Below are 57671 nucleotides of genomic sequence, written 5' to 3'. Positions count from 1 at the left end.
TCATCTTTTCTTCGTGTTTAGAAGAAAGAACTTTCTGCCCAAAATTTGAAGCAAATTCTTGATTGATTCCTAATTCTTTTAATCGATCATATTTTAACTGAACAGTGTAATAATCGTTAATGTTATCAATTCCAACAACTTTGATGTTTTTTTCGATTAATTTTTCAGCTAAATGGTAACCTATGAAACCAGCTACACCAGTTATGAATACTGTTTTCATTATTTCTCCTTTTCAGAAGTCGCAACTACTTTTCTTAATCCTGAACTAGAGAAGCGGTGTGTACGCTTGTTGTAGTAAATTTGAATATGATTATCTAAACAATATTGTTTTCCCGTAAAGTCGATATTTCGGTATTCTTCCCCTATAATTCTAACATTTATGGGTAAAGCACTTAACATATCAAACAAATCTTGTTCGGTTTCGTATGGGATTATTTCGTCGACATATCGACAACCTTCCAATTGTATATAGCGCTCTACGATGGATTGTGTTGGACTATTTTTTGAAGGGTCTACTGTTGCAGGATCTGTATTAAGTCCTACAATTAGGTAGTCGCATTGTCTTTTGGCTTCTTCGAGCATCATTACATGACCTGCATGAAGAAGGTCAAATATTCCGAAAGTTATTCCAGTTGTCATTTATAATACTATTGTTGGAACGACAAATTTAGGGATTTATATTGAATTAATTGTAAGCTTTTATGACATAAAAAAAGCACTCAAATCGAGTGTTAGGTATTTAAATTAATTCAGAATTTCTTTTTTCTAAATGCGTATAAACATTCTTTACTTCCTGCGAATATTCTTTTTGTAGAATTAAATTCGCGGTTGGGGTATTCACAAAAATAGTGTTTTGTAAACCAACAAAAGAAGTATAAACATCTGTTCCAATCACCATGTTTCCATTACGATCGACATAATGTCCGTTCATCACAAAATAATCATACAAGGATTCGAAAGAACCTAAATCATTCCAAACAAATTTTGCTGGAACTACTTTTATCTTCTTGCTTCGTTCCATTACGGCGTAATCGATACTATTTGATGGAATATTCATTGAAAGTTCTTCGTTCAACTCCCCGTTAATATTTTCAGACCAAGCAATTTTTGAAGCTTCGTAAATTTCTTTTTCAAATTTCTTTAGTTCTTTCAATAAAACACGTGCTTTGAAACAAAACATTCCACTGTTCCACAAAAAATTACCTTGCTCGATAAAATCTTGCGCCGTAATATGATTGGGTTTTTCGCGAAACGATAACACAGTGTCTTCTTTGTGTTCGATATAGCCATAACCTGTTTCTGGACGAGTTGGATGCACTCCAAATGTGACGATATAGTCATTTTGTGCTAATTCGATTGCTCTATTCATCGCTTCTTGATAGGCTTCCATATCTTCAATCAAATGATCAGAAGGTGTCACAATTAGAATATCATCATCCTCAACCGCTAAAGCTGCAAATGCAATTGCCGCTGCAGTATTACGTGGAACAGCCTCTACAATTTTTGTGTATTCAACATTCATTTTATCAAGCACTTCTTGACTTAAATGGTCATTATCTTTATTCCCAATCACCATTAATTTATCAGCAATTGGACGATTTCTCTGAATCGTTAACTCAAATAAAGATTGCCCATTAAACAGAGGTAAATATTGTTTGGGATGACTTTTTCGTGAAAGTGGCCAAAGTCTACTCCCAACACCACCAGATAAGATCACATTATAAATACACATAAATTCTTCTAATTCGAACTCGTAAAGATATTAAAAACTACTATATCATAACATTCTATTATGATTTTTCTTTTAAACACAAAAAAAGCGTTCAAAATTGAACGCTTTAAAGTATTAGTATTGATTTTATTAAATCATCGAAATACGTAATGTATTGGTAATTCCTTTCTCAAATGCTGGCATTGCATTCAGATTGATGATATAATCACCATATTCTACAAAACCCGCATTTTTCGCCAAGATATTTACTTCAGTAACCGTTTGATCCGTAGATGTATCGCGAGGATCGTAATTGATTGCTTTTACTCCCCATAATAGGTTCAACATACGGTTAATACGTTTACTTGGATTGAAAACCAAAATAAATGAATTTGGACGATGTGATGAAATTTGGAAAGCGGTATAACCAGAATACGTCAACGTTGCAATTGCTTTCGCTCCTGTATCTTCTGCCATTTTAGCTGCATTGTAACAAACCATATCAGTTACGAAACGTTCGTTTTTGATCTTTGGTTTGTGTTCTGGTACATGTACGTGCTCATCATCTTCAACAGTTTGAAGAATTTTTGTCATTTTCTCGATAACTTGTACAGGATATTGCCCTACAGAAGTTTCTCCAGATAACATTACCGCATCTGCTCCATCAAAAACTGCATTTGCAACGTCAGAAACTTCCGCACGAGTTGGTGTTAAACTCGAAATCATTGTTTCCATCATTTGTGTTGCAACAATAACTGGCTTACGCGCTAATTTCGCTTTGTCAATTAATTGTTTTTGCGCTTTTGGAACGATTTCAAACGGAACCTCAACACCTAAATCTCCACGAGCAACCATTAATCCATCCGAAAATTCTAAAATATCATCGATATTTTCTAATGCTTCAGGTTTTTCAATTTTAGAGATAATTGGAATTTTTACTGTTCCATGTTCTTTGATAAAATCAGATAAATCTTTTACATCTTGTCCAGAACGTACAAAAGATAGTGCAAACCAATCGACACGATTTTCGATTGCAAATTTTGCATCTTCTTTATCTTTATCTGTTAGAGCAGGTAAAGAAATATTGGTATTTGGTAAGTTAACTCCTTTTTTAGAACGTAGCGGACCTCCTTGAATCGTTTCTGCTTTTACAGTATCTGTTCCGTTTGTCTCGATTACTTTGAAGATTAATTTTCCGTCATCAATCAAAATATTTTCTCCCACTTGCACATCTTGCGCAAACTTTTTGTACGTCATAAAAACTTTTTCTTTCGTTCCTACAACATCCTCGTTTGTGAAAGTTAAAATATCTCCTGGATTGATTACGAAATCTTCGTGTTCCATTTTTCCAATACGCAACTTAGGACCTTGTAAATCCGCTAAAATTGCTGTATTGTAGCCATGATCGTTATTTAATTGATGAATTGTTTCAATCTTACGTTTCACATCCGCATAGTCTGCGTGCGAAAAGTTGATACGGAACACATCTGTTCCTTTTCTCATCATTTCTAATAAAATCTCTGGACTATCGGTTGCCGGACCTAAAGTCGCAACAATTTTTGTCTTTTTAAGATATTGTCTATCGTAAATCATAATTTTTCCCTTTTTTTATGCACAATATTTTGTTAGAAAACCAATTGATCTGCATTGCTAATCAAATCGATATCTATTTTTTTGATCGTTTTTATAAAATCTTTTTCTACAAATGGTAGTTGAAGATATTGTAGTTCATCTTCCCAACCAGAGATTTTTACAACATAGTTGCAATCCTTGTAATTTGGCACAAGAATAACGCTCCCTTTGAAAAGATTTGATAAATCTACTTCATTTTTTTTAAAATCGTATTGATTTGGAGTATTTTTAATGATATGATAATCTATTTTATTTGCTTCATCTAACCATTGATAGGTTTCGAAAAAATAAGTATGCTCATCTAACCGAATATCCAAATCCTGAATACGCTGAAAACGCGTATCAAAAGTAGAGTTGAGATGGAAAATAAATTGTGTAGAAGTGTTAAAACTAGAATTTACGCCTATGAGATGAAAATCTATCCAATCATCATATAAGAGTAATTCTACCATGTTTCTAAACTTTTTCTATTTTCTTTTGTAACGAATAGTACGCGCGTTTTGCTGCGCTTTCTTCCGCTTTCTTTTTAGAAGTTCCTCTCCCTTTCGAGATGACTTTATCATTGAGACGGATTACTGACACAAAAACCTGCAAATCTTCTGCGTTTTGCTCCTCAAATGTATTGAATCTTATCGTATTTCTCGTTTTTTGACTCCATTCCAAAATCAACGATTTGTGACTTGTAATCGTGTGCTCCAAACGATCTAAATCCGCATAAGGGTCAATAATTTTGACTTGAATAAATTTTTGTACTGCAGCTATACCTCCATCAACATAAATTGCACCTATCAAAGCTTCCAACATATCACCATTCACGTCTTCACCCAAATTGTTGTGATTGTTCATTGGATCCAAATAATCCAACAAGCCAAGTTGTTTGGAAACAGCATTCAATTGTTTACGCGAAACAATTTTAGAACGCATTTTTGTTAAATAACCTTCTTGTTGATCGGGCGCTTTGTAGTATAAGTGCATTGCTGCAGAAGCACCAAGTAATGCATCTCCTAAAAACTCTAATCTTTCAAAGTTTATACTGTTTCCATTTTCATCTTTTTTCTGTGCAGATCTGTGGGTAAATGCTTCTTTAAAAACCTCAACATTGCGAGGAGTATAACCCAAAATCGACTTCAAAAATTTCAAAAAAGGATCAGATGAATTTGAATCATCACGATGATTTTTAAAAGAAAATAATTTTTTTAAGAAAGACATTACTTATACTTCTTAAATATCACACAAGCATTGTGACCACCGAAACCAAAAGTATTACTCAATGCATAATCTACATTTTTCTCTTTTGCTTTGTTAAATGTATAATCGATTTTAGGATCAAGATTCTCATCATCCGTAAAATGATTAATTGTTGGTGGAACGATACTGTTATTGATTGCTCCAATAGCCGAAATCGCTTCAACAATCCCTGCACCACCTAATAAGTGACCAGTCATAGATTTTGTTGAATTGATTTGAATATTATAAGCATGTTCTCCAAATAATTTTTGAATTGCTTTAGATTCTGCAATATCACCTAATGGTGTAGATGTTCCGTGCATATTGATATGATCCACGTCTTCTACGCTGATATTGGCATCTAATAAAGCCTCTCTCATCACATTTAATGCGCCTAATCCTTCGGGATGTGGAGCTGTAATATGGTGAGCATCTGCTGTCATTCCTGTTCCTACTAATTCTGCATAAATGGTAGCTCCACGCGCAATAGCATGTTCGTACTCTTCTAAAACAATACATCCAGCTCCTTCTCCCATTACAAAACCGTCACGGTCTTTGTCGAATGGTCTTGAAGCAGTTTGTGGATCATCATTTCGTGTAGATAACGCATGTAATGCATTGAAACCTCCAATACTTGATGCTGTAATCGCAGCTTCTGAACCTCCTGTTACAATTGCTTCAGCTTTTCCAAGTCTTAATAACATATAAGCGTCAATAATTGCATTTGTTGAAGAGGCACATGCCGAAACAGTTGTATAATTAGGTCCCATAAGACCAAATTCCATTGAAATATGACCAGGCGTGATATCTGCAATCATCTTAGGGATAAAGAAAGGATTGAAACGTGGTGTTCCATTTCCTGTCGCGTAATTCGAAACTTCTTCTTCAAACGTTTTAATTCCACCGATACCAGATCCCCATATAACGCCGATACGCTCTTTGTTTACATTTGTATCTTCTAAGATTCCACTGTGTTTTATTGCCTCTCTAGCTGCAATAATTCCCAATTGGGCACAACGGTCAATTTTTCTTGCCTCTTTACGATCAAAATGATCTTCGATATTGAAGTTCTTGATCTCACAAGCAAATTGTGTCTTAAAAAGAGTTGCGTCAAAAAGCGTAATAGGCGCAGCGCCACTTACACCATTCACTAATCCATTCCAGTATTCTTGGTATGTATTTCCGATTGGTGTTAGCGCGCCTAAACCTGTTACTACTACTCTTTTTAATTCCATAAAATAGGAACTATTACTTGTTTAAGTCTTCGATGTATGTTACAGCTTGACCTACAGTTGAAATTTTTTCTGCTTGATCGTCTGGAATTTGGATATCAAATTCTTTTTCGAATTCCATGATTAATTCTACTGTGTCTAATGAATCAGCTCCTAAATCGTTAGTGAAACTTGCTTCTAGCGTAACTTCGCTTTCGTCAACTCCTAATTTATCTACGATAATCGCTTTCACTCTTGATGTAATGTCAGACATAATTTTCTAATTTTAATTGTTGTAAACTAGTGCAAAAATATAAAACTTATATTAAATACAAGCTTTTTTTTATATGCACGCATAAGAACTTGGAAATATATGGTGAAAAAACATGCACGAAAACGTTTAAGTGAATGACATAAGTCAAATTTTTTACGCTTCTTTTTATTGTAACTTTGTGCAAAGTTTTTACCTTTAATATTTTAAAAATACTTTAAAAATCACAAAAATGAGCATAGAATTGGCATCTTACGGAATAAAAAATTCCAAAATTAACTATCAATTATCTCCTGAAGAGCTTACAGAGAAAATGATAGAATTAGCACAGGGAGAAATTACATCTTCTGGAGCAGTAAATATGTTAACCGGAGAATTTACAGGACGTTCTCCTAAAGATCGTTTTATTGTTAAAGACGAAATCACTGCAGAAAACGTTTGGTGGGATGGAAACATCAATATTCCTTTCGATTCTGATAAATTTGACGCTTTATACGATAAAGTTGTTGAGCATTTAAGCAACCGCGAAATTTATGTACGTGATGCTTTTGCTTGTGCTGACGATGCATACAAAACAAAAATTAGAGCAATTACAGAAACTCCTGCTGCTAATTTATTTATCTATAACATGTTTATTCGTCCAACAGAAGAAGAATTAAAAAACTTTGGTGATGCTGAATGGACAATTATCAATGCACCAACTTTTGTTGCAGATGCAGACGAAGATGGTACAAGACAACACAATTTCTCTATCTTAAATTTTAAACGTAAAATCGTTTTAAACGGAGGAACTGGTTATACAGGAGAAATGAAAAAAGGTATTTTTTCTGCCTTGAACTTCATCATGCCCGTATTTAGAAATACTTTACCAATGCACTGTTCTGCTAACTCAGGTGAAAACGGAGATACAGCAATGTTCTTTGGATTATCTGGTACAGGAAAAACAACTTTATCGGCAGACAAAAACAGACGTTTAATTGGTGATGATGAACACGGATGGACAGAAGACAATACAGTTTTCAATTTTGAAGGTGGTTGTTACGCAAAAGTTATCAACTTATCTCCAGAAGGTGAGCCAGAAATTTTTGCAGCGATCAAAGACGGAGCTTTATTAGAAAATTGTAAATTAATTCCAGGTACTAACGAGGTTGATTTTACAGATACATCAATCACAGAAAATACACGTGTTTCTTATCCAATTGATTATATCGAAAATATTGCAGTTCCATCTGTAGGAAAAAATCCTAAAAATATTTTCTTCTTATCGTTTGATGCTTACGGAGTTTTCCCTCCAATTGCAAAATTAAACCCAGATCAAGCGGCTTACTTATTTATCTCAGGATATACATCTAAAGTTGCTGGTACAGAAGCTGGTGTTACAGAGCCTCAAACTACATTTTCTACATGTTTTGGTGCACCATTTATGCCATTACATCCAACAAAATATGCTGAAATGTTGAGCGATAAAGTTGAGAAAACTGGTGTAAATGTTTGGTTAATCAATACAGGTTGGAATGGTAAAAAAGAGCGTATGTCTTTAAAAGACACTCGCGCCGTTATCAATGCAGCTTTAAATGGAGATTTAAACAACGTAGATTTCAAAAAAGATCCTTATTTCGGATTTGAAGTTCCAGTTGCCATCGAAGGTGTTGCTTCAGAAAAATTAAATCCAGCGACTTCTTTTGATTCTACAGCAGCATACGAAGCAAATGCGAAAGAATTAGCAGATAAATTCAAAGCGAATTTCAAGAAATTTGAAGAGTTTGCAACGGCTGATTTATTAGCGGGTGGACCAACGATTTAAGGTTAAGATTGAGGTTGAGAATGAGTTTTTAACTCATTTTGAAAATCAGAAATAAAGACAAAACCGAGCAAATTGCTCGGTTTTTTTATGTTTTTAAATGTTGAATAAATCTTTACATAGATGCATAGAAATACAATTTTCTATTTGACATCAAAATCAGTAGTTTACTCATCGTTTTTCATCATTGATGAAAATTACATTTTCAAGTAAAAATCCTTTGTCAACTGAATATAATCTTCTGTGTACTGATGTCGATCGACTTCAATGATTAGTTCTTGTTCTTCTACTTCTTTTTCATGAAAACTAAATTCTAACAACACACGTTTTGTAACTGTTGTCGAATTCCCTTTGATATAAACAACACGAGATAGTTTTAAAGCGTTTTGAGCCGCTATAGTACAAAAACCATCCATTTGATCATATGGAATTATAAAACTCGCTAATCCCTCATTATGTAGTAATTCAGCAGTTTTTTGTAGTAATTCTTCGAAAGTCAATGTTTCTTGCTGGCGTGCTTGTTTTCGCGCATCAAAATCAACTGTATCATTCACCACAAAAAAAGGTGGATTACTGACAATCAAATCATATTTTTTATTGGTTGAATAATCTTGAAGCGATGAATTAAAAATGGTTAATCGATCTGAAAAAGGTGCATTCTCGTAATTTTCTTTTGCTTGTAAAAAAGCATCGTTATCAATTTCTATTGCATCAATCATAGAATGAGGAAAACGTTGCGCTAACATCAACGAAATTAATCCAGTTCCTGTACCAATATCTAAAATAGTATTTCCACTTTTTAAAGTAGCCCATGCACCAAGTAAAACACCATCTGTGCCTACTTTCATTGCGGTTTTGTCTTGAAAAATTTCGAATTGTTTGAATCGAAAAGGTTTTCTATTCATTGCAAGGAATCAAAATGTAGAATGTTGTACCAACAGAAATTTCAGTTTCAAAACGAATTGTTCCATCATAATCGTCAATAATTTTTTTCACCATTGGCAAACCAATTCCCATTCCACTATTCTTTGTTGTAAACTTTGGAATAAAAATAGAATCTTGTGATTCGACAGGAATTCCATTCCCGTTATCTTGAATGGTTATATGCAAAAAACCATCCACTAAAAACACATCTACTTTAACTTTCGCAATACGAGATTTCGGAATAGATTGAAACGCATTCTTTGTAATATTGGTGATAATTCGATTCAAATATTGTTTATCAAAAGTCATCATGATGATGTTGGGAGAATAATTAAATTCGATAAACTCCAATGGAAAAACATATAGCGCATTTTTTATGACGTCTACCACATCAATTTTTGCATCTTTACGAGAAGGCATTTTAGCAAAATCTGAAAAAGCTTCAGCAATCGCAGAGATGGTATCAATTTGTTGCAATAAAATATTAGTTGTTCGCATCGTCTTTTCTTCAAGATCTGGATCATTTGCATCAAATTTTCGCATATAATTCTGAATCATTAATCGCATTGGTGTTAATGGATTCTTGACTTCATGCGCAACTTGTTTTGCAAAATCTCGCCATGCTTCTTCACGTTCTTGCTTAGCTAATAAATCTGATTGTTCCCGCAATCGGTTCAACATATCATTGTAAGAATCTACCAAAACTTTTATTTCATCATTACCATCATAACGAATAGGCATATTGTTCGCAATAACTTCTGTTTCGCGAATACGATCTGCAAATGACCAAAGTTTATTCAGCGTACGTTTTGTAACAAAATAAACCGCCAACGTTCCGAACAAAAGAATAACACCAAAAGCCAATCCGTAACTACCAATTAAGGTAAACATGTCTTGTTGTAAAAAATCTTGGTTAGATTGATAAGGTAAACAGAGAACAGCAATGTTTTCGTTGTAATAATTTTTGATATTACTATAAGATGAATAAACATTATTGTCGTCAGCTGTATCTTTATTCGTTACGATAAAATCATTTGACTTTTGCAGTTTATCTAATATTTTCTGAGGTAAAACATTGTAAGTCGTCGAAACGGGCTGTGTGGTTAAAATTTTATTACCACGTAAATCATAAATTACAATATCGGTTTTATTGATATCTCCAATGCGAAGAAAACTATCTTCTAAAATTGCATGAATATTATCTTGGGTTGCAATTCCAGGATAATTATCCATTTCATAATCTATTGCAGACTCTACCGCTCTAACTTTTCGTTTGAGAATATCTTCGTGGTATTGTTTAGTTTGTTGATTGAAATGATTAGCAGTAATCAGCAAAATAGCGCCTGCTGTAAATAACAAAATCGATACCATATAAATGATAATACGAACGGGTAGCGATAGGTTATTTTTTTTTCTAATCATTTTTATTGTTGGAATAATCTTTTGACGTATTTTCCTAAGATATCAAATTCTAAATTCATTGTATCGCCCACTTTCACTTGATTAAGGTTTGTAAACTCCCAAGTATATGGAATAATCGCAACCGAAAACTGCCCTACTTTACTGTCAACAACTGTTAAACTAATTCCGTTAAGACAAATCGAACCTTTTTCTACTGTAACATTTCCAGACGATGCTTCATCATATTCTACAGTAACAAAAAAGCTACCATTTTGGTTTTCTATCGAAACAATTTTTCCGGTTTGATCTACATGACCTTGCACAATGTGACCATCGATACGACCATTGTATTGCAAACATCGTTCTAAATTGATCAAATCACCTTCTTTTAAAGTGTTAAAATTTGTTTTTTGTAAGGTTTCCTCTATAGCAGTGACTTTGTAAAGTCCATCTTTGAAATCAACAACTGTTAAACAAACTCCATTATGTGCAACACTTTGATCAATTTTTAATTCATCACAAAAATCAGCTTCAATCCATAAATGTAAATTAGATTGCTCTTTCTCTGCTTTTATAAGCTTTCCTACTCCTTCTACGATTCCTGTAAACATGATGTTATTTTTGGTGAAATTAATAATTAAATTAAACTTATAAAATGAAAAAGGGATGATTTTAAAACATCATCCCTTAAATATATAAACGCTGTAATAATTTTTTACTCTACAGTAACAGATTTTGCCAAATTACGAGGCTGATCTACATTCTTACCTAATTTAACGGCAATCCAGTACGATAATAATTGTAATGGAATAGCTGTTAGGATTGGTGAGAATTCTTCTGCAGTTTCTGGGATTACTACGTAATCATCTGCCATAGCAGTTACTTGATCATCACCATCATTAACAATTGCAATTACTTTGGCGCTACGAGATTTAATTTCTTGAATGTTAGAAACTACTTTCTCGTAATAACCTTTTTTCGTTGCAATAACAATAACAGGCATATTTTCGTCCAATAATGCAATTGGTCCGTGCTTCATTTCTGCCGCTGGATAACCCTCTGCGTGGATATATGAAATCTCTTTTAACTTTAATGCACCTTCTAAAGCTGATGGATAGTTGTATCCACGTCCTAAATAAATTGCATTTCTGTTATCTTTGTATTTATCAGCAATTTGATCAATTACACCTTCACAGTTGTCTAAAATTTGTTGAACTAATTCTGGGATACGTTCTAACTCGCGTGTTAATAAGTTGAATTTCTCTGTTGATAATTCACCATTTTGTTTACCTAATTTTAAAGCAATCAACGCTAAAATTGTTAACTGAGCTGTAAATGCTTTTGTTGATGCAACACCAATTTCTGGTCCTGCATGTGTATAAGCACCAGCATCTGTAATACGAGCAATAGAAGAACCTACAACATTGTTGATTCCAAAGATAAATGCACCATTTTCTTTTGCTAATTTAAGTGCTGCCAATGTATCTGCTGTTTCTCCAGATTGAGAAATTGCAATCACGACATCGTGTTTATTGATGATTGGATTGCGGTAACGGAACTCAGATGCATATTCTACTTCTACAGGAATACGAGCGAAATCTTCGATCATGTATTCTGCAACCAAACCTGCATGGTAAGAAGTTCCACAAGCAACAATGATGATACGTTTTGCATTCAAGAATTTTTCTTGATGATCCCAAATACCAGCCATTTTAATAACGCCTTCGTCTACTAATAAACGTCCACGCATTGTATCACGAATAGAACGAGGTTGTTCGTTGATTTCTTTTAACATGAAATGCTCGTAACCACCTTTTTCAATCGCTTCAATATTTAATTGTAACTCTTGAACATCTAAAGAAACTGCTTCGTTATTTTGGATTGTACGTACATCTACTTCTTTGTCTAAAGTAATTGTTGCCATATCACCATCTTCTAAATAAACCGCATCTTTTGTAAACTCAATAAACGGAGAAGCATCAGAAGCTACAAAAAATTCGTTTTCTCCAATACCAATTGCCAATGGAGAACCTAAACGTCCTACAACAATTGTATTTGCTTCTTCTTTGTCTAAAACTGCAATCGCATATGCTCCAATCACTTCATTCAAAGCTAAACGAACTGCATCAGTTAAATTTAAGTTCTGTTCTTCTTGAAATAATTGAATAAAGTTTACTAAAACTTCTGTATCCGTATCACTATGAAAAACGTACCCTTTGTCTTTTAGTAATTGTTTGATTGATTCATAATTTTCGATAATTCCGTTATGAACCAATACCAAACGTCCATTATTAGACATATGAGGATGAGAGTTTACATCATTTGGAACACCATGTGTTGCCCAACGTGTATGCCCAATTCCTAAATGAGGTGTTTTATCTAAATTTGCTGATTTATCTTCTAAATCTGAAACTTTTCCTTTTGTTTTTACCAATTCAAAATCGGTACCAGTAGAAAGAACTAAACCTGCACTATCATATCCACGATATTCTAGTCTTTTTAGTCCATTAATAATAATTGGGTACGCTTCGCGATGTCCAATATATCCTACAATTCCACACATAATATTTTATAGTATTTTAGTTAAATTCGTTAAATATAATACGCCCTATTTTTGAGAGTAATATACCAATAATTTCAGCTTTTTATCCGCTACTTCCGAATTATTTCCATGTAAAACAATTCTGTATGGATTATAAGCTCTATCATTTTGATAAGGATTTGTACTATTAATCGTAGTTGCATCGCTAACAGATGTTATAAAATTACCTATTGTAATAAACATCGTTTGATCTTTAAACTCATTTCCTTTCTCTAACATGCTTTTTAGATGTTTCGTGATATCAATTGTATAATAATCCGTATCTCCTTTTACAATAGGATTAAAGTGAACTGATGTAGGGTATGAATTATAGAATTCTAAAACGTCTGCATACAATTCATTTATAACTTTATCATCTTTTTTGTAGTTATTCCAAGCTACTAAATAAGGCGGTTTTGGAAAACTAGTTGAACCATCAATATAGAATTTTAATTTTGCTCCAAGAATCACAATATTACTTTTTGTCATCTCAGATTTTAATTCATCCAATTGCGTTTGATTGAATTTTAATTTTGCATAATTTCCACTCATTCCGCTTAAATACAATCTCGCGTCACCATTCACTTCATCGGGTTTGATTGTAGAATAAGTAGAACCTACTGCATTATTCACAATTTGAGAAGCAATAATATTGGCATTATTTGCAGTACCAGAATTCCACTGATTTGTCATATCAAAAGCATAAGTAGCACTCAAACGTTCTTTATAATTTGTGTCTGAACTTGTTTTTGCTGTCGGATTTTTATATGAATAATACATCTTCAAGTCAATTTTATTTGGATTAAAATTGACAATAAATCCATTTGATTCTTCAACAGAAAACTCTAAACCTTTGATATTTTCACGAATAAATGTTGCGTAATCAGAAAGTAATCCTGTTTTTGCATTTTTAATAATTTTTTCGTCAAAATAATCTGGATCTAAAGAAACTTTGTAACCAGGAACAACCTCAGAAATATTAGAAGTTCCAGTTTTCTGTTTAACAACTTTTCCTGTTACTGTTTTTCCGATAGTAGCTTTTCCGATTACTCTCGAATTAACAGAAATTGGCGATTCAAGTCCACTTAATGTTGAAAAATATTTTGTGTCTTTATATAAAACTGTATTAATATCTTTAATTTTCAACGTCATTGTCAAATCCTTATTCCCATACAAAGAGTCTACTGCATACTTTGTTGTAATTTGGATTGTATCTGTATCATTTGGTTTCTCTCCTGGTTTAGAAAGATTGATCGTATCTTTAGAAATTGGATCTTTAGTTGTACTGTAATAAACTGGAATTACCAAATTCACAGAATCTACTTTAGGTTCTGTTCCAAAATCCTGATCACCAGCATTTGAAGACGAAGGTCTAATTTGTGTATAAAACTTAGAAGATGTAGAACCAAAAATTGGTTCGTTGTACACACCAAAAGCTCCATTTTGAAGTACAAATTTATCTGTACGAAGCGTATCAAAATTTGCATTAAAAGCAATAACATCTAAGGATTTTACATTTCCTTCTGCCTCACCTCCAATCACATTGTTATCTAATCCTAGTGTTTCATTCTCACACGAAACAATTGCTCCCATTCCAATCATCATTGCAACAGACACAGAAAGGACATTCAAAAATTTTTTCATTAATCTAAACAGATTTTAATTAGAGTTCATTACTTCCTCAAGATAAAAGTTATTGTAAACTTCTTTTGCTTGTTCTTTAGAACAATAGTCTAATAGAGGAATATTTTGTTGGTTGATATAGTTTTTCACATCTTCTGGAATCATCTCTTCTCCTTTCGCAACTGCATCTGCATATTGTAAAGAAGCTTGAATCATACCCAAATGTGTAGGTTTTTCTAAATATGTTTGTACATCAGCTTCTACTTTATCAAAAGCTAATTTTTTAACTAATTCGTTATCTAATTCTCCTTCAAATCCGTTGTCAAATAAAGAAACAACAACTTTCGCATCTTGAAAGAAAGGATCGTCAGAATAATATTTTTTTAGATACAATGGTACTAAACTAGACATCCAACCCATTACGTGAACAACATCTGGTTTCCAGTTTAATTTTTTTACTGTCTCTAAAACTCCTTTTGCGAAGAAAATTGAACGTTCGTCGTTATCAGAAAATAATCCATTATCTTCTCCATAAACTTCTTTACGTTTGAAATATTCTTCGTTATCAATAAAATACACTTGTAGTCTTTCTCCTGGAACAGAAGCGACTTTAATGATTAAGGGTTGATCCAAATCATTAATAATCATGTTCATACCTGAAAGTCGTATTACTTCGTGTAATTGGTGTCTTCTTTCGTTAATTGCTCCAAATCTTGGCATAAAGATTCTTACATCTGCGCCACTACTTTGCATGATTTTTGGCAAATCTAATGCTTGTGAAGACATCGGATTTTCAGGAAAGTAAGGTACCATTTCTGTTGTTACATACAATATGCGCTTTCCTTCCATAATTTCTACTCTCTTTTCCTAATGAATAATAAGGCACAAATTTACAAAAAAATGTTGATATATTATTTGCTTATAGTAGCTTTGCGGGATATTAGTTTTTTTTTAACAAATCAGTGTTATGGTTATATTTAACGAAAAGGAAAAATTAACTCCCGCAATCGTCGAGTTAAAAAACCAAAACAAAACCATTGGCTTTATCCCTACAATGGGCGCTTTACACGAAGGTCACATGTCTTTGGTCAAAGCTTCTAAAGCTCAAAACGACTACACAATCGTCAGCATTTTTGTCAATCCGACACAATTTAATAATGCAGAAGATTTAGCAAAATATCCTCGAACAGAGGAAAATGATAAAGAATTGTTAATGAAAAATGGCTGCGATTTTGTCTATATGCCTACTGTTGAGAATTTATATGAAACAAATGAAGGTGCAAAACATTACGATTTTGGTACAATAGACCAAGTGATGGAAGGCACTTCTCGTCCTGGACATTTTGATGGAGTTGCCACAATTGTTTGCAAATTATTCAAAGCAGTTCAGCCAACAAGAGCATATTTTGGAGAAAAAGATTTTCAGCAAATTCGTATCATTCAAGAAATGGTAAAACAAGAGAATTTAGATGTCGAAATTGTTCCAATGCCAATTCACAGAGCAGATTCTGGTTTAGCATTTAGTTCAAGAAATGCACGTTTATCAACGCAACAAACTTCGGATGCCCCTCAAATTTATTCAATTTTATCGCAAGCTGTAACGCTAAAAAATGAAGGAAAAGATGTTGCTGAAGTAAAAGCTTTCGTCGAAAATGAATTCAAAAATTCACCCTTCGAATTAGAATATTTTGAAATAACAGATGAAGAAACCTTGTTGTCTATCGAACATTTTTCTGAGGCCTATAATATTCGTGGATTTGTCGTTGCCTATGCAGGTGATGTACGTTTAATCGATAATATTCAGTTTTAATTAAATATAATAAATTTCTCAAATCAATAGAAAAATATTGAAACAGGTTTTGAAATTTATAAGTTCAGTGTAACTTTGCAAGATTATGATGGTAGAAGTTTTTCACTCTAAGATACATAGAGTTAAGGTAACAGACGCAAAATTAAACTACATCGGAAGTATTACAATCGACGAAGATTTGATAGATGCTGCCAATATGGTTGTGGGTCAGAAAGTACAAATCGTGGTACAAGAGAATGGCGAACGATTTGAAACTTATATTATAAAAGGTAAACGTGGAAGTGGCGAAATCTGTCTGAATGGACCTGCAGCGCGTAAAGTACAAGTTGGTGACACAGTTATCATCATTACGTATGTGATGATGGAGTTTGAGGAAGCCAAAACATACGAACCAACAATTGTTTTCCCTAACGAGAACAATCGTTTAGATTAAGAAATTAATTTTCAATAATTTATATGAAGAGTAAGATCAAACAATCGCTCTTCTTAATCACTGCTTCATTGTTAGCCGTATTTTTTGTCGTGGTAACAGTGAAGCAAATTGATTTCGAACGAGTTGCAAAAGTTTTAAAACAAACCAATTATTTTTGGATTTTTGCATCTATGGCAATCAGTATTCTCACGTATTGGATACGCGCCGCTCGTTGGAATCTTCTTCTAAAGCCAATGGGCTACAACACACAAACCTCATCTGGTTTTTGGGCAATTGCATTTGCATATTTTATGAATTTGACCATTCCTCGAAGTGGCGAAGTGGCTCGTGCAACAAGTTTCTATAAAATGGAAAAAGTCCCGTTTGAGAAATCTTTCGGAACAGTAGTTTTAGAGCGTGTAATTGACGTTTTATTTTTGGGATTATTTTTCGGTTTAACACTTATTTTCAATTATGAAACATTCATCAAATTTGTAGAATTAGGAAACAAAGAAAAGGCGCACCAACCAACAACAGAACCTTCTTTCTTAAAACATTACATCGCAATTGGAATTCTTGTTTTAGGAATTGGATTAATCGCTATTTTCTGGAAAAAAATTAGTCAATTAAAGTTTTTTGAAAAAATCAAAACCTTTCTATTTGGACTTTGGGAAGGTATAAAATCAATCTCGAAATTAGAAAAAAGAGGCTTATTCATCTTTTATTCTTTCGCACTTTGGATTTGTTATTTCCTAATGACTTTCCTTGTTTTCTTCGCTTTTCCAGATACCAAAAATTTTGGAATTCCAGAAGGTTTATTCCTATTAATTGCAGGATCGCTGGGAATGATTTTGCCTGTTTCGGGCGGCTTGGCTTATCCGTATATTATGTCGATTGCTTTTTCGGCCGTTTATTTAGCAAAAGGCGGAGATCAGCATGAAGGGCGAGCAATTGGCGATTATTTTGGATTAATTCTTTATATAGCTCAAGTTGTATCGATGATTAGTTTTGGGTTGATTGCTATTTACAAAATCGCAAGAATTCGACGAGATTCTACACAATAGATTCACATAAAAATGTTAGACGAAAGAGATTATTTTTCACGTTTTGTAAATGCTTTATTAGAAAGCATAGAACGTTATTTACATAATCCTAAAAGTATTTCTGAAGAAGAAATTCAATTCGATTTGACTAAAATATCTGCTTATTTCGAAAAAGAACATCAGATTAATCTTCTTTCAAATCCTAATCTCATAAATAAAGAATTTTCTGTTGAAGAATTGGAGTTATTGATTTCTTTTTATTATTTACAAAATATTCATTTTCAATTGGAATCAAAAGAAATCACATTAAAATTGATTCAACAATACAATCATCAATCTCAAGTTTTTAGTTTGAAAATAAATGAAATTCAAGCTTATTTTGAAAAATTATAATCCAAACTTTCTATTCCAAAGTTTTACCATTTTATTGATTTCCCAAGGATTTATTTTATAAAATATTTTCATCACTACAAAGAAAATAATATTGACTAACAGCACAAAAAGTAATTCCATAACGAATAAGTTTTATTAAATATACATTTTATTTCTTTACCATTTCCAAATATTTAGGCGCTTGTTCCTCTAAAATCTGAGTAATTTTGTCGTAATTATTTGCTTTGACCAATTTATCTAATTCAAAATTAATATAACAATATCGCACATAATCAATGACTTTATTTTCGGGAATATTTAAACTTTCGATAAAATAATTTGAGGTAAAATAATTCTCTAAATCTTTCATTTTATCCACCTTTTTGAAATATTCGTTTTGTTTTTTATCTTTTTTCTTTTGCCCAGAAATAGTTGCTATCCACAAAGAAGGATCCAACAATCCATTATTATTAATTGTAGAAGTCATATTAGGATTTATCTTTCGGAAGCGCAAATTTGGATCAAAACCCAAGTTCAAATTATCATACAATTCATCTACTTTTCCGTGTTCTAACTTGATGTTATTCTTAAAATTTTTGTCTAATGTATTAATTCGCGCTTCAGCTAGTTCAATCGTTTCAATATTCAAATGAATCGTCAGCATTCCTTTTGCTAAAATATCCGATGTAATTTTGATTTTTCGGTCGATATAAAAATCATGTGTAATCACCAATTCATCTCCAACAGACGCTTTGATAGAAAACATTCCATTTTCGTTTGTCAAAACTCTGGCGTTAGTCATTTCGTTCATAATCAAAATATGATCCACAGCATCTTGCCCAACAACGCCATCATCAATGACCACTTTTCCAGTAATCAAAGTTGTTTGCGCAAAAGAAAAAGTGCTTATCAAACCAAAAATTATAACGTATAAAATTTTATTCATTCTTTTGGATTTTTGACAAATAAATCGGCGCTTGTTCCTCTAGAATCTGAGTAATTTTGTCGTAATTATTTACTTCGACCAATTTATCTAATTCAAAATTAATATAACAATACTTTACATATTCACTGACTTTATTTCCTGGAATATTCAATGTTTCAATGAAATAATTTGGTGTGAAATAATTCTCCAAATCTTTTATTCTATCTTCTTTTTTGAAATATTCGTACTGATTTTTTTCTCGCTTCCGTTGACCTGAAATTGCAGTAATCCATGCCGCAGGATTCAATAATCCAATACTTCCAATATTTGATGTAGCATTAGGATCGATTTTTCTGAAGCGCAAATTCGGATCAATTCCCAAATTCAACTGTTTGTACATTTCATCAACTTGGTCATATTTGAGCTTGATATTGTTCTTAAAGTTCCTGTCTAACGTATTAATTCTTGCTTCAGCAAGTTCAATCGTTTCAATATTCAAGTGAATCGTCAGCATTCCTTTTGTTAAAATATCCGATGTAATTTTGATTTTTCGTTCGATATAAAAATCGTGCGTAAAAATCAATTCATCTCCAACAGACGCCTTAATCGAAAACATTCCACTCGCATTTGTAAACGCTTTCGCATTCGTCGATTCGTTTGTCACCAAAATATTGTCCACCACATCTTGCCCAGCAATTCCATCATCAATCACCACTTTTCCGGTAATCAAAGTCGTCTGCGCAAATGTAAAAACGCTCAACAAATTCAATAATATAATGTATTTTATTCTACTCATTTTTCTTCATTTTTGCTAAATAAATCGGCGCTTGTTCCTCAATTATAAAAAGAATTTCATCAAAATTATTATCTCGCAACAATTTCGGAAAATCAAAATTTGAATAACAATAATCCAAAAATTCATTTATTTTTCCTTCAGGAATTTTCAAATCATTCACAAAATAATAAGTCGTAAAAAATTTATGCAACGCCGACAATTGATCTTCTTTCACAACTTTTATCGGAACTGGATTTTTCATTCGCTTTTTTGGACTTTTAAACACATTTAACAACCCAAGTAAATTAACTCCACCAACTTGTTTTATTGTTCTATTCGCTCTTTCCTCATCATGTTTAAGATTCAGTTCCGCTTTAAATTCTAGAGAAGTAAAACCCGCTTCATCATTCAATTTTTCTTGAAATGATTTTTCTTTTCCCAAATTTTTAAGCGAATTTTTATCCAATTTTGATATATTTGCTTCTTTCAATTCAATCACTTCAATATTCACGTGAATCGTCACAAAACCTTTCGTAATCATGCTTTCCGAAACTTTCAATCTTCTTTCTTCGATTCCCATATGTTTGATTAACAATTCATCATTCAAGTTCACATTTATCGAAAATATGCCTACATTATTCGTTTTTGTTCTGGCTTTTGTCGTTAAGTTTTCAATCAAAGTTCCTTCCAAATTAATAACCTCGTCTGCATCATCCACAATAATTTTTCCTGTAATTAAAGTGCTTTGTGCTTGAAGATAACTTGATGAAATAATTAATAAAAAGAATAAAATTCTACTCATGTTAGATTGGTTTTTGATTAATGATAGAAAGATAATTTGGTGCTTGTTCTTTTAAAATTTGCTTTATTCTATTGAAATTTTTCTTACGAATTAACTTGTCAAAATTATTTGAATAATAACATGTTCCAATAAAATCTATAATTTGATCCCTCGAAAGTTTCAACTCTTTGATAAAGAAAGTTTCACCAATAACACTTTTCAAATCAATAATTTTCTCATAAGTAGAAATCCTTTTTTTATCTAAAATTCCTTTTCCATTTGGCGTTTTAAATAATTTTACGATTTCTAATAAATTGCCTGCATATGGATTATCTTTTCGATGAAATGTCGCCCAATTATGTCTCTCAATAACAGCTCTTTGAAACTCCTTATCATTAACACCAGTCGCATCAACAATTTCTTTGGAAGCAGATTTATTATTTCCCAATTTGTTAAGCTTATCCATATTCAATTTCGAGATATTCGCTTCTTTCAATTCAATCACTTCAATATTTACATGAATCGTTACAAAACCTTTTGTAATCATAGTTTCCGAAACTTTCAATCTTCTTTCTTCAATTCCCGTATGTTTGATTAATAATTCATCATTCAAGTTCACATTTATCGAAAATAAACCAACATTATTTGCTTTTGTTCTGGCTTTTGTCGTTAAATTTTCAATCGAAGTTCCTTCCAAATCAATCATTTCTTCTGCATCATCCACAATAATTTTTCCTGTAATTAAAGTGCTTTGTGCTTGAAGATAACTTGATGAAATGATTAATAAAAAGAATAAAATTTTACTCATGTTCGATTGGTTTTTGATTGATGATTAAAAGATAATTCGGTGCTTGTTCTTCGAAAATCAAAGTAATTTGATCGTAATTATTTGTTTTTAAAAGTGGTTCTAACTTAAACTCAACAAAGCAATAATGAATAAAATCAAGAATATTTCCTTTCGGAATTTTCAAATCATGCTCAAAATAATATTCGGTAAAATAATCTTTGAGTTGAATGATTTTATCGTATTTATCAAGATTTTTCTTTTTCAAGAAATGTTTATACGTCTGCACTTCTTTGTCCGAATACTGCTCTATCAAACCCATCACATTTTCATAACGAATAGGAACTTTTAATTTTCGAAGATATTGCGAAGCAAAATAAGCTTTCACCATATCATTTTTAAACTCTTCATTAATACCTAAGCTTTTATTGATTTTTTCACTTTGCGTTTCATCTTTGCTAATATTTTCTTTCCAATTCTTTTTTAGTGGTTTTATCTTTGTTTCCGATAATTCTATCACTTCAACATTTAGATGAACGTCAATAAAACCTTTTCTAATCATTGATTCAGAAATCTTAAGTTGACGTTCTTCATTTCCAATTTGTTTGAAAAGTAAAACATCATTTGGCTGAACTCGAATCGAAAAAAGACCTTTTTCAGTTGATTTTGTTCGTGCGTTTGATGTTAAATTTTCGATTACAAAATCATCAAGATTAACGATTTCATCCTCATTATCTACTATAATTTTTCCCGAAATTAAAGTAGATTGTGCATAGGCTGAAATACAAAAAATATAAAAAAAGCTAAGAAGTAAAGTTCTTTTCATTGGCATTTTAAAACATGATTAAAAATAATCGAGAAAATGATTGAAAATCAATATTTAACTCAACTTTATCTAAAGTTGATCATTTGTTAAAAAAGTAAATTATTGTTAACGTTTTTTGGTTATTGTATTAAAATTTTTCACACTTATAACTCCATATCTTGTCGCGATAAAACATTATTTTTGTCTAAATTTGAAACTATGGCTAAAACAAAAACTACATATTTCTGCCAAAACTGTGGCACGCAAACCGCGCAATGGATGGGACAATGCAAAAGTTGTGGCGAATGGAATACCATTGTTGAAGAAATTGTGGACAAAGGCGACGAAAAAAAATCATGGAAAGATAAATCGGATAAAAAAGAGAAAACTTTTGCGCTGAATATCCGTGAAATAAATCCATTAGGCGAAATTAGAATTTCGACCAAAAACCAAGAATTAGACCGAGTTTTAGGAGGCGGAATTGTTCCTGGATCAGTAATTTTGGTTGGTGGAGAACCTGGGGTTGGAAAATCGACATTGATGTTGCAAGTTGCCTTAAAATTAGATACGATTAAAATCTTATATGTATCTGGAGAAGAATCTGTTTCGCAAGTAAAACTTCGTGCAGAACGAATTGGAATTGAATCGGATCAATGTTTTATTTTACCTGAAACCAATACGCAGAAAATATTTGCTCACGCCAAAGAAATTCAACCTCAACTAATTGTGGTCGATTCTGTTCAAACGCTTCAAACCACTTATGTAGAATCGTCTCCAGGAAGTATTTCGCAAATTCGAGAAACAACTTTTGAGTTGATTCAGTATGCAAAAGAAACTAACACACCGATTATTTTAATTGGTCATATTACGAAAGAAGGTGTAATTGCTGGACCAAAAATTTTGGAACACATGGTAGATGTTGTGTTGCAATTTGAAGGCGATCGCAACCATATTTACCGAATTTTACGTGCAAATAAAAACCGTTTTGGATCAACTGCCGAAATCGGAATTTATGAAATGCAAGGCGCTGGTTTGCGCGAAGTTAAAAATCCATCCGAAGTATTGATTACCAAAAAAGATGAATTACTAAGCGGAAATGCAATTGCAGCAACTTTGGAAGGTGTACGCCCGATGTTGATTGAAATTCAAGCTTTGGTTTCAACGGCAGTTTATGGAACTCCACAACGTACCGCAACTGGTTTTGATGCTAAACGATTGAATATGTTGTTGGCAGTTTTAGAAAAACGTGCAGGGTTCAGACTGAATATGAAAGATGTTTTCTTGAATATTACAGGCGGAATTCGAGTGGATGATCCTGCAATTGATTTGGCTGTTATTGCGGCAATTCTTTCATCAAGTGAAGATTCTGCTGTTCCAGACAATTGTTGTTTTGCGGGAGAAGTTGGTTTGAGTGGAGAAATAAGAGCTGTAAATCGTGTTGAACAACGCATTACCGAAGCCGAAAAATTAGGTTTTGATGCAATTTTTGTTTCAAAATACAATAAAATAAAAGATACAGATTTTGGAATTCGAATTGTTAGAATTTCTAAAGTTGAAGATTTGTATCGCATGTTATTTCAATAGAATATTAAATATTTTATAAACACTTGATTTATACATTATTTTTTCTATTTTTATTCGAAACTAAAAAACATTATTATGAATTATTCTAACCAATCTACTCAAGATTTTAATCAACCACAACAATCTTCTTTTGAAGAAATCAAACCGAAACCAGAAAACAACCTTGTTTTAGCTATTATTGCAACTGTTTTAGGTCTTTGCTCACCATGTTGTATCGGATTGATTTTAGGAGGTGTTGCTATCATTTTTGCTAATCAAGTAAATACGAAATACGATGTTGGCGATTATACAGGAGCTGAACAAGCTGCAAAAAATTCTAAAATATTAAGTTATGTTGCTTTTGGTTTAGTCGCATTAAATTTAATTTATGTTATTTTCGTATTTATAACACAAGGTAGTGAAGCTATTCTAGAGCAATATCAAGGTGTTTTAGATAGATAATATTAGTATTTGCAGCTAAATATGATAAAACGGATTTTGGTTTATGGACTAGCAACGCTTTTACCCATTTTGGTAATCGTCTATTTTTATAGCTATTACAGCAACCAAAGTCCGTTTTCTATCAAATGTATATTTTATAATGTAACAGGTTTATGGTGTCCTGGCTGCGGTGGTCAACGTGCTTTTTCCTTACTTGTTCACGGACATTTTTTACAATCGTTACGCTACAATCTTATTTTGCCTTTTGCACTTTATATTTGTGTACAATTCTATTATGCTATTGTTGGAAATATTTTTTTATGCAAACCAATGTCAGGTAAATTACATCTTCCCGCAAGTTTTGCGCGAAATTTCTTAATCTTCCTTTTGATTTATTCTATTTTAAGAAATATTCCTATTTCTCCATTTATATATTTGGCACCAGAAAGTTAGAAAATATGGGATTAGATACTGTTGAATTAATCATGGAATTTGAAAATCATTTCAATATTCGTTTTAAAGATGAAGATATTCAGCAAATAAGTCGAGTTGAGGAAATTTCAAACCTAATTTGTCAAATGATTGATATTACTTCCGAAAACAAAGAAGAATTTAATTCACTTTATGCTTTATTTCAGGATTATTTTGGAAATCATATTCAACTAGCAGATAAAATATCAAATTACTTACAAATAAATAACTTTCAAGATTTAAGCAATTTTTTAAATCTAAAAATTAAAAATTATTCTAATATTTTAAAATATATTTTCTTAGATTATCATTTTATTAAATGGGAAGAACTTACTGTTGAAGAGTTTATCAATGCAATTTTAATTACAAATTGTAAACATCTTTTTGATAACAATTCACCTAAAACTCAATATCAAGTTTATTTAATTGTAGGAAGTATTATTTTGGACAGAATAGGTTGTCCAGTTTATGACATACAACCATACGCAAGTATTACGAGAAATTTGCGAATTGACTAAATAAAAAAAATCAGAGAACTATTCCTCTGATTTCTTATTTACTGTTCGTGAATTTTGACGCTCCTCGCCTTCTTTCAATTCTCCTCGACGTATTCTATTTTTGTCCGAATCTTTATCATCATTTGGTAAAGAAACGGGTTGATTTGCCTCTCCTAAAACCCAAGTTTCAGTTGCATCCCACATCGCTCTAATTTTGATTGGCTCTGGATACAAATAAATTGGTTCGGGCTGTTTACCTGATAAATAATCGCCTGTATCCCATTTTCCATTTTCGTTTTCATCAACCAATAAACGGAACAAATATTCTCCTGGTTCAATAAAGTTGAATTCGAAATAGTTTTTATTTGCTGGGTTATACAACTCTTCCAAAACTGTATAATCTTTATCTGTTTTTAGAAATTGTAAGATAAATGGTTTATTTGGAGTGTTTTGAAGCGTTAATTTTAAATGTCCAAAATCACCACGCGTTCCCATTTTTATTGGATAAGCAAGCGTGTCATTCTTCTCTCCTAACACATCTGTCAACGCATTTGGATAAATATTAACTTCAAATTTTTCGTCTAAATTTTTATTAAAAGCAAAATTCAAGTTCTGTGCATTCACTGTATCAATGGAAACTTTGAATGGAATTGAAACTGTATCTTTAAACACATAAATATTAGATAAATCCAATGATTTTATTGGTGCATTTGCCTGAACTTTAAATGGTTTATTTGGCGCTAATTTTTGATCATTTAATGCTTTAAATTCTAATTTTCGTTCTGTATTCGATTTTGAATATAATGCACTTACTTCATCTATTTGATCTTTATGTTGAACCTTGAAATTCAATTTTGCGCTTTTTCCTACAATTGTATCCACCTTTGGATCGAACCAAAAATTAATCGAATCTTGTTTTGGAAACTTCTGAATATAAGCCGTTTTAAATTCTTTCCCAACCGGCGTTATCGTTACATCATCCGTTGCGCCAGTCGTTTTAAAAACAATTAAACCTTCTTGTTTAAAACTCGCTTCAGGTTTACGATAAGCTGGTTTTTGATTGAATAAATTCAAGTTGATTTGTTGATTTGCATTCAACTCAATTGGTTCGTTATGAAAAGCCAAACGCTCTTTCCCATAATCGTACATCACATTTTCTACCTTATCCTCGAAAGCAATCAATTTATATTTGCCCGAAGCCAAATAATTTAATTGATATTCTCCTTTATCGTTGGCTCTCGCAATGTAATATGGTTTCTTTTGCAGAATAATGCTGTCTTTGTAAGTACTATCTACTTTATATAGCCCGACCAATATCTTCTCTGGCAATTTGAAATCATAAGACGCATTTACTCGACCTGTCACCTTCAACGAATCGATAAAACTACCTGTCGAAAAAACATATTGAAAGTTTGACAACTTATTATTTTCGTTAAAATCTTGAATAGCATCACCAAAATTGAAACTATATGTCGTGTTTGGTAACAATGGTTCCTGAAATTTAATCGAAATATTTTTCTTCGCTAAAGCTTGCGGCGTCACAATTGGCGGAATTTGAAACGATGGCGAAACAACCACATTTTTGCTGTATTCTTTCAGAAGAATGTACTCATCAAAGTTGATTGTCGCCTCTTGCAAATTGACATCTACATTCGTTGCCAACGTATCTGGATCAGCTTTTAGGAAAACTGGCGGAGTTTCATCTTTAGGCCCTCCCGTTGGTGAACCTTGTCTTGCACAAGAAATAACCATCAAAATGGTTAACATCAAAAGCGAAAAACGTGTCGTCTTATTCATGGGCGCAAGTTAAGAAAAAGCTTGTTATTAAGCACAAGCAATGGTAATTACACTTATCTTAAAATTTTCTGAAAGATTAAACTTTTTTATTGCCGATGCAATCGTTGCGCCAGTTGTTAACACATCATCAATCAAAATATAATGTCCAGGCTTAAGATTTGGATTGATTTCAAACGCATCTTTCAAATTTTCTAATCGATGTTTTTTGTCTTCATTTACTTGAGATGAATTGTATTTCGTTCGGATTAATCCATCCGAAAAATAATTCATCTGGTTGATTTCTGCCAACGTTCGAGCAAAATCCTCCACTTGATTATAACCTCTTGTTTTCAATCTTTTTGGATGCAAAGGAATCGGAATAATTCCGTCATAATCACTCAAATCAAACTTAATCATCTGTGCTAAATCAATTCCAATTTCTGGACGATTTCTATATTTCATTTCATGTAAAATGGCTTGCGTGGTGTTATGATGTTTAAATTCTAACAAAGAAAAAACATTTTCCACCTCGCAAAAATTTCTCAATTTATCATAAGCGCGATTATTTTGATCAAAATTAAAATGCGTGAAAACAAGTTTTGTTGAGCACGAAACACACAGAAATTGCGAAGGTTGAATGATGTCTTGACAATCCAAACAACGCATCGGAAAAAATAAATCAACCAAAGAATTTACGATTGTTTTGATTTCCATTACCTTTGCAAATTAAAGTTTAGTACTAAATTTAATGAAAATCATTCGACTTACAAAAGCTTTTACGTTCGAAACTGCACATGCTTTGCATGGTTATGACGGAAAGTGTAAAAATATACATGGACATTCGTACAAATTATTTGTAACTGTGAAAGGAACGCCTTCTGAGGACACAAACGATGTGAAACTTGGAATGGTGATGGATTTTGGAGATTTGAAAAAAATTGTGAACAAAGAAATTGTTAATCTTTTTGATCACGCCATTTTATTGAACGAAAATTCGCCTCACAAAACATTAGGAGAAAAATTATTAGCAGAAGGACACAATGTTGTTTTTACAGATTATCAACCATCTGCTGAAAACATGATTTTGTGGATTGTGGATAAAATCAAACCTCTTTTACCAACGAATATCGATTTGGTTGCTTTGAAATTACACGAAACTGAAAATTCTTATGCAGAATGGTTAGCGGAGGACAACCAATAAACATTCAGTTAGGAGCTGGTAAAAAAGCCTATTTTTCTTCGGATCATCATTTTGGTGCTCCGAATGAAAAAGATAGTTTGGTGCGCGAAAAATTGTTTGTAAAATGGCTTGACGAAATAAAAGACGATTGCGGTGTTTTATTTTTGATTGGCGATTTATTCGATTTTTGGTTCGAATATAAACACGTTGTTCCGAAAGGATTTGTGCGTGTTTTAGGAAAATTAGCCGAAATTTCTGATCGTGGAATTCCTATTTATTTCTTTGTTGGAAACCATGATTTATGGATGAAAGATTATTTGGAAGAACAAATCAATGCGATTGTTTTCCGAGATAAGCAGGATTTTATCATCAATGGGAAAGAATTTTTTATTGTACATGGAGATGGAAAAGGACCTGGTGATAAAGGCTACAAACGCATGAAAAAGGTTTTTACAAACAAAGTTTGTCAATTCCTTTTTTATCTACTTCATCCCGATTTGGCAATGTGGTTGGGAATTACAGCTTCGCGAAAAAATAAAATGATTTCAGGAGACGAAGATGTTAATTTCTTAGGCGTTGACAACGAATGGTTAATCATGTATAGCCGCAAGCAATTGCATCGAAAATACTTCGATTATCTAGTTTACGGACATCGACATTTACCAATGGAAATTGCTATAGGCAAAGCACGTCACATCAATCTTGGCGATTGGATTAACTACTTTACTTATGGTGTTTTTGATGGAAAAGAATTCGAATTAAAAACTTACCTCCGTAATCAAGGAGAAGAATCTCGGGATTCTATCATAAAAATTATAAATTAGCAAGCAAATCATAAAAACCCAAAGAAATGCCTCTTTTAGCCATTCTATTTTGGGTTTGCTTTCGCTAAAATATCTTGTTAACATTAACATAATGCTAAAACCTAAGAAGGCAAGATAAGCATCGTTATTTCCTCCGTAAAGAATATACGTAATCAGCATTGTTCCAAACATAAAATGCATCAACAAAAAGATACGTTTCTTTTGTGCTGTCAATTTATTCACATTCTTGAAATGATTGATAATTGAATAAATTAGAATAATTGCAATTGGAACTAAAAACAATTGTTTCCATTCGAAATGTACCATTGTAAACATTAATTGTTCTTTATAAAAATCGAACATAAAGTAATAATCGAGCAGAAAACTAACTTGAGCAACGATTAATATTGGCAAAAGAAATCCTAAAAAACCAAGAATAGGAATTTTTGGCTCTACCACTCTTAAAGTCAAGAAGTAAGTAAAAACTACAATTCCTAAAAAAATAAGTGGTGGACTTAATAAAATTGCAAAACTTATAAAAACGCCAATATCAAAAGCGTTATATGTATCATTTTTTTCGGACTCAAAATAGAGTAATTTAATCGTAACATAAGTAACAAGTAACAAACTACCAGCAATGCGATAATCGGATAAACCAGTTACAAAAGGCATTATCCATAAAATATAAATGAAAGTCGGATAAGAAGATCTGCTAATTAAATCATTTGTATTATCAGTATATCCAACTAAAGCTATAGTTAAAAACGTTAGGATTACGCCTAATTTTTCTAAATTACTCAGATCAATACTGTTAAAATTAGTAACTCCAAGTAACGTAAACAACACAATGATAAAAATCTGTATAAAAAAATTCCTTTTGTCAAGTAGATTAACCAACATTTTATTAACTTTGATGCAAATTAAGCAATAAACTAGAATATGGGAGTTATAACTGATTTATTTTTTGCGATTGGTGATATTTTCAAATGGACTTTTGAAAACTTATTATCTCCAATTGGTGTTATCTTTGGATGGTTATTTACATTCATCGGATGCGCATTGATGGGATGGTGGTTATATAAAATCGCTAGCTTTGGAACCGAAAATGAAAAGAAATACGAAAGATAATTTATCTTATATTGTATAAAAATATATTTTCGAATTAATTCGAAAAACCTCTTATAAATTTTATAAGAGGTTTTTTTTTGTGAATTATATTGCGTTCTCATCTCCTTTGAAAATCAAAACAACTGTTTGATAAATAATCTGTAAATCTAAAAGAAGTGACCAATTACGTACGTAAAAAATATCTGTTCGTATACGGTCTTCCATATCTTTATCACAATCTATAGCTCCACGATAACCTTTTACTTGTGCTAAACCTGTAATACCTGGTTTGACATAATTACGAAGATTATATTTCTTAATGATTTCGCTATAATAGATATCTTGAGAAATCATATGCGGTCGTGGACCTACAAGAGACATATCCCCATTCAGCACATTAAAAAATTGTGGCAATTCATCTAAACTAGCTTTACGAAGAAACTTTCCAATTTTTGTAATTCTATTATCGTTAACAACTGTAGCTTTAATTGAATTTGTTCCATCATTACGCATTGTTCTAAATTTATAACAATCAAAGTCTACTCCATTGATTCCTCTTCTTTTTTGTTTAAACAAAATAGGACCTTTCGAATCTAACCTAATTAAAATTGCAATTATCGGAAACAACCAACTCATTATAAAAATTAAAACAAAACAAGAAATGATAACATCAAATAATGATTTGATTAATCTATTTTCCGTTTTTTCTAAAGGAAATTTTTTAAATCTAAAAATTGGTAAAGTATCAATGTATACAACATCTAAACTTACTAATTCTGTGTTCAACGAGTAAGGTATATAACTCACTTTTACATGATGATCTTCGCAAAAGTTAACAATACTTTGCTCCTGTAATGATATAGGTAATCCTAATTGAGATATAAATATTTCTTTAACTTTATTTGATAATAAAACTGCTTCTAGTGAATCATTATCAATAATATTATTTGTTTTGATAATTCTATATCCATAATGTTTTCTATTCTCTATAATCGATTTAAAACGTGGTGTATTACTATTCTCTCCCAAAACAATAACATTCTTTACGTCATTCCCCTTTTGAAAATTATAGCGACTAACAAAAAATACAAGTAATCGTGTAAAGATTAGATAAACAAATAAAATGAAAACAAAATAAACAATTAACTGATTCGCTAATAGTTCCTCTTTTTTTATTCCAGAAATTGTAAAAATAATCAAAGAAAAGAAAAATGTTTGCAACACTATTTTTCGAAGAATTTCTCTAAGAAAATTGACTCTTTTTATAGAATAAAGTTTTACATAATCTGAAATAACAAACCAAGCGAATAATAATAGTAAAATTGCTTTGTAATGAGCGTCGAGTAATTCAGAAAAATAAGGAAGTCTAGCTAACTTAGTATGATAAAAATATTGATATTGATTACAAATAAAAAAAAGTAAACCAAAAAAAATAATCAATGCATCTAAAATATAAAATCCTATCTTTATTGAAAAGTTAAATTTATTAAGATTACCCATTATAAAATTTACGTTATACTTTTTTTATTATTGATTCTACGAAATCTCTCATTTTTTTCTCGAAAACTTCTTGAGAAAAACTTAATGCATGATTCCTCATTAAAGTCTGATCAAACTGTAATTGCTCGAACTCATTTATTGCAAAATTTAAACTTTCTTCAGTTTGTTCATCAAAAAAAACACCTGTTTGTTTATCTATTACAGTTTCCACAACACCTCCTTTCGCAAAAGCAATAACTGGTGTACCACAAGCTTGCGCTTCTAATGGAGCTATTCCAAACCCCTCTATACCAACTTGTATAAAAGCTTTTGCCTTACAGATATATTCGCCTACTAACTTCGACTCTAAAAAACCAAAAAAATGGATATTATCTGAGGTCGATAGCCTTACTAGGTCATCTAACTTTTCTCCATCTCCAATAACTATTAACTTCTTTTTGTTTTGATTAAATGCTTTTATAACAACATCAAATCTTTTTATTGAAGCCATTCTACCTACAATAACGTAATAATCTGACTTATGTTTTACAAGTTCAAAATTTTCGAAATTAACGGGTGGATAAATTACAATAGACTCTCTATTATATGTTTTTTTTACCCATTGTTGAACAAACTTAGAGTTAGAAATTATATAATCAGGTTTCTGAGCTTGTTTAATATCAATTTTTCTAAGAATTAATAATAATGGATAGAATAGATATTTACTTTTACCAAAGTATAGGTCTATTTCGTCCCAGATATAATTTGAATTTCTCGCCTGAAAATAACTTATATGAATTTGCTCTTTTCGAGATTTTGTAACGCCTTTCGCTATAGAATGAGAAGAAGAAATAAAATAATCAACTTCTGGAGAAACTTTCATTCGGTTTATTACCCAAAAGAAAATGAAGTAAAGAAATCTAAATTTATTTTTTAAAATTCTAAGAAAAGTATCGTGAACCTGTATGTTTTTTTGAGGAAAAATTTCCAAAAACTCCTCCTTTTTCATAATATTAGTCAAAGTATACACTTCGTCAAAAAGAAAAATTTGATTAAGCTTTGCGATTACTCTTTCTGCACCTCCGTATTTATCAAGCCAATCAATAATTATAGCTTTTTTCATTTATTATTTTTTAAAGGTTGAAATACTACTAAACAATGAATAAAATAATCCGCTAAAAACAATTCCATCAAATCGAATTAAAAAATCATCCGTTAAATTCGAAATAAAGAACAACGTTCCAAAACAAATAAATAGTGATTTGAAATTAAGTAAATCTATGCTTTTATAAAACGGAAAAAATATATAAATACAACAAACTATAAAGCCTATAACTCCAAATTTTATTGAGAAATCTAAGAATTGATTATGAACTGGAAATTCGTACTTAGCTAAGAAATGTTGATTTGTCTTTTTATAATAATCAAAAAGTTCTTTTTTACCCATCTCTGCTCCTGTTCCAAAAGGTAAATTTTCTTTTGCGACTTCTACAGATGCTTTCCAAATAGAGACTCTTGTCACCAAAGCATTAAACACTACAATTTCTGGATTTTTAATTTCATCTAGCTTTCCAACTTTATCCATATGTATAAAAGTAACCGAAGAGTATTTCTCGTACATATAAGGATTAAGTTTAACAAAACCTCCTATTATTGTGGTAGTTATCATTAACCCTGCGAATAAACCAATCATTGTTTTCTTTAATGAAAATATAGAAATAAGTTCTCTTACCAAAATAATAACAACGCAAATAATAACAGCTAATAACGTGACACGAGTATTGACAATTAGGACTAAACAAAAGGAAAGGAAAAATAGAATGATGTTAAAAAACATTCTATAAAATTGTTTATTTACAATTGATTGAATCAAAAAATAAAAATGAACTACACTCAAAAATCCAACCTGTAAATTAAGTAATGGTGCATGCGAGCCTAATGAAATTGCAAATTGATAACCAATTTCTATCAAATCAATTCCATTAATATATTTCGTTATTTTCTCAGGAAAAATTAAAACAAATCTTACTAAAAACCCTAATAAGATAACGAGAAACCAAATCCTATATTGATTTAAAATAAAATTGATATTTAAGTTTTTATTCGTTAATACAAAAAGTGGAAAAATAATTAATGTCAATAATTTTTCTACAGATTTGAATCCTCCTGAAATTGTATCATTATTGAAAAAAAACAGTAAACTAATTAATAACGGAGAACTTATGATTAGAATATCTTTAAAATGTTTTTTTTCAATAATGATAAACTTATAATGAAGTAAATTAAACACTAAAAAAAGTATAATAATAGGTGTACAAATACTCCTAAAAACAATTGTACATGCAATTAGTATGATCAATAACTGATTAATTTGATTATACTTTTTTAGAGAAACTATCATAGTAGAAAACGTAATAAAACAATGGTAAAATTCCAATTTTGTGTCTAACTGCTGAACCTAAATCTGGCTCAAAAACACTTTGGATTGCTAGATAAGAAAACAGAAAATAAAATATCCATAATATTCTATTATTCTTTATCGGATCTTTTATGGCCCACGAAAAACGAACTATAAAAATTATTGTAAATAAAATCTGCCAAATAATAAATAGAAAAATTCGAGGTGATAATAAATGCTTATATTCTACAATTGGGAAATTAACTGATAAAAAACTATAAAAAGTATTCACTAACTCTGCTAATAATCCTGTAGGTTCTAATGGAGGAATTATCATAGAGTTTGCATCTTCAGAGCCTTGTCTAACTTCATTTACAGAATTTCTTGCTAAATCAGAAAAAAATTCTCCCTTTGCTAAATAATGTAACGCTGAAAATAGAATTATTACTAATACACTTATTATTATTATTCCGAATGTCCTGTTTGTATACTTTATTTTCGAAATAAAGTATAATAAAATAGATATAACAGGTATTAATGCAAAATAAGACCTGAAGAATATTCCAAATATTATTAATATTAAAAAAGAATATAAAAGTGATAAATCAAACCCTATTTTTTTAGATTGAAATAAGAAAACAATTTGTGAAATAAATAGAAATGTAATAAACTCTTTTGAAGGCATTGAGATAAAAATTCCTATCATCAAAAAAGCTAAGTAAACAATTATATTTTTTATAGTAAGGATATGAAAATCCTTTGGTACACCTATTTTGAATAAAATAATATAATAAAAAAACAACTGAAAAACACCTACTACATTAAAAGGTAATTTACCTAACTGAGTATATTTATAAAAAGACATTGTAAGCGGATAACTTCCTTTGAAACCTGCTTCATTATAATAATCAAAAACAATTGTATTAGCATCTATAAAGAACTTCTGTGGCAATACTTTCTCTCCTATCAATGCGATAAGAATTGACAATAAAAAAAGAAGTATAAATGTTAACTTATTTTTTTGTAGAGTAACTCTCATTTCAATTGATATAAATTTTTATTTTATCCTTTTGGTAAATATATATAACAGCACATAAGTTCCAAAAAAGAATTGTTAAAACATACGTTATAGACGCTCCTATTATTCCAAATTTAGGAATCAAAATTAAATTCAAGGAAAGATTAATTAGCAAAGCAATCAATAGAAAACTACGAAAAACTTTTGGTCTTCCTGTCATATTCAAGTAAGCAGCCGAACTTCCTAAACTTGAAATTAAAATTTGTCCAATAACAAGAATTAATAAAGCTGTTTTCGCTGCAATATATTCTGCTCCAAATATTGGTAAAATGTAATCAGAAAATAAAATAATTATTAAGCCTATTGTTACACTTAACAGAAAAATAAATCGACTCGAATGTCTTAAAACCTTCTTTAACTCGTCTAACTCATTCTTCAAATAAAGTTCAGCTATCTGTGGCGAAAGATTAACATTGATGCTTAAAATTACCATACTCAAAATTGCCATTATTTTTATTCCCAAAGCGTATAAAGCCACATCTGAACTCGAAAAATAGTTTCTCAAAATAATAATATCAATTGTAGAAAATAAATAAACTGCAAAGCTACTTATTCCCATTGGCAAAGAATAATCTATTATTTCGCGATAAGTTATTGATGAATAATTATGTTTTGATTTCGGAATTTTACTCAAAAGGACTAATACAAAAACTGAAGTAATAAGACCTAGAATTACAAAACCTAAAATATAATAAAAGACAATACTTTCCTCTTTTTCACTTCCATATAAAATGATTGCGCCAAAGATAACAGGAAAGAACTTGAATGTATTTCGAAATAATTCAGACCAAACAATTTGGTCAAGAGCTCTCAAAACCTCCGTATTAAAAAGAGTCCAAACATTAAAAAATAAAAACAATATACTATAAGATGTTATTTTATATGAGCTTTCCGAACCAAAAAAAGAATTAATAAAAGTTGAATCAAAAAAAATAAAAAAAATAAGTCCTATTATTAAACAAAAAAGAAAACTTAGAATTGATATTTTATAATACAATTTTTTTAGTTCATAAAATCTTTCTTCGCTTTTCAATCTTCCTGCGAAATATAAAATAGAGATATCTGTGCCGAACAAACAAATACTTCCTGATACGAGTAAAAACATACGAGTAAACTCGTAATCGCCCACCACAGAAGAATCAAAATTTCGATTAAAAAAAATAGTAAAACCAAATAACGTCAATACACCAATTCCTCTTAAAAAAAGTGTGATTAAACCTTGTTTAATTTCCTTGTTTTTGATAATATTTTTGCTCTTTTCAAGCATTTGTAATTTTTGTCTTTTGGTATAGATTATTGTACTTCGCATACAAATATTTGATATAAGACAAAAACAAGTAGAAACCAATCAAAAAAAGTGGTAAAATAACTACCATTTTTTCATATATCTTTTGGTGTATTTTATTGTTAAAAGATGTATTAACAGGATAAATAGTAGATTTATACTCAATTAACTTAGTATTAATATCAACTAATTTTTTCATATAATAATCTTTCATCTCAATTACATTAGATAATTGATCATAACTATTAATATTCAAATCTTTACCAACAACAGAAACACTTCCATTTCCTAAATTTTCTAGAATCTTATTAATTTGTTCAATACTCTTTTCTGCTTGTTGTTTAGCATTAGTTTGATTTTTAATTGCGAAAGCAGACCTTTGTTTATAATATGGTTTAGAATTAATAGTATTTAATAAAAAATCAATGATTTTTTGAGAATTCACCGATGAATTTGTTTTCAACGTGATTAAATGATATTTATAATTCTTTTTAAACTCTTCATTTTTCAAAATTTTAGATAAATCTTGTCCATTTGATGTTAATACTTTAAAAATTTCCAAATTATCCTTATCTGTAAGAATACTATTTATATTTTCTATAGATTCTATTCTTAAATCTACAACATCATTCAAAAAGTCATATTTAGATTTGTTCGAATTTAAGTTCGATTTAAAATTTTCTACTTCTGCATAAAGTAAATCAACACTTTCAAAATTAGGAACAACAACAACTTCTGTTTTAAAATTATTTTTTGATTTTTTATCAAAATAAACCCCAAGAGATATACCTAAAATGAACAAGATAATTACTATTATTTTGTTTCGAATAATAAAGTTGATTAATCGTAGGATTAAAAAACCTATTGATAGAAAAAAACCTTTAATTTTCTTCGCTAAAAAAACCAAATCAATTTCTTGATTATTATTTTCTTGTTGAGTTTCCATAAAATAAATAAGTGTTGTTGTTATAACATTAAAGTTTAGAACGCATTTATTTAACTTTTCTTATATCTCTATCTTCATTTAATTTTTTACTTCATTCAACTAATTTATTCCGTAAATTTGTTCTCATATTTTAATCTAAATTATTTGAACTATGTTCCTCGAAAATACCTTTAATCATAACAAAAAAAGTGGATGGATAGAAGTCATCTGTGGCTCAATGTTTTCTGGTAAAACCGAAGAACTTATACGCCGTCTAAAACGTGCCGAATTTGCCAAACAACGTGTCGAAATCTTCAAACCTACGATAGATACGCGTTATGCGGACCGCGAAGTCGTTTCACACAATCAAAATTCTATTACATCAACGCCAGTTGAGTATTCTTCAGCAATTTTATTATTGGCTGATGATTGCGATGTGGTAGGGATTGATGAAGCACAATTTTTTGATGAAGGAATTGTAGACGTAGCCAATCAATTGGCAAACGAAGGCAAACGCGTTATTGTTGCTGGTTTGGATATGGATTTCAAAGGTCGTCCTTTTGGTCCAATGCCCAATTTAATGGCGACTGCCGAGTATGTAACAAAAGTGCATGCAATCTGCGTTCGTACAGGAAATTTAGCCAATTATTCGCACCGAAAAATTGACAGTGATCGTCTTGTAGAACTTGGCGAAGTACTAGAATATGAACCATTAAGCCGAGTTGCTTTCTGGGAAGAACATAACAAACATAAAGTTGAAAACTTATAATCTAAATCAAATTGCAAGTATCATCAACGGTACTTTGATTGGAAATGGAGACGAAATCATCAATCAAATTTTCTTTGATTCGCGCATGATTGTCAATCCAATTCACGGAATTTTCTTTGCTTTTCACGGAAACCAAAAAGACGGACATTTGTTTTTGCAAGATGCTTATCAAAGAGGAATTCGAAATTTTGTCGTAGAAAAAGCGTTGACAAATTTGCCTCATGCAAATTTTATCGAGGTTGAAAATCCGCTACTTGCTTTGCAAAATTGGGCAAAAATTCATCGCAAACAATTTCATTTTCCTGTGATCGGAATTACCGGTTCCAATGGAAAAACGATTGTCAAAGAGTGGTTGAATCAATTGTTATGGAAAAAATTCTCGATTGTTCGTAGTCCAAAAAGTTACAATTCTCAATTTGGAGCAGCACTTTCTGTTTTGCAAATGGAAGAGAAAAACGATTTGGGTATTTTCGAAGCTGGAATTTCGATGCCAAATGAAATGCAAAATCTCGAAGAAATTATTCAACCAACAATAGGTGTGTTGACAAAAATCGGAGAAGCGCATTTAGAGAATTTTAAAAATCAAGATGAATTGATTCAGGAAAAACTGAAACTATTTTCTCATGTTGATAAATTAGTTTTCAATATCGAAAACGAAAAAGTTCATCAAGCTATTCTTGAAAACGCTCATTTAGCAAAAACAGATAAATATACTTACGGTTACTCCAATTCTGCCACTGTACAGATCAAGCAAATACAAAGTAATCAGACTAATACGCAAATTTCTATTTTACATAATCAACAAGAATTCACCTATTCGATTCCTTTTATCGATGATGCTTCGATTAAAAATAGTTTAATTTGCTTAACGACTTTAATTAGTTTAAATATTGATTATAAACAACTTAAAAACGAATTTAGTCAACTTCTACCAATCGAAATGCGTTTGGAAATTAAAGAAGCGATTAATCATTCAATTTTAATTAATGATACATTCAATTCTGATCTAAATTCATTAAAAATTGGTCTAAATGTGTTAAATCAACAACCACGCGACAAAAAATCGTTGGTGTTGACGGATATTTTACAAAGTAACTTATCTGACCACGATTTATATCAACAAGCAGCCAATTTAGTCAACCCTTATCATTTTGATGAGATAGTTTTAATTGGAGAAAAAATTTCTCAGTTCAAACATTTATTTGAATCCTATGTTCGTTCATTCAATTCGACTGAAGAATTCTTAGAGCAGTTCCGTCATCAAAACGTCGACAACGAAGCTATTTTATTAAAAGGCGCTCGTCCGTTCAAATTAGAAAAAATTTCGAGTGAATTAGAAACACGTTCCAACGATTCTGTTCTTGAAATTAATTTGCAACACCTGATCGAAAATATAAATGTGTACCGCTCATTGCTAAAACCTACCACAAAATTGATGTGCATGGTAAAAGCGAATAGTTATGGAACAGGAAGTTTTGAGGTAGCAAATACCTTACAAAATAACGGTGTCGATTTCTTAGGCGTTGCGATTGCAGATGAAGGAAAAGAATTGCGCGAAGCTGGAATTACCATTCCAATTATCGTCATGAACCCGGAACAAAGTAGTTACTCTACTGTTATCGATTATCAATTGGAACCAGAGATCTATAGTTTACGTGTTTTGAAATTATTCATTCAGAAACTACAAGAAAAACAAATTTCTTCACCTTATCCAATTCACCTAAAAATGGAAACAGGTATGAATCGTCTTGGTTTTCACGAAGATGATTTCGAAGAATTAATTGCAATTCTAAAAGATAATTCACATGTTTATGTTCGCTCAATTTTCACGCATTTAGCAACTGCAGATATGCCAGAGGAAGAAGAATATGCGAAATATCAATTAGAACGTTTTGATAATAGTTATGCGGCAATTACAACTGCTTTAAACATAAAACCAATCAAACATGCGTTAAATTCTCCTGGAATTGTAGCGTATGGAGAACATCAATATGACATGGTTCGTTTAGGAATCGGAATGTATGGCTACTCTGAATATACCGATTTTATGGAGAAATATTTGAAACCTGTTGTGCGTTTCAAAACGGTAATTTCTCAGATTTCAGAGATTGAAAAAGGCGAAACTGTAAGCTATGGTCGTCGTTTTACAGCGGAGCGTCATACCAAAATTGCAACCTTGCCTGTTGGTTATGCAGACGGAATTCGTCGTTCACTTGGTTACGGAAAAGGAAAAGTAGGTATCAACGGGCATTTGGCTACAATTACCGGAACCATTTGTATGGATATGATGATGGTTGATGTTACCGATATTCCATGTAAAGAAGGTGACGAAGTGACTATTTTTGGAAACTCGCCAACTTTAGCTAACGTTACCGAATGGTTAGGAACAATTCCTTATGAAGTCTTAACTTCGGTTTCCCAACGTATAAAACGCGTTTATTACAAAGAATAATTTATTGAAAAGAGTTACTGAATAGTAGCTCTTTTTTTGTAATTTTAAAAAAAATAAATGGATAAAATAATTAGATTAATTGAAGAGTATAATAATTCTGACGATTCTCTGAACAATGAATTCGAATTAGAAATAACATCTGAACAGATTCTTTTTTATTTAAATGATTTTATCTTAAATGAGGATGATTATCCAACAGAAATTTATGATTCATATCCACTTTCTGTTTCACAAATAGAAAAACTAAAGCCTTTTCTAAAACTAAATAAAGCTTTTTCTCCCAACTTTTCGAAGTTTTCATATTATTTAAGTTGTTATGAAAATAATGTAGAATAGTTAAACAATTCTACAACTTAGATTCAAAATTGCTATCTTTATTCCTCAATTTAGATCAATTTATGCGCAGTCTTTTTGCTTTCATTTTCATTATTTCAACCATGACCTTTGCACAAGAAACAAAGAATGATTCAACGCGTCTAAAAGTGGGTGTTGTATTGAGTGGTGGTGGCGCAAAAGGCTATGCACATGTTGGCGCTTTGAAGAAGATTGAAGAAGCGGGAATCAAAATTGATTACATCGGAGGAACAAGTATGGGCGCGATTATCGGTGGATTATATGCCGCTGGATATACACCTGACGAACTCGAGAAAATCATGCATCAATTGGATATTTCTTCATTGATTACGCAAAATAAAGATCGTGCAGAGATTCCTTTTTTCGAGAAAGCATACAAAGAAAAATACATCTTAGAATTACCTTTTGATAAGTTCAAATTAACGATTCCAAATGCCATTTCAAAAGGTCAAGGTCCGCTTGATTTATTGACCTATTTATTGCGTCCAGTTCATGATATTGATGATTTCAATAAACTTCCAACGCCTTTTGTTTGTATTGGAACTGATCTCGAAACTGGAGAAGAAAAAGTCTTTCGTTCAGGATTTTTACCTCGCGTTATTTTGGCTTCGGGCGCTTATCCAACCATGTTAGATCCTGTCACAATTGATGGTAAAATATATGTTGATGGCGGTGTTGTCAACAATTTCCCCGTGAAAGAAGTGAAAGATATGGGTGCTGATATTATTATCGGTGTAGAATTGGGTGATGGTTTACAAAAACGTGATGATCTAAATTCTGCTATTGATATTTTGAGTCAAATTATGACGATGAGTATCGTTAAAAAAACAGATGAACAGAAAAAACTAGTCGATTTATTGATTAAACCGGAGCTAAAAGAATATACAGTTACAAGTTTTGATGAAGTAGATTCTATTTATAATCGCGGACTTGTTGCTTCAGAAAAAGTGTATGATCAACTTAAAGAAATTGCAAAAAAACAGCATGCTTCGAACAGAACTCGAAACGAAATCAAACTTGATGATTATGTTTTGGTCAAAGAAATCGAGGTTGAAGGATTGAAAAATTTCAACACAAATTATATCGAAGGTAAGCTAAGAATTCGTACTCCTGAAATTATAAAATATGATGATTTAAAAGCTGGAATTTCGAAACTATATGCTTCTGGAAACTTCAATAATATCACGTATAAAATCTCAGAAATTAACGATGAAGAAAATTTATTAACGTTAAAAGTTCAAGAAAATAAGACCAAACAATCTATCCGATTTGGATTACATTACGATGATTTATTTAAAACAGGATTACTTTTAAACTTCACTTCAAAGAATTTATTTGTCAAAAACTCGGTGCTTTCTGCTGATGTTGTGGTTGGTGATTATGCGCGATATAACATCAATTTTTTCATTGATAATGGATATCTTCCAAGTATCGGCTTCAACTCTTTTTCACATTATTTTGATAAAGAAATTGATCTAAGAAACTTCTTTGGCCAGGATAATATCTACAAAAAAGTAAATTATAACTTTAGAGAATACATCAATCAAATCTACATTCAATCGACTATCAAAGAAAAATTTGCTATTGGCGTTGGATTAGAGCATCAATACACAAAAGTTTTCACGAATAATTTTATTGCTTCTAATGAGGAATTTCCAGCAAAATCCGAAGGTTATTATTGGAAAGCGTATGGATATATCAAAGCAGATAATCGAAATAATGCAAATTTTGCGCGTAGTGGTTTAAAATTTGATGGAAGTTTCAAGTATTTATTTGATTCTAATGTAACTGGGTTTGAAAATAACTATTTGTTAGAATCAAGTTTAGAGGCAAATTTTCCGTTAAATAATTTCCTAAGTTACAGATTTACTGCTAACTTTGGAACCTTTTTCAACGATAATGTAACAATGCCTCAGAAGTTTTATATCGGAGGTTATGTTGAACAAGATTTTTTCAATTACACTAAGTTTTATGGGCTTCCCTTTGGCTCTGCAATTGGCGACAATCAATTGCTTTTTGGCTCTCATATTCAAGCTCGAATTTTGAAAAATCATTACACAAGTCTATTTATGAATATAGCAAATATCACAGATAGATTTGAGCAATTGAGTTTAACAGATTACAAATATCTTGGGTACGGCATTACCTATGGCTACGATAGTCCATTAGGTCCTTTAAATTTTATTTGGAGTTATTCGCCTTACACAAAAAAAGGATTATTTAATTTAAGTTTAGGTTACTGGTTTTAGAACAATGATAGAATTATTTTACGAAACAGATTTTGAGCTAAAAGATGCTCAAACTTGGATAGATTGGATCGTAGAGAGTATGAAGAATGAAAGGAAAACAATAGAAGATTTAAACTATATTTTCTGTGATGATGAATACTTACTTCAAATTAATCGACAATATTTAGAACACGATTATTACACAGATGTTATTGGTTTCGATAATTCTATTGAAGATAAATTGATGGGTGATATTTTTATTAGCGTCGAACGAATCAAAGATAATGCTGAGCAAAATAATGTTTCTTTTGAAAACGAATTAGCTCGCGTTGTTATCCATGGGATATTACATTTTGCTGGTTATATGGACAAAGAACCAGATGACAAAGAATTAATGACTGCTAAAGAAAATCAATATTTAGAAACGTTTAGTAGCTATCTAAATCAATAATGTTCCACGTGGAACATTTATTATTTTAACAAGAAAAATAAGTTTACAAATCAAATGATATTTCAATCAGAATATGATGTAATTGTAGTTGGTGGTGGTCACGCAGGTGCAGAAGCAACAGCGGCAGCAGCCAATTTAGGAGCAAAAACGCTTCTTGTGACAATGAACTTACAAACAATCGGACAAATGTCTTGTAATCCTGCTATGGGTGGAATTGCGAAAGGACAAATTGTTCGCGAGATTGACGCTTTAGGTGGATACTCTGGTATTATCACTGACAAAACAGCGATTCAATTCAAGATGTTGAATCAATCAAAAGGTCCAGCAATGTGGTCTCCACGTGCGCAATCAGACCGTATGCGTTTTGCAGAAGAATGGCGTTTATCTTTAGAGAGAACAGAGAATGTTGACTTCTTTCAAGATATGGTGAAAAATTTAATCATCGAAAATGGTAAAGTTTGCGGAGTAATTACAGCCATGGGAATGAAAATTCGTTCTAAGTCTGTTGTACTTACAAATGGTACTTTCTTGAATGGTTTAATTCATATTGGAGAAAAACAATTTGGAGGTGGACGCATGGGAGAATCTGCTGCTTTCGGAATTACGGAACAATTAGTTGATTTAGGTTTCGAAGCTGGACGAATGAAAACAGGTACTCCTCCACGTGTAGATGGTCGTTCTATCGATTATACGAAAATGGTGGAGCAACCAGGTGATGAAAATCCTTCAAAATTCTCATATACAAATACACAAAAATTAACAAAACAACGTTCTTGTTGGATTACTTATACGAATCAAGAAGTTCATGATTTATTGCGTGAAGGCTTTGATCGTTCTCCAATGTTTAACGGAACAATTAAATCGACAGGACCAAGATATTGTCCATCTATCGAAGATAAAATTAATCGTTTTGCAGACAAAGATCGTCATCAGATTTTTGCTGAACCGGAAGGTTGGCACACGATGGAATTCTACATAAATGGATTCTCAACATCTTTGCCAGATGATATTCAAGCAAGAGCTTTACGTTCTGTTCCTGGTTTTGAAAATGCAAAAATTTTACGTCCAGGTTACGCCATCGAATACGATTATTTTCCACCAACACAGTTAAAACATACGCTAGAAACTAAGTTAATTGATAACTTATATTGCGCTGGTCAAATTAACGGAACAACAGGTTATGAAGAAGCTGCTTCTCAAGGTTTGATGGCGGGTATAAATGCTGTGTTAAAAATTCAAGGAAAAGATCCATTTATCTTAAATCGTAACGAAGCTTATATAGGAGTTTTAATCGACGATTTGATAACAAAAGGTACAGAAGAACCTTATCGTATGTTTACGTCTCGTGCAGAATATCGTATCTTATTGAGACAAGATAATGCGGATGAACGTTTGACAAGAAAAAGTTTTGAACTAGGCTTAGCCTCAGAAGATCGTTTGAGAAGAATGGAAGAAAAATTTGACAAAGCTGAAAAGCTTGTTAATTATTTCGAAGAAAATTCAATCAAACCACAAGAGATAAATGATGTAATTGAAGAACGAGAAGGAACACCTTTAAAACAACCAAACAAAATGATTTCGGTTATTTCTCGTCCTGAATTAAAGCTTTCTGATTTCACAAAATTAGATCGAGTAAAAGAGTTTATTGAAACGAATGAATACGATCAAGAAGAATTAGAACAAACAGAAATTCAGATCAAATACAAAGGTTATATTAAGAAAGAACAACAGAATGCTGATAAATTGCATCGTTTGGAAAATCTAAAAATTCCGGCTGACATCGATTATCATGTCTTTGGTTCGATGTCGATAGAAGCTCGTCAAAAATTAACAAAAATAAAACCTGCAACGGTAGCACAAGCATCAAGAATTAGTGGTGTATCACCAGCAGATATTAGTGTATTATTAATTTACATGGGAAGATAATATGGAAAATGTTCCACGTGAAACATCTAAAGAAAATCCTTCAAAAGAAGGATTTTCTGGTATTAAGAAATTAGATTTAAAAGATTATTTTTTAACAGGAGAAAAATTCGAAATATACGAAGATTCAGAAACTGAAGTTTTGTATACTCTCCCCCAACCTATCGAAAATTTGGGAAAGTATTACGAAAGTAAAAATTACATTTCCCATACCGATGGAAAGAAATCTATTTTCGAACGTTTTTATCAAATGGCAAAATCAATCAATCTAAATAATAAATTAGAATTGATTAATAAAATTGGCAATGGTAAAAAGATTCTAGATTATGGTTGCGGCGTTGGAGATTTTTTAGAGCATCTACAAAAAAATGGTTACGATGTTTTGGGAATGGAGCCAAATGATTCGGCAAGACGAATTGCTCAATCAAAAGTAGGAATCGAAAAAGTTACTTCTACAGAATTAGAACAGAATACAGAAAAGTATGATGTGATTACCTTGTGGCATGTTTTAGAACACATTCCTAATCTTAAAGAAATAATTACAGAACTAAAGAAACATTTAACAAAAAGTGGTATCTTAGTAATAGCTGTTCCAAACCACCAATCGTATGATGCTAAATATTATGGTGAACATTGGGCAGCTTATGATGTACCTCGTCATTTATGGCATTTCACAGAAACCAGCATGCGAAAGTTATTTAGCAACTTTGGTATGAAAATTGAATCTATCCACCCGATGAAATTAGATTCATTTTATGTGAGTCTACTATCTGAAAAATATAAAGGTAATAAGTTAGGTTTTATCAATGCACTTAGAATTGGTTTGAAGTCTAATACTCAAGCTAAAAAAACAGGTCAATATTCTTCTTTAATCTATATTATTAAAGCTGAAAATTAAAATAAGCGTTTTTAAAGAATGATTATCTAATAAGATGTATTAGAAGTCGTTTTTTTTCTAAAACTTTATTAAATCTAATTTATAGAAGCCGTTTTTTAAGATTAATAATAGATAAAATAAATAGCTATGAAAAAAAGTATTTTATTATTTGGGATATGCGCTTCAGCATTTTTAACTTCTTGTGCATCTACAACCGTTGCAAAACAAGAAATACAAACAGGTAAAGAAGTGAGAGGTGCATGGACTTTGACAAATGTAGACTACCAAGGTTTAACAACAAACGAGGTACAAGGTAATGTAAAAGTTACTGATGCAGTTGCGAAAGTTTTTGACACAGCAAACCCAGAATGTTATGAAGGTTCTACATGGAACTTAGTTCAAAACAACAAAAAAGGAACATATACATTTAATAACGCTGGCGGAGATTGCCCTTCAGGAACAACAAATATTATTTGGGATTTACAACAAGATGGTTCTACAACTTACTTTATCTTCAAAGATGTTACAGGAATCAAAGCGAAACAAAATACAGCAGGATATAAAATGCGTGTAGATTATGTTGATGCAAATTCGATGAAATTGGTACAAGATATCAATGCAAATGGAAAAATTGCACAAGTGATTTATAACTTCGTACGTTAATCAACAATTTAAAAAACTTAGAAATTATGAAAAAAATAAATACTAAAATAGCTGCAATTGTATTAGGAGGATCATTTATTATGTCTTCTTGTACAGCTGTACAAAATGCAAACAATACACAAAAAGGTGCTGGTATTGGTGCTGTTGCTGGTGGTGTTATTGGAGGAATCTTAGGTAATAATATCGGTAAAGGTGGTAACACTGCTTTAGGTGCTGTAATTGGAGCTGCTGTAGGTGGAGCTGCTGGTGGTGTTATTGGTAACAATATGGATAAACAAGCGCAAAAAATTGAGCAAGTTTTACCAGGTGCAGAAGTCGTAAGAACTGAAGAAGGGATTAACTTAATTTTAGATGAAAACTCTAAAGTTACTTTTGATTATAACAAAGCTTCTTTAACTGCTGTTGCTAAATCTAACTTAGATAAATTAGTAGAAGTTTTCAACGAATATCCTGATACAGATTTATTAATTGTTGGCCATACTGATAACGTAGGTTCTCAAAATTATAACTTACCATTATCTCAAAAACGCGCACAGTCTGTAAAAGATTATTTAGTTTCTAAAGGTATTGCTTCTTCTCGTTTAACATCGAAAGGAAAAGGTTTAGAGGAACCAATTGCTGATAATACAACTGCAGAAGGACGTGCTCAAAACCGTCGTGTAGAGATTGCAATTACTGCAAACGCAAAAATGAAAGCGGACGCTGCTAAAGAAGCAAACGGACAATAATTCATTTCAATATAAAACAAGAAAAGCGTTCAGATTTTGAACGCTTTTTTTATGTTTAATACGTTTACGATTATTTAAAATTAACCACAAACCATTTATTATTAATCTTTTCTAAAGTCACTTGATATGTCTTAGAAGATTGGTCTTTTAAATTTGCATTCACTTCAACTAATGCAACTTTTTCGTCTGCATCTAACACTTTTGCATCATTAATTGTTGCTTGCTCTAAATTCTTAATTGATTCATCAGAAGAAAATTTTTGGAAAGTATTCCATTCACCACTTCTTGTCAACGCAAAAGCACCAGAATAATTTTTCTTTGATAAATTTGTCATAAAACGATTCGAAAGAGATTTTACCATTCCAGCTTCTTTACTTACATGTGCAGGCGTACTTTCAACCAAAAGAGAATCTACAACCTCAGCAGCACCAACTAAATTCAACGGAACTTTTACCGCTTTACGATTCGTTAAATATCGTTCAGAATTCGGAATTCGAACCAAAATATCTAATCGATCACTCTTAATTTTAGAAGCATCTAATGACGAATATTTAATATTAATTGTATTTTTTCTGTACAAATCATCCATAGAATTTGGATCAATTGTAGAACGAAATGTGTACACAATACTACCTGAATTAAACACTTCTATCGTTGCCGTTACAGCTTTATCCAACTGAATTTCCTCTCCTTGCGCATTGTAGAAAAAAGGAGAAATTGAGATTCCACTATCATCTTGTTTTAAACTAAAATCGAAACGTTGTACATTAGAAGTCGGTTCAGCAGGCGTTTCTACAGTTTCAATTGCACCTGATTTTGGAATTCCATTCACCAAAGGAACTTGATTTCTATTCCATGTAAATTTATTTTGTAACGCGACTTTTTCAGCAATATCAAAAACCTCATCTACTGTTTTTCCATCTAACAACGTACGCACAATTCCCCAACGCGATTCATTATCCATTGATTGACTTGTGTTATACTCGAAAATAATCTGTAAAGCTTCCTTAAATTTATCTTGTTGCATAACAGGCAAAGCCTTCGAAATTTTGTCTACCGTTTCACTAAAAGTTTGCGCAGATGTAGAATCAATTTCAATGTTATCATTTTTACAACTGATAATCATTAAAGCGAAAGAAGCAATGATGAATAAACGTTTCATATAGTATAGATTAATACGTTTTGAGTTAAAGTTTTATAAGCAGTAAATATACTAAATACTTGTGTTGATAATGGTATTTTTTTAACAAAAAAAAAGCAAATTCCATTTCTGAAATCTGCTCTATATATAAAACAACTAAAACTTGAAAAAAATTCTAAATATCCATAGGAACTTCGATTAACATCAAGCGAGAATCTTTTGCTACATTAAACGAAAACTCGTTTGTATCTTTAATCTCGATGACATCTCTTCGTCCTAATTTGTTTCCATCAAATTCAACTTCTCCTTCCACAACCATAAAGAAAACACCATTTCCTTCTTTTTGTACTTTGTATGTTTCTTGTTTATCTTCTGTATAATTTCCTAAAAAAATCCATGCATCTTGATGAATCCAAACTCCTTGATCATCTGCATTTGGAGAAAGAACTTGATATAATTCATTTTCTTTTGCTACTTCACGAACAGAAATTTGTTGATAACGAGGCTCAACATTCATTTTATTTGGAATAATCCAAATCTGAAAAAAATGTCCTTCTTGGTTTTCATAAGCATTCATTTCACTATGAAAAACTCCCGTACCAGCGCTCATTACTTGTACATCCCCAGACTCAATTACAGAACCAGTTCCCATTGAATCTTCGTGAGAAATTCCTCCTTTTGTAGGAATTGTAATAATCTCCATATTATCATGAGGATGTTTTCCAAATCCCATTCCTCCGGTAATTATATCATCATTTACGACACGCAAAGCTCCAAAATGAATACGAGCTGGATCGTAATAATTTGCAAAACTGTAAGAATGTTTAGAGTCTAACCACCCATGATTTCCTCCACCTCTTGATTCTGATTTAAATATTTGGTAATTCATAGTAATTTATTTTTATACAAATTTAGGGTGCAAAAAAAACTTATCTATTGACATGTGATAAGTTATCAATTAACACACCTAGAAGATGAATAAAACTTTTTTTAAATTATTAACAAAATGTTAAAAATAATTTATATTTTAGCATTCAGTTAACACATGAGACATATATATGCTATCAATTTCAGGCGAATCAACATTTAATGTTATACTTTGGATTCTACTCCAAATCGTTCTTGTTATTATAGTAGCAGTTATTTTGTATAAAGTTTACAAAAAACTTACAAAATGAAAAAAGGTTCCGAAGTTTCGGAACCTTTTTAGTTTATATCAATTAATCATTACTGATTATTCTTCCAATCAATTATTTTATCACGAATAAACTCTGCTAATTTCACTTTACTTTGATGCGTCCAACCTGCAATATGTGGCGCCAAAACAACATTATCCGCTTGGATTAAATACTGAAATTCTTCTGGTAAATCAGATGCAACTAATTTCTCAAAACTCGATTTTTCAAATTCTAAAACATCTAAAGCTACTCCTAAAATTTTTCCTGTTTTCATTGCTTCAACCAAATCTTTTGTCACAACAGATTTACCACGCGCTGTATTCACAAAATAAAATGTTTTTTTAAAGTTAGAAATAAATTCTGCATTAATCATTTGCATCGTTTCTGGTGTTTGCGGCGTATGTAAACTTACAACATCAGCTTGTTCAAAAATTTCTTCTAACGAAACTTGCTTCGCAAATTCATTTCCTTTATTTGGCAAAATATCATAACAAATCACATTAACTTCAAAACCCTGCAAACGTCTCGCAAAAGCATTTCCCATATTTCCATAACCAATAATTCCAACCGTTTTTCCCTTCAATTCATCACCACGATTTTCTTCACGTTTCCAAATTCCATTACGAACTTCGTTATCAGCTCTGCGCAAATGATGCATCAACATCAACAACATACCAATCGCATGTTCACCAACAGAATCTCGGTTTCCTTCGGGAGAATTGAATAAAACAATGTTATGATCAGCTGCAAACTCTTCGTCAATATTCTCCAAGCCTGCCCCTACTCTACCGATAAACTTTAAATTCGTTGCTTTTGCTAAAAAATCTTTATCAATTGGAAATCTACTCCTTACAATCATTCCATCATATTCATTAATCTTTTGTTCGATGATCTCTTTGGGTGAATTGTAATCTTCATCAACAATAAAACCAGCTTCGCGAAGTCCATTATTCAAACATTCATGATTAGAATCGATTGCTAAAATTTTATAAGGCTTATTCATTGCAAAAATTTTATTCAAAGTTACAACGAATGCAAGTATTATTATAAAATTGAAGATAAAAATGGTTACAAACAAATCGTTTACAACTCAGTTAATAACATTTTAATTTATTGAAAATGTATGATTTATATTGTTAATTAAATAATAATTGAAGTTTAAAAAATGATTTTTAAACCATTTGGTATGACCTTAACTTTTACTTGAAGTGAATCGGTATTATGAATCTCTCCATCAAGTTGATACGTAATCGGATTATTATCTAAACTTTCAATCTTGAATTTTTTCACTTTTCGATACTTTGCTTTGTCTAATAAATCAATTTTCTTGGCTAAAACCAATACCGAAAAATAAAATTGTTCGAAAACATCTAAATCTTCAATCATCAATAAATCCAATTCTCCATCAGACAAATCAGCTTTCGGTGTAAAAGAGATTCCATAACCAGCAATGTTAGAATTAGAGCAGAATAGATAATAAAAATTTTTTTCAATAATTACATCATCAATATAAAGGCGAAACAATTTAGATTTATAATTCAACAACGTTTTCACAGATGCATCAACATAACCAGTAATCGTACGTTTTTGATTTTCTTCATATGTTTTGATAACTTCTGCGTCAATCCCAAAACCTAAATTGCTAAAAAAATAGTTATCCTCTACTCTACCAACATCAATCGTATGAACAATATGGTTTTTGATAATTTCGATTGCCTTGTTAATATCTTTCGGAATATTAAGATTTGTAGCCAAACCATTTCCAGATCCGGCAGGAATTATTCCCAACGGAATATTTTTTTTCACCAAAGCACTCGCCACTTCATTGATTGTCCCATCACCACCGCACGCAACAATAACATCTGAATTTTCTGCAATCGCCTCCTTCACCAATTCTTTTGCATGAAATTGATAAACGGTTTCTTTCAAAACGATTTCGTCTGAAGAATCAAATTTTGATTGTAAAAAATCGAGCGAAATATCGTGTTTTGCGTTTCCAGAATTAGGATTAACAATGAAAGTGTACTTCATTTTTTGGGAATTGAAATTTATCAAAACACAAAAATAAGAAATCTAAAAGAATCAAGCTATTTAACGTCTTTTTTTGAGGAAAAACTATCAAAAACTTTCTAACTTTGTCATATGAAAATTAAAGAAATTCAAAACGAAATAGTAGATGAATTCTCATTTTTTGACGATTGGGAACAACGCTACGAATATTTGATCGAGTTAGGAAAAAGCTTAAATACTTTGCCTGAAGAAGCAAAAACAGATGATAAAATCATAAAAGGTTGTCAATCTTCTGTTTGGTTAGATGCAGAATTGGATGGTAATACAATCGAATTTAAAGCTGATTCTAATGCTATTTTACCAAAAGGAATTGCCGCATTATTGGTGAGAATGTATAATCATCAAACGCCAAAAGATATTTTAGAATCGGATACAGATTTTATCAACGAAATTGGTTTATCAGAATTTTTATCACCAACTCGTGCAAATGGATTATTAGCGATGATAAAACAATTCAAATTTTATGCGATTGCATTTCAATCAAAACAAAATAATAGTTAGACACATCATCTAATCAACCTTATAAAATAATGAACGACTTTTTAGGCCAAGCATTTATTTTTCTATTTTCCGCTGTAATCTGCGTTCCTATTTCCAAAAAATTAGGAATGGGTTCGGTTTTGGGATATTTAATTGCCGGTGTTTTAATTGGACCTTATGTGCTAAAATTTGTTGGCAATGACGGTACAGACATTATGCACGCCACTGAATTTGGTGTAGTTATGATGCTTTTTTTGGTCGGATTAGAACTTGATCCAAAGGAATTCTGGAAGATGAAAAATAAAATCATCAACCTTGGTGGAATGCAAGTTTTGGGAACAATAATTATTGCAACTTTAGTCGGAATATTTGCCTTGAAAATGGATTTTTCTTTGGCTCTCTCTATAGCTTTTGCAATAACCATGTCTTCAACAGCCATTATTATGCAAACGCTTAGCGAAAAAGGATTGACCAAAACAAACATAGGTAAATCAACTTTTTCAGTTTTGTTGTTTCAAGATATTATGGTAATTCCAATCTTAGCAATTATTCCACTTTTAGTTGGAGATTCCTTGATTCAGTCCATTGGAGATGATTCTAAAAGTTTGTTAGTTGGTGGACCAGCGTTCATGAAAACCTTGGTTATTCTTGGTGCAATTACATTTATTTATGTGATTGCAAAATACATTATTACACCTTATTTCAAGTATGTTGGACAATTACAAGTTCGAGAAATTTACACCGCTTCTGCCCTACTTTTAGTCATTGGAGTTTCAATTTTGATGCAAAAAGTTGGAATTTCTCCTGCCTTGGGAGCATTTATTGCTGGTGTTGTTTTGGCGAATAACGAATATAAACATCAATTAGAAAGTGACATTGAGCCATTCAAATCATTATTATTAGGAATCTTTTTTATTGCGGTTGGATCAACGATTAACTTCAAATTAATTGCAGATAAACCTTTTATGATTCTTGGATTAACATTTGGAATAATGTTAATAAAATCATTGGTTTTATGGTTTATTGGAATCAAACATAAATTTGATTTTGATCAGAAATGGTTGTTCATTTTGCTTTTATCACAAGTCGGAGAATTTGCTTTCGTTATCTTATCATTGACTCGAAATTTAGATATTCTAAACAAAGAATGGTACGATTTGATGTTAGCTACAACAGCGATAACAATGGTAATAACACCATTACTTTTAGTCTTAAATGAAAAATTAATTCTAAAATATTTTGGTGTAAAAACAAAAGTAAAAACAATCATTGAAAACGATAAAATAAATCCACATTCAGCAGAAGGTGAAATAATTATTGCTGGTTTTGGTGATTTTGGAAACACAATTAGTCGTGTCTTGAAAAGCACTGGAATAAAATCGATTGTTTTGGATAATGATAGCGAGCGTGTAGAGAAAATGCGCAAGCAGGGTTTTAATGTTTTCTATGGTGATGCAACAAATGTTAACTTACTAAAATCGGCTGGTGCTGAACATGCAAAATATTTTGTAGCTGCTTTGGATCCGCCAGAAATTAATCAAAAATTAGTTTATATTGTTCGTAAAAACTTTCCGAATTTAGAAATTATTGTTCGTGCAAAAAATCGTAGTTATGCGTATAATTATTTGAAAGATGGTATAGACGAAGTTTATCGAGAAAACTTTTTCTCATCTGTTTACGTTGGTAGACAAATCCTTATAAAATATGGTTTTTCACCTGAAGAAGCGTCTAAAATTGGGGAAATTTTCATAAAAAGTGACCGAAAATCGTTGCGTAAAATTGCAAAACATGCCGAAAATTCTGATCAATATTTTCAAGCATCTAAGGAAGAGTTTGAAAAGCAAATGAAAATGGTTGCAAAAGAAATTAACAATAGGAATAATGGAGAAAACGAATCATAAAAAACTATTAGTTTTACGTTTTTCTGCTTTGGGGGATGTTACAATGATTGCTCCTGTTTTACAAGAGTTTATTGAACAAAATCCTAACATCGAAGTTTATGTTGCTTCGCGCCCTTTTATGGGAAATATTTTCAAGCAATTTCCTCAAATCAAATTTATTTCGGTTGATTTGAACAAAGACTACAAAAGCTTTTTTAGCTTGTTCAAATTATACAAAGAATTAAAACAATATAATTTTGATTATGTAGCTGATTTTCACAACGTAATCCGATCAAAAGTCATTACAACTCTATTCAAACTTAACGGAACAGAAACGGCTACTTTAGATAAAGGTCGTGAGGAGAAAAAAGCTTTAGTCAATCAAAAAAATCGCGTTTTTAAGCAATTAAAATTAACAACTGAGCGCTATGCTGATGTTTTGCGTCAATTTAGTTTTAACGTCAATTTAAAGCATAAAATCGAACCAAAATCGATTAAAGAATCTAAATCAATTGGAATTGCGCCTTTTGCAGCCTTTACAAGTAAAATGTATCCCATCGAAAAGATGAAAATCGTTGCGAAGAAATTAGCTGAAAATGGGTACAAAATTTATTTATTTGGCGGTGGAAAAATTGAAATTGATGAATTAAAAACGTGGGAAAGTTTTAATCCTAACATCAAATCTTTAGCTGGAACAATCTCTTTTGAAGAAGAATTACAAGCAATTGCTAAATTAGAAGTAATGATTTCTATGGATAGCGCAAACATGCATTTAGCTTCGTTGATGGGAACACGCACAATTTCTATTTGGGGTGGAACGCATCCATTTGCTGGATTTTTAGGTTATGGTCAATCTATGAATGATGTGATACAAGACGAAACGATGAAAATTCGTCCAACTTCTATCTTTGGAAAAGATCCAAAAAAGTTTCAAAATTATGATTATTTTCAAAATTTGAGTGCCGAAGATATTTATGAACAAATCGTCGATAAATTAGAAAAATAATACTTTTAAAAGCATCATATCGATGCTTTTCCTATTTTTATAAGAAATTATAATCACATGAAGTATACATTTCTTATTCTTGCCTTATTCTCAAATTTTTTATTTGCTCAAGAACCGAAAGTTATTTTGGTTACGCTGGATGGTGTTCGTTGGAAAGAAGTTTTCCGAGGAGTTGAAAAATCAATTTTAAATGATAAAAAATACAACTCACTTATTGTTCAAACTAATGAAAAATATTGGACAGAAGATTCTATAAAACGTCGCGAATTATTGATGCCATTTACGTGGAAAACGATTAAAGACAAAGGAGTTATTTTAGGAAATCGTGATGAACAAAACTTTGTTACTTTGACCAACAAAAGATTATGGTCTTATCCTGGATACAACGAAATTATTACAGGAAAAGCTGATGATGAGCGAATTAAAAATAACAAAGATATTCCGAATCCTAATGTTTCAGTTTTTGAAATTGCAAATCAACAAAAGAATTTAAACAATAAGGTAATGGCTTTTGGAAGCTGGAGAATGTATACAAATATTTTCAATCAAGAACGTTCTAAATTGTTTGTAAATGCTGGATATCAAGATAGTTTTAATCAAAACAAATCTGAACGAGAATTGCTTATCGAACGTTTTCAATTAGAAACACCAAAACAATGGTGGGCAACTAGATTTGATATTTTTACGCACGAATTTGCGTTAGAAGCGATGAAAAATCAAAAGCCAAAATTACTTTTTATTGGTTATGGAGAAGCTGATGATTACGGACATGATGAAGATTACGATCAATATATTACTTCAATAAATCGCAATGATAGAATGATTGAGGAATTATGGAATTATGTACAAAGCGATCCATTCTATAAAGATCAAACAACTATTATTGTAACAACTGATCACGGACGTGGAAATGGAAGACAATGGCCAGAACATTATGATGAAATTCCTGGATCAGACGAAGGTTTTATTTTGATGATTGGAAATGGGATTAATCCTAAAAAATTCAAACAGAAACAAACTTATCTCAATCAAATTGCCTCTACAATTGCTGATTTGATGAAAGTAAAAACATGGAATTATAAGGATTCTGGGAAGTCGTTATTGAAGTAAGATTTGTCTGCTTTGGATATGCAGTTTAAAACGATAAAATATGCCTTTCAGAGCATTCCTAACTGTAAAATTATTTATTCAAAACGGCACTACTTTAGAATCAATAATTTAACCCATTTCAAAAAGGTGTATAATATTAATTATGTTAAGTTATTCAGAAGTGATTGATATTTTTAAACTCTGAAGAGCCTTTTTTTCTTTTACAAATTCTTCCATTGTAATGTACTTTTTTCTGTGTCATCAAGAGTGAAAAATAAATAATTTTACTATTTCTAATCTCTAAGTTTTCATACTATATTTTTATACCATTGATAATTGTAAAAATTAATAGTAATTTTTATACAAGTTTAATAAGATAACATACATATTATATTAAAAAAAATAAACAAATTTGCTGATCCTAATAATATATTTATTCAAATATACTTTTATATTAGTCTTCTATAATTAAATCAGAATTTATGAAAACAACACTTTCAATAATATATCTTTTATTTTTTACTACAATTTTCTGTCAAGAAAAATTAAAAATTGAATATGAATTCAGAAATGAGTTTGATTTTGAAAAAACTACAAATCAAATAAGTAGAGAAATATATAAAAATAGTAACGACAATAGGCTATATTTTGAGTTGATTACTTCTAAAAACGAATCTACTTTTAATAAAATTGATCGAGTAGACAATTCGCAAAATAAAAGTGGAACATCAATAAGTTTTGTGAGCGGACCAGGAGGATTTTATTATAAAAATCTGAAAGAGAAGTATTCCCTTTCAGAAATAAATTATAATAACAAGAATCTACTTATTTATGATTCTATTAAACAAATGAAATGGATTATTAAAAAAGAATATACAAAAATTTTAGGATTCGATGTAAAGAAAGCTACCCTTCAAGAGTCAGAAAATACATTTATTGAAGCTTGGTATGCGCCTAAGCTTGAATTTAAAAATGGTCCAACAAATTATGATGGTTTACCTGGAGTCATTTTAAAATTAACTATGATTAATAAAGATGGGAGTCAAGAAAATAAACAAATTTATTCAGCAATAAAAGTCAATGTGAGTGATAGATTTAAAATCTCTAAACCAACAAAGGGAAAACAGTTAAATCAAAATGATTTTGAAAAAATGATTCAAGAAGACAATATAGATTTTAATGAAACATTTTTACAAAAATAAAAAGGGTTAGACTATAAAAAAATAAAACCTAATCAAAGTCTATTTTTATACTTACACACTTTAAGAGAGACACTGTCCAAAATTTTGT

The 57671-nt window shown here is 31.2% G+C and carries 59 protein-coding genes (1 of these 59 running past the window's edge); 26 read left to right on the top strand and 33 right to left on the bottom strand.

What is annotated here, in order from left to right; translation table 11 throughout:
* From B4E59_RS03770 to B4E59_RS03735, 8 genes are all read right to left on the bottom strand, one after another.
* Positions 1–220 carry the 5' portion of an NAD-dependent epimerase/dehydratase family protein gene (locus B4E59_RS03770; RefSeq protein WP_291051411.1) on the bottom strand. The gene continues 797 nt to the left of window position 1, outside the view, so the window shows 220 of its 1017 coding nt (coding positions 1–220); it begins with the start codon at positions 218–220; its stop codon lies off the left edge, out of view.
* Complete coding sequence (locus B4E59_RS03765) at positions 220–639, bottom strand: adenylyltransferase/cytidyltransferase family protein (RefSeq protein ID WP_291051408.1); 420 nt, start codon at positions 637–639, stop codon at positions 220–222. Before B4E59_RS03765 ends, B4E59_RS03770 begins: the two co-directional genes overlap by 1 nt.
* 100 nt (positions 640–739) lie before the next feature.
* A complete protein-coding gene (locus tag B4E59_RS03760) occupies positions 740–1732 on the bottom strand; it encodes a mannose-1-phosphate guanylyltransferase (RefSeq protein WP_280035073.1) in 993 nt (330 codons plus the stop codon).
* 129 nt (positions 1733–1861) lie between these two features.
* Positions 1862–3304 carry a pyruvate kinase gene (gene pyk, locus B4E59_RS03755; protein ID WP_291051405.1) on the bottom strand — a complete coding sequence of 481 codons (1443 nt, stop codon included), beginning with the start codon at positions 3302–3304 and terminating at the stop codon, positions 1862–1864.
* 32 nt (positions 3305–3336) lie between these two features.
* The gene (locus tag B4E59_RS03750) at positions 3337–3795 is read right to left on the bottom strand and encodes an IPExxxVDY family protein (RefSeq protein ID WP_291051402.1); all 459 of its coding nucleotides are present in this window, start codon (positions 3793–3795) and stop codon (positions 3337–3339) included.
* Between the two features lie 4 nt (positions 3796–3799).
* Positions 3800–4552, bottom strand: coding sequence for a ribonuclease III (gene rnc / locus B4E59_RS03745; protein ID WP_125349148.1), 753 nt, complete (start codon positions 4550–4552; stop codon positions 3800–3802).
* Entirely contained in the window at positions 4552–5805 is a 1254-nt protein-coding gene (gene fabF, locus B4E59_RS03740) for a beta-ketoacyl-ACP synthase II (RefSeq protein WP_114998517.1), read from the bottom strand. Before fabF ends, rnc begins: the two co-directional genes overlap by 1 nt.
* Before the next feature lie 13 nt (positions 5806–5818).
* On the bottom strand, positions 5819–6055 hold the full coding sequence (locus tag B4E59_RS03735; RefSeq protein ID WP_038336002.1) for an acyl carrier protein: 237 nt from the start codon (positions 6053–6055) through the stop codon (positions 5819–5821).
* Positions 6056–6284: 229 nt separating this feature from the next.
* Between B4E59_RS03735 and pckA the strand changes: the two genes are divergently transcribed.
* Positions 6285–7856, top strand: coding sequence for a phosphoenolpyruvate carboxykinase (ATP) (gene pckA / locus B4E59_RS03730; protein WP_286495985.1), 1572 nt, complete (start codon positions 6285–6287; stop codon positions 7854–7856).
* A 194-nt stretch (positions 7857–8050) separates the two neighbouring features.
* Here the strand turns inward: pckA and B4E59_RS03725 are convergent, their stop codons facing one another.
* The 6 genes from B4E59_RS03725 to B4E59_RS03700 form a co-directional block, all read right to left on the bottom strand.
* A complete protein-coding gene (locus B4E59_RS03725) occupies positions 8051–8701 on the bottom strand; it encodes a tRNA1(Val) (adenine(37)-N6)-methyltransferase (RefSeq protein WP_291051396.1) in 651 nt (216 codons plus the stop codon).
* Positions 8702–8750: 49 nt separating this feature from the next.
* Complete coding sequence (locus tag B4E59_RS03720; RefSeq protein ID WP_291051394.1) at positions 8751–10199, bottom strand: sensor histidine kinase; 1449 nt, start codon at positions 10197–10199, stop codon at positions 8751–8753.
* Between the two features lie 2 nt (positions 10200–10201).
* Complete coding sequence (locus B4E59_RS03715) at positions 10202–10789, bottom strand: riboflavin synthase (protein ID WP_291051391.1); 588 nt, start codon at positions 10787–10789, stop codon at positions 10202–10204.
* A 104-nt stretch (positions 10790–10893) separates the two neighbouring features.
* The gene (gene glmS / locus B4E59_RS03710; RefSeq protein ID WP_291051388.1) at positions 10894–12741 is read right to left on the bottom strand and encodes a glutamine--fructose-6-phosphate transaminase (isomerizing); all 1848 of its coding nucleotides are present in this window, start codon (positions 12739–12741) and stop codon (positions 10894–10896) included.
* Positions 12742–12786: 45 nt separating this feature from the next.
* The gene (locus tag B4E59_RS03705; RefSeq protein WP_291047335.1) at positions 12787–14403 is read right to left on the bottom strand and encodes a DUF4270 family protein; all 1617 of its coding nucleotides are present in this window, start codon (positions 14401–14403) and stop codon (positions 12787–12789) included.
* 15 nt (positions 14404–14418) lie between these two features.
* Positions 14419–15231: a glycogen/starch synthase gene (locus B4E59_RS03700; RefSeq protein ID WP_038336009.1), complete on the bottom strand. Its 813-nt coding sequence runs from the start codon at positions 15229–15231 to the stop codon at positions 14419–14421.
* A gap of 118 nt (positions 15232–15349) precedes the next feature.
* Here B4E59_RS03700 and panC point away from each other — a divergent pair, with 118 nt between their 5' ends.
* From panC to B4E59_RS03680, 4 genes are all read left to right on the top strand, one after another.
* Positions 15350–16192 (top strand): pantoate--beta-alanine ligase, encoded by an 843-nt coding sequence (gene panC / locus B4E59_RS03695; RefSeq protein WP_291051383.1) that lies wholly within the window; start codon positions 15350–15352, stop codon positions 16190–16192.
* Positions 16193–16277: 85 nt separating this feature from the next.
* Positions 16278–16625 carry an aspartate 1-decarboxylase gene (gene panD / locus B4E59_RS03690; protein WP_291051380.1) on the top strand — a complete coding sequence of 116 codons (348 nt, stop codon included), beginning with the start codon at positions 16278–16280 and terminating at the stop codon, positions 16623–16625.
* Positions 16626–16648: 23 nt separating this feature from the next.
* A complete protein-coding gene (locus B4E59_RS03685) occupies positions 16649–17668 on the top strand; it encodes a lysylphosphatidylglycerol synthase transmembrane domain-containing protein (RefSeq protein WP_291051377.1) in 1020 nt (339 codons plus the stop codon).
* 12 nt (positions 17669–17680) lie between these two features.
* Positions 17681–18040 carry a hypothetical protein gene (locus tag B4E59_RS03680; RefSeq protein ID WP_291051374.1) on the top strand — a complete coding sequence of 120 codons (360 nt, stop codon included), beginning with the start codon at positions 17681–17683 and terminating at the stop codon, positions 18038–18040.
* On the opposite strand, the gene B4E59_RS03675 is transcribed toward B4E59_RS03680, so the two are convergent.
* Genes B4E59_RS03675 through B4E59_RS03650 form a run of 6 tightly spaced genes read right to left on the bottom strand, consistent with a single transcriptional unit; the run spans position 18035 to position 22110 of the window.
* The gene (locus tag B4E59_RS03675; RefSeq protein ID WP_286496002.1) at positions 18035–18160 is read right to left on the bottom strand and encodes a hypothetical protein; all 126 of its coding nucleotides are present in this window, start codon (positions 18158–18160) and stop codon (positions 18035–18037) included. The genes B4E59_RS03680 and B4E59_RS03675 overlap by 6 nt on opposite strands.
* 28 nt (positions 18161–18188) lie before the next feature.
* Positions 18189–18965 (bottom strand): hypothetical protein, encoded by a 777-nt coding sequence (locus B4E59_RS03670; protein WP_291051371.1) that lies wholly within the window; start codon positions 18963–18965, stop codon positions 18189–18191.
* The gene (locus B4E59_RS03665; RefSeq protein WP_291051368.1) at positions 18958–19740 is read right to left on the bottom strand and encodes a hypothetical protein; all 783 of its coding nucleotides are present in this window, start codon (positions 19738–19740) and stop codon (positions 18958–18960) included. Before B4E59_RS03665 ends, B4E59_RS03670 begins: the two co-directional genes overlap by 8 nt.
* Complete coding sequence (locus tag B4E59_RS03660; protein WP_291051364.1) at positions 19733–20521, bottom strand: hypothetical protein; 789 nt, start codon at positions 20519–20521, stop codon at positions 19733–19735. The genes B4E59_RS03665 and B4E59_RS03660 overlap by 8 nt, the downstream gene beginning before the upstream one ends.
* A 1-nt stretch (position 20522) precedes the next feature.
* Positions 20523–21308, bottom strand: a complete 786-nt coding sequence (locus B4E59_RS03655) for a hypothetical protein (RefSeq protein ID WP_291051361.1) — start codon at positions 21306–21308, stop codon at positions 20523–20525.
* Positions 21301–22110, bottom strand: coding sequence for a hypothetical protein (locus B4E59_RS03650; RefSeq protein WP_291051358.1), 810 nt, complete (start codon positions 22108–22110; stop codon positions 21301–21303). Before B4E59_RS03650 ends, B4E59_RS03655 begins: the two co-directional genes overlap by 8 nt.
* Positions 22111–22308: 198 nt before the next feature.
* Between B4E59_RS03650 and radA the strand changes: the two genes are divergently transcribed.
* The 4 genes from radA (at position 22309) to B4E59_RS03630 (ending at position 25082) form a co-directional block, all read left to right on the top strand.
* Positions 22309–23673: a DNA repair protein RadA gene (gene radA / locus B4E59_RS03645; RefSeq protein ID WP_291051355.1), complete on the top strand. Its 1365-nt coding sequence runs from the start codon at positions 22309–22311 to the stop codon at positions 23671–23673.
* A gap of 75 nt (positions 23674–23748) precedes the next feature.
* A complete protein-coding gene (locus B4E59_RS03640) occupies positions 23749–24114 on the top strand; it encodes a CD225/dispanin family protein (protein ID WP_291051352.1) in 366 nt (121 codons plus the stop codon).
* A 21-nt stretch (positions 24115–24135) separates the two neighbouring features.
* Positions 24136–24546, top strand: coding sequence for a DUF2752 domain-containing protein (locus B4E59_RS03635; protein ID WP_291051349.1), 411 nt, complete (start codon positions 24136–24138; stop codon positions 24544–24546).
* Between the two features lie 5 nt (positions 24547–24551).
* Positions 24552–25082, top strand: coding sequence for an acyl carrier protein (locus B4E59_RS03630; RefSeq protein WP_221854034.1), 531 nt, complete (start codon positions 24552–24554; stop codon positions 25080–25082).
* 18 nt (positions 25083–25100) lie between these two features.
* Here B4E59_RS03630 and B4E59_RS03625 read toward each other — a convergent pair whose 3' ends face one another.
* The gene (locus B4E59_RS03625) at positions 25101–26858 is read right to left on the bottom strand and encodes an Ig-like domain-containing domain (RefSeq protein WP_291051343.1); all 1758 of its coding nucleotides are present in this window, start codon (positions 26856–26858) and stop codon (positions 25101–25103) included.
* Between the two features lie 27 nt (positions 26859–26885).
* Positions 26886–27551 (bottom strand): ComF family protein, encoded by a 666-nt coding sequence (locus B4E59_RS03620; RefSeq protein ID WP_291051339.1) that lies wholly within the window; start codon positions 27549–27551, stop codon positions 26886–26888.
* Positions 27552–27585: 34 nt separating this feature from the next.
* Here B4E59_RS03620 and queD point away from each other — a divergent pair, with 34 nt between their 5' ends.
* Both queD and B4E59_RS03610 read left to right on the top strand, forming a co-directional pair.
* On the top strand, positions 27586–28038 hold the full coding sequence (gene queD, locus B4E59_RS03615; protein ID WP_180905560.1) for a 6-carboxytetrahydropterin synthase QueD: 453 nt from the start codon (positions 27586–27588) through the stop codon (positions 28036–28038).
* Positions 28014–28841, top strand: coding sequence for a UDP-2,3-diacylglucosamine diphosphatase (locus tag B4E59_RS03610; protein WP_291051336.1), 828 nt, complete (start codon positions 28014–28016; stop codon positions 28839–28841). The genes queD and B4E59_RS03610 overlap by 25 nt, the downstream gene beginning before the upstream one ends.
* Here the strand turns inward: B4E59_RS03610 and B4E59_RS03605 are convergent.
* Positions 28776–29720 (bottom strand): DUF6427 family protein, encoded by a 945-nt coding sequence (locus B4E59_RS03605; protein ID WP_286495685.1) that lies wholly within the window; start codon positions 29718–29720, stop codon positions 28776–28778. The genes B4E59_RS03610 and B4E59_RS03605 overlap by 66 nt on opposite strands.
* Positions 29721–29759: 39 nt before the next feature.
* Here B4E59_RS03605 and B4E59_RS03600 point away from each other — a divergent pair, with 39 nt between their 5' ends.
* Entirely contained in the window at positions 29760–29948 is a 189-nt protein-coding gene (locus B4E59_RS03600; protein WP_291051333.1) for a hypothetical protein, read from the top strand.
* Positions 29949–30032: 84 nt separating this feature from the next.
* Here B4E59_RS03600 and B4E59_RS03595 read toward each other — a convergent pair whose 3' ends face one another.
* The 6 genes from B4E59_RS03595 to B4E59_RS03570 all read right to left on the bottom strand — a co-directional run bounded on the left by B4E59_RS03595 (position 30033) and on the right by B4E59_RS03570 (position 37113).
* Entirely contained in the window at positions 30033–31427 is a 1395-nt protein-coding gene (locus tag B4E59_RS03595) for an exopolysaccharide biosynthesis polyprenyl glycosylphosphotransferase (protein ID WP_291051330.1), read from the bottom strand.
* Between the two features lie 13 nt (positions 31428–31440).
* The gene (locus B4E59_RS03590) at positions 31441–32529 is read right to left on the bottom strand and encodes a glycosyltransferase (protein WP_291051327.1); all 1089 of its coding nucleotides are present in this window, start codon (positions 32527–32529) and stop codon (positions 31441–31443) included.
* A 3-nt stretch (positions 32530–32532) separates the two neighbouring features.
* On the bottom strand, positions 32533–33243 hold the full coding sequence (locus B4E59_RS03585; RefSeq protein WP_185144112.1) for an O-antigen ligase family protein: 711 nt from the start codon (positions 33241–33243) through the stop codon (positions 32533–32535).
* Between the two features lie 538 nt (positions 33244–33781).
* The gene (locus B4E59_RS03580; protein WP_280035024.1) at positions 33782–34843 is read right to left on the bottom strand and encodes a hypothetical protein; all 1062 of its coding nucleotides are present in this window, start codon (positions 34841–34843) and stop codon (positions 33782–33784) included.
* A 1-nt stretch (position 34844) separates the two neighbouring features.
* Positions 34845–36149 (bottom strand): MATE family efflux transporter, encoded by a 1305-nt coding sequence (locus B4E59_RS03575; protein ID WP_291051324.1) that lies wholly within the window; start codon positions 36147–36149, stop codon positions 34845–34847.
* A complete protein-coding gene (locus tag B4E59_RS03570; protein WP_125349122.1) occupies positions 36142–37113 on the bottom strand; it encodes a hypothetical protein in 972 nt (323 codons plus the stop codon). The genes B4E59_RS03575 and B4E59_RS03570 overlap by 8 nt, the downstream gene beginning before the upstream one ends.
* 151 nt (positions 37114–37264) lie before the next feature.
* Here B4E59_RS03570 and B4E59_RS03565 point away from each other — a divergent pair, with 151 nt between their 5' ends.
* From B4E59_RS03565 to B4E59_RS03525, 9 genes are all read left to right on the top strand, one after another.
* Positions 37265–37861: a thymidine kinase gene (locus B4E59_RS03565; RefSeq protein ID WP_038336222.1), complete on the top strand. Its 597-nt coding sequence runs from the start codon at positions 37265–37267 to the stop codon at positions 37859–37861.
* Positions 37848–40313 (top strand): bifunctional UDP-N-acetylmuramoyl-tripeptide:D-alanyl-D-alanine ligase/alanine racemase, encoded by a 2466-nt coding sequence (locus B4E59_RS03560; protein ID WP_291051321.1) that lies wholly within the window; start codon positions 37848–37850, stop codon positions 40311–40313. Before B4E59_RS03565 ends, B4E59_RS03560 begins: the two co-directional genes overlap by 14 nt.
* 57 nt (positions 40314–40370) lie before the next feature.
* Positions 40371–40649 (top strand): DUF7683 domain-containing protein, encoded by a 279-nt coding sequence (locus B4E59_RS03555; protein ID WP_221854021.1) that lies wholly within the window; start codon positions 40371–40373, stop codon positions 40647–40649.
* Positions 40650–40750: 101 nt separating this feature from the next.
* Positions 40751–42916, top strand: a complete 2166-nt coding sequence (locus tag B4E59_RS03550) for a patatin-like phospholipase family protein (RefSeq protein ID WP_291047378.1) — start codon at positions 40751–40753, stop codon at positions 42914–42916.
* A 4-nt stretch (positions 42917–42920) separates the two neighbouring features.
* The gene (gene ybeY, locus B4E59_RS03545; protein WP_219034096.1) at positions 42921–43346 is read left to right on the top strand and encodes an rRNA maturation RNase YbeY; all 426 of its coding nucleotides are present in this window, start codon (positions 42921–42923) and stop codon (positions 43344–43346) included.
* A gap of 54 nt (positions 43347–43400) precedes the next feature.
* Positions 43401–45272, top strand: a complete 1872-nt coding sequence (gene mnmG, locus B4E59_RS03540) for a tRNA uridine-5-carboxymethylaminomethyl(34) synthesis enzyme MnmG (protein WP_286495677.1) — start codon at positions 43401–43403, stop codon at positions 45270–45272.
* A 1-nt stretch (position 45273) separates the two neighbouring features.
* Complete coding sequence (locus tag B4E59_RS03535) at positions 45274–46167, top strand: class I SAM-dependent methyltransferase (protein ID WP_291051317.1); 894 nt, start codon at positions 45274–45276, stop codon at positions 46165–46167.
* A gap of 126 nt (positions 46168–46293) precedes the next feature.
* A complete protein-coding gene (locus B4E59_RS03530; protein ID WP_286495675.1) occupies positions 46294–46809 on the top strand; it encodes a lipocalin family protein in 516 nt (171 codons plus the stop codon).
* A gap of 26 nt (positions 46810–46835) precedes the next feature.
* Positions 46836–47537, top strand: coding sequence for a YiaD family glycine zipper/OmpA-like lipoprotein (locus tag B4E59_RS03525; RefSeq protein ID WP_221854015.1), 702 nt, complete (start codon positions 46836–46838; stop codon positions 47535–47537).
* A gap of 70 nt (positions 47538–47607) precedes the next feature.
* Here the strand turns inward: B4E59_RS03525 and B4E59_RS03520 are convergent, their stop codons facing one another.
* The 4 genes from B4E59_RS03520 to B4E59_RS03505 form a co-directional block, all read right to left on the bottom strand.
* On the bottom strand, positions 47608–48699 hold the full coding sequence (locus B4E59_RS03520; RefSeq protein WP_221854014.1) for a hypothetical protein: 1092 nt from the start codon (positions 48697–48699) through the stop codon (positions 47608–47610).
* A gap of 154 nt (positions 48700–48853) precedes the next feature.
* Positions 48854–49567: a pirin family protein gene (locus tag B4E59_RS03515; protein WP_114998600.1), complete on the bottom strand. Its 714-nt coding sequence runs from the start codon at positions 49565–49567 to the stop codon at positions 48854–48856.
* 338 nt (positions 49568–49905) lie between these two features.
* A complete protein-coding gene (locus B4E59_RS03510) occupies positions 49906–50859 on the bottom strand; it encodes a 2-hydroxyacid dehydrogenase (RefSeq protein WP_291051310.1) in 954 nt (317 codons plus the stop codon).
* A gap of 155 nt (positions 50860–51014) precedes the next feature.
* Entirely contained in the window at positions 51015–51887 is an 873-nt protein-coding gene (locus B4E59_RS03505) for a diacylglycerol/lipid kinase family protein (protein WP_291051307.1), read from the bottom strand.
* Positions 51888–51998: 111 nt separating this feature from the next.
* On the opposite strand from B4E59_RS03505, the gene B4E59_RS03500 reads away from it, so the two are divergent.
* From B4E59_RS03500 to B4E59_RS03480, 5 genes are all read left to right on the top strand, one after another.
* Entirely contained in the window at positions 51999–52427 is a 429-nt protein-coding gene (locus tag B4E59_RS03500; protein ID WP_125349112.1) for a SufE family protein, read from the top strand.
* A gap of 29 nt (positions 52428–52456) precedes the next feature.
* The gene (locus B4E59_RS03495; RefSeq protein WP_291051305.1) at positions 52457–54307 is read left to right on the top strand and encodes a monovalent cation:proton antiporter-2 (CPA2) family protein; all 1851 of its coding nucleotides are present in this window, start codon (positions 52457–52459) and stop codon (positions 54305–54307) included.
* Positions 54288–55292: a glycosyltransferase family 9 protein gene (locus B4E59_RS03490; protein ID WP_219034136.1), complete on the top strand. Its 1005-nt coding sequence runs from the start codon at positions 54288–54290 to the stop codon at positions 55290–55292. The genes B4E59_RS03495 and B4E59_RS03490 overlap by 20 nt, the downstream gene beginning before the upstream one ends.
* 57 nt (positions 55293–55349) lie before the next feature.
* Positions 55350–56402 carry an alkaline phosphatase family protein gene (locus B4E59_RS03485; protein ID WP_291051302.1) on the top strand — a complete coding sequence of 351 codons (1053 nt, stop codon included), beginning with the start codon at positions 55350–55352 and terminating at the stop codon, positions 56400–56402.
* Between the two features lie 461 nt (positions 56403–56863).
* A complete protein-coding gene (locus B4E59_RS03480) occupies positions 56864–57583 on the top strand; it encodes a GLPGLI family protein (protein WP_291051299.1) in 720 nt (239 codons plus the stop codon).
* The last annotated feature ends 88 nt before the right edge of the window (positions 57584–57671 follow it).

The sequence above is a fragment of the Empedobacter sp. UBA2044 genome (genome assembly GCF_002333005.1).
GTDB classification, from domain to species: Bacteria; Bacteroidota; Bacteroidia; order Flavobacteriales; family Weeksellaceae; genus Empedobacter; species Empedobacter falsenii_B.
This window is presented reverse-complemented; position numbering and strand designations above follow the sequence as displayed.

Coding starts and splice junctions, on each gene's coding strand:
- B4E59_RS03765 (WP_291051408.1), bottom strand. CDS start 639: ATGACAACTGGAATAACTTTCGGAATATTTGACCTTCTTCATGCAGGT.
- B4E59_RS03760 (WP_280035073.1), bottom strand. CDS start 1,732: ATGTGTATTTATAATGTGATCTTATCTGGTGGTGTTGGGAGTAGACTT.
- pyk (WP_291051405.1), bottom strand. CDS start 3,304: ATGATTTACGATAGACAATATCTTAAAAAGACAAAAATTGTTGCGACT.
- B4E59_RS03750 (WP_291051402.1), bottom strand. CDS start 3,795: ATGGTAGAATTACTCTTATATGATGATTGGATAGATTTTCATCTCATA.
- rnc (WP_125349148.1), bottom strand. CDS start 4,552: ATGTCTTTCTTAAAAAAATTATTTTCTTTTAAAAATCATCGTGATGAT.
- fabF (WP_114998517.1), bottom strand. CDS start 5,805: ATGGAATTAAAAAGAGTAGTAGTAACAGGTTTAGGCGCGCTAACACCA.
- B4E59_RS03735 (WP_038336002.1), bottom strand. CDS start 6,055: ATGTCTGACATTACATCAAGAGTGAAAGCGATTATCGTAGATAAATTA.
- pckA (WP_286495985.1), top strand. CDS start 6,285: ATGAGCATAGAATTGGCATCTTACGGAATAAAAAATTCCAAAATTAAC.
- B4E59_RS03725 (WP_291051396.1), bottom strand. CDS start 8,701: ATGAAAGTAGGCACAGATGGTGTTTTACTTGGTGCATGGGCTACTTTA.
- B4E59_RS03720 (WP_291051394.1), bottom strand. CDS start 10,199: ATGATTAGAAAAAAAAATAACCTATCGCTACCCGTTCGTATTATCATT.
- B4E59_RS03715 (WP_291051391.1), bottom strand. CDS start 10,789: ATGTTTACAGGAATCGTAGAAGGAGTAGGAAAGCTTATAAAAGCAGAG.
- glmS (WP_291051388.1), bottom strand. CDS start 12,741: ATGTGTGGAATTGTAGGATATATTGGACATCGCGAAGCGTACCCAATT.
- B4E59_RS03705 (WP_291047335.1), bottom strand. CDS start 14,403: ATGAAAAAATTTTTGAATGTCCTTTCTGTGTCTGTTGCAATGATGATT.
- B4E59_RS03700 (WP_038336009.1), bottom strand. CDS start 15,231: ATGGAAGGAAAGCGCATATTGTATGTAACAACAGAAATGGTACCTTAC.
- panC (WP_291051383.1), top strand. CDS start 15,350: ATGGTTATATTTAACGAAAAGGAAAAATTAACTCCCGCAATCGTCGAG.
- panD (WP_291051380.1), top strand. CDS start 16,278: ATGATGGTAGAAGTTTTTCACTCTAAGATACATAGAGTTAAGGTAACA.
- B4E59_RS03685 (WP_291051377.1), top strand. CDS start 16,649: ATGAAGAGTAAGATCAAACAATCGCTCTTCTTAATCACTGCTTCATTG.
- B4E59_RS03680 (WP_291051374.1), top strand. CDS start 17,681: ATGTTAGACGAAAGAGATTATTTTTCACGTTTTGTAAATGCTTTATTA.
- B4E59_RS03675 (WP_286496002.1), bottom strand. CDS start 18,160: ATGGAATTACTTTTTGTGCTGTTAGTCAATATTATTTTCTTTGTAGTG.
- B4E59_RS03670 (WP_291051371.1), bottom strand. CDS start 18,965: ATGAATAAAATTTTATACGTTATAATTTTTGGTTTGATAAGCACTTTT.
- B4E59_RS03665 (WP_291051368.1), bottom strand. CDS start 19,740: ATGAGTAGAATAAAATACATTATATTATTGAATTTGTTGAGCGTTTTT.
- B4E59_RS03660 (WP_291051364.1), bottom strand. CDS start 20,521: ATGAGTAGAATTTTATTCTTTTTATTAATTATTTCATCAAGTTATCTT.
- B4E59_RS03655 (WP_291051361.1), bottom strand. CDS start 21,308: ATGAGTAAAATTTTATTCTTTTTATTAATCATTTCATCAAGTTATCTT.
- B4E59_RS03650 (WP_291051358.1), bottom strand. CDS start 22,110: ATGAAAAGAACTTTACTTCTTAGCTTTTTTTATATTTTTTGTATTTCA.
- radA (WP_291051355.1), top strand. CDS start 22,309: ATGGCTAAAACAAAAACTACATATTTCTGCCAAAACTGTGGCACGCAA.
- B4E59_RS03640 (WP_291051352.1), top strand. CDS start 23,749: ATGAATTATTCTAACCAATCTACTCAAGATTTTAATCAACCACAACAA.
- B4E59_RS03635 (WP_291051349.1), top strand. CDS start 24,136: ATGATAAAACGGATTTTGGTTTATGGACTAGCAACGCTTTTACCCATT.
- B4E59_RS03630 (WP_221854034.1), top strand. CDS start 24,552: ATGGGATTAGATACTGTTGAATTAATCATGGAATTTGAAAATCATTTC.
- B4E59_RS03625 (WP_291051343.1), bottom strand. CDS start 26,858: ATGAATAAGACGACACGTTTTTCGCTTTTGATGTTAACCATTTTGATG.
- B4E59_RS03620 (WP_291051339.1), bottom strand. CDS start 27,551: ATGGAAATCAAAACAATCGTAAATTCTTTGGTTGATTTATTTTTTCCG.
- queD (WP_180905560.1), top strand. CDS start 27,586: ATGAAAATCATTCGACTTACAAAAGCTTTTACGTTCGAAACTGCACAT.
- B4E59_RS03610 (WP_291051336.1), top strand. CDS start 28,014: ATGGTTAGCGGAGGACAACCAATAAACATTCAGTTAGGAGCTGGTAAA.
- B4E59_RS03605 (WP_286495685.1), bottom strand. CDS start 29,720: ATGTTGGTTAATCTACTTGACAAAAGGAATTTTTTTATACAGATTTTT.
- B4E59_RS03600 (WP_291051333.1), top strand. CDS start 29,760: ATGGGAGTTATAACTGATTTATTTTTTGCGATTGGTGATATTTTCAAA.
- B4E59_RS03595 (WP_291051330.1), bottom strand. CDS start 31,427: ATGGGTAATCTTAATAAATTTAACTTTTCAATAAAGATAGGATTTTAT.
- B4E59_RS03590 (WP_291051327.1), bottom strand. CDS start 32,529: ATGAAAAAAGCTATAATTATTGATTGGCTTGATAAATACGGAGGTGCA.
- B4E59_RS03585 (WP_185144112.1), bottom strand. CDS start 33,243: ATGTTTTTTAACATCATTCTATTTTTCCTTTCCTTTTGTTTAGTCCTA.
- B4E59_RS03580 (WP_280035024.1), bottom strand. CDS start 34,843: ATGAGAGTTACTCTACAAAAAAATAAGTTAACATTTATACTTCTTTTT.
- B4E59_RS03575 (WP_291051324.1), bottom strand. CDS start 36,149: ATGCTTGAAAAGAGCAAAAATATTATCAAAAACAAGGAAATTAAACAA.
- B4E59_RS03570 (WP_125349122.1), bottom strand. CDS start 37,113: ATGGAAACTCAACAAGAAAATAATAATCAAGAAATTGATTTGGTTTTT.
- B4E59_RS03565 (WP_038336222.1), top strand. CDS start 37,265: ATGTTCCTCGAAAATACCTTTAATCATAACAAAAAAAGTGGATGGATA.
- B4E59_RS03555 (WP_221854021.1), top strand. CDS start 40,371: ATGGATAAAATAATTAGATTAATTGAAGAGTATAATAATTCTGACGAT.
- B4E59_RS03550 (WP_291047378.1), top strand. CDS start 40,751: ATGACCTTTGCACAAGAAACAAAGAATGATTCAACGCGTCTAAAAGTG.
- ybeY (WP_219034096.1), top strand. CDS start 42,921: ATGATAGAATTATTTTACGAAACAGATTTTGAGCTAAAAGATGCTCAA.
- mnmG (WP_286495677.1), top strand. CDS start 43,401: ATGATATTTCAATCAGAATATGATGTAATTGTAGTTGGTGGTGGTCAC.
- B4E59_RS03535 (WP_291051317.1), top strand. CDS start 45,274: ATGGAAAATGTTCCACGTGAAACATCTAAAGAAAATCCTTCAAAAGAA.
- B4E59_RS03530 (WP_286495675.1), top strand. CDS start 46,294: ATGAAAAAAAGTATTTTATTATTTGGGATATGCGCTTCAGCATTTTTA.
- B4E59_RS03525 (WP_221854015.1), top strand. CDS start 46,836: ATGAAAAAAATAAATACTAAAATAGCTGCAATTGTATTAGGAGGATCA.
- B4E59_RS03520 (WP_221854014.1), bottom strand. CDS start 48,699: ATGAAACGTTTATTCATCATTGCTTCTTTCGCTTTAATGATTATCAGT.
- B4E59_RS03515 (WP_114998600.1), bottom strand. CDS start 49,567: ATGAATTACCAAATATTTAAATCAGAATCAAGAGGTGGAGGAAATCAT.
- B4E59_RS03510 (WP_291051310.1), bottom strand. CDS start 50,859: ATGAATAAGCCTTATAAAATTTTAGCAATCGATTCTAATCATGAATGT.
- B4E59_RS03505 (WP_291051307.1), bottom strand. CDS start 51,887: ATGAAGTACACTTTCATTGTTAATCCTAATTCTGGAAACGCAAAACAC.
- B4E59_RS03500 (WP_125349112.1), top strand. CDS start 51,999: ATGAAAATTAAAGAAATTCAAAACGAAATAGTAGATGAATTCTCATTT.
- B4E59_RS03495 (WP_291051305.1), top strand. CDS start 52,457: ATGAACGACTTTTTAGGCCAAGCATTTATTTTTCTATTTTCCGCTGTA.
- B4E59_RS03490 (WP_219034136.1), top strand. CDS start 54,288: ATGGAGAAAACGAATCATAAAAAACTATTAGTTTTACGTTTTTCTGCT.
- B4E59_RS03485 (WP_291051302.1), top strand. CDS start 55,350: ATGAAGTATACATTTCTTATTCTTGCCTTATTCTCAAATTTTTTATTT.
- B4E59_RS03480 (WP_291051299.1), top strand. CDS start 56,864: ATGAAAACAACACTTTCAATAATATATCTTTTATTTTTTACTACAATT.